Origin of the sequence: Streptomyces sp. NPDC058872 (genome assembly GCF_042743065.1) — a bacterium.
GTDB lineage: Bacteria > Actinomycetota > Actinomycetes > Streptomycetales > Streptomycetaceae > Streptomyces.
Genome location: NZ_JBHYMK010000019.1, coordinates 56168 through 112941, shown reverse-complemented (window position 1 = coordinate 112941; position 56774 = coordinate 56168). Strand labels below are relative to the sequence as shown.

The following is a 56774-nucleotide window of genomic DNA, read 5'->3' as shown; positions in this document are numbered from 1 at the left end:
GCGATCACCGCGGCCATGCTCCAGCCGGTGGGCCTCGACAAGTTCGCCAAGGCCTTCCCCGAGCGGGTCTTCGACGTCGGCATCGCCGAGCAGCACGGCGCGGTCTCCGCGGCCGGCCTCGCCACCGGCGGCCTCCACCCCGTCTTCGCGGTCTACGCCACCTTCCTCAACCGCGCCTTCGACCAGGTCCTGATGGACGTTGCCCTGCACAAGTGCGGTGTCACCTTCGTCCTCGACCGGGCCGGCATCACCGGCACCGACGGCGCCTCCCACAACGGCATGTGGGACATGTCGATCCTCCAGGTCGTCCCCGGCCTGCGGCTCGCCGCCCCGCGCGACGCCGACCAGGTCCGTGCCCAGCTCCGCGAGGCGGTCCAGGTCACCGACGCCCCGACCGTGGTCCGCTTCTCCAAGGGTGCGGTCGGCCCGGCGGTCCCCGCCCTGCGGCGGATCGGCGGCATGGACCTGCTCCGGGAGGCGGGCGCCGAGCGGCCTGACGTCCTCCTGGTCTCGGTGGGGGCCCTCGCCCCGATGTGCCTGGAGATCGCGGACCTCCTCGACCGGCAGGGGATCTCCACCACCGTCGTCGACCCCCGCTGGGTCAAGCCCGTCGACGAGGCCCTCGCGCCGCTCGCCGAGCGCCACCGGGTCGTCGTCACCGTCGAGGACAACAGCCGGGTCGGCGGTGTCGGCTCCGCGGTCGCCCAGGCGTTGCGCGACGCCGGCGTGGACGTTCCGCTGAGGGACTTCGGCATTCCGCCGCGCTTCCTCGACCACGCCTCCCGCGGTGAGGTCCTGGCCGAGATCGGGTTGACCGCCCCGGACATCGCCCGTCAGGTCACCGGCCTCGTCTCGCGGCTCGACGGAAGGTTCGAGAGCAGCACCCAGGCCGTGGAGCCCGCCCGCGACTGACGGGGTGCCTCACCCGGCGTCACCCTTGGGCCGGTCGGCTCACTCTTCGGAGTGCCGGCCGGCCCTTTCGCGTGCATTCTGACCACAGGGCGGGCAGCCCCATGGCAGGGAGGTACGAAAGGTGAGTACGGACCAGCAGCCACGCGCCAAATCCGGCGTCTTCCGGACCAAGACGGTCGAACAGTCGATCCGCGACACGGAAGAGCCCGAGCACGCGCTCAAGAAGTCCCTGTCCGCCTGGGACCTGACGGTCTTCGGCGTCGGAGTCATCATCGGCACCGGCATCTTCGTCCTCACCGGCAAGGTGGCCAAGGAGAACGCCGGACCGGCCACCGCCCTCGCCTTCGTCGCTGCCGGCATCGTCTGCGCCCTCGCCGCCCTGTGCTACGCCGAATTCGCTTCGACGGTGCCGGTGGCCGGATCGGCGTACACCTTCGCCTACGCCTCGATCGGTGAGCTGCCCGCCTGGATCATCGGCTGGGACCTGGTCCTGGAGTTCGCCCTCGGCACGGCGGTGGTCGCCGTCGGCTGGTCCGGCTACGTCAGATCCCTGATGGACAACATCGGCTGGCACCTGCCCGCGTGGTGGGAAGGACCCGATGCCCCGGGCGGCACCTTCGACGTCCTGGCCTTCCTGCTGGTCCTGGTACTGACCGCCGTCCTCGTCCTCGGCATGAAGCTCTCGGCCCGGATCACCGCCCTCGTCGTCGCCATCAAGGTGACCGTCGTCATGATCGTGATCGTCGCCGGACTGTTCTTCATCGTCGGTGACAACTACAAGCCCTTCATCCCGCCGGCCGTGCGCCCCGAGGGCGGCACCGACGGCTGGAACTCCCCCCTCGTCCAACTGATCTTCGGCTACGAGCCCACCAACTTCGGCGTCATGGGCATCTTCACCGCCGCCTCCGTGGTCTTCTTCGCCTTCATCGGCTTCGACGTGGTGGCCACCGCCGCCGAGGAGACCAAGCTGCCGCAGCGGGACATGCCCCGGGGCATCCTCGGCTCGCTCCTCATCTGCACCGTGCTCTACGTGGCGGTCGCCCTGGTCGTCACCGGCATGCAGCACTACACCGAGCTGTCCGTGAGCGCCCCGCTCGCGGACGCCTTCAAAGCCGCCGGACACCCGTTCTATGCCGGCGTGATCAGCTTCGGTGCCGCGGTCGGCCTCACCACGGTCTGCCTGATCCTGCTGCTCGGCCAGACCCGCGTCTTCTTCGCGATGAGCCGAGACGGCCTGCTGCCGCGCTTCTTCTCCGTCACGCACCCGCGGTACAAGACCCCGTACCGGCCCACCATCCTGCTCGGCGTCATCATCGCGATCGTCGCCGGCTTCACCAGCATCAACGAGCTCGCGACCCTGGTGAACATCGGCACGCTCTTCGCCTTCGTCGTCGTCGCAGCCGGCGTCATGGTGCTCCGTCGCACCCGCCCCGACCTCCCGCGGGCCTTCCGCACCCCGTGGGTGCCCGTGCTGCCGATCCTCTCCATCGCCGCCTCCTTCTGGCTGATGTTGAACCTGCCGGGGGAGACCTGGTTCCGCTTCGCCGTCTGGATGCTGATCGGCTTCGTCGTGTACTTCCTGTACGGGCGCCGTCACAGTCGGCTCGGTCAGCAGGGCCGGGAGGCACGCTACTGAGGGGAGAACCCGAAGGCGCGGCGGAGAGCGCACGGGAGGGCGACTACAGTCGGCTCGTACCCGAACTGCTCCCGACGACCGGAGTGCTGGATCCCCCCATGGCGAATCGATCCCAGTCCCCCACCGACCGTTCCCACGGCCCCGCCCCCGTGCTCCAGGGCAGCTGGCTGACCAGAGGGGCGGAGGGCCGGTTCAGCGCCTATCTGCCCAGGGGCGGCGAGGTGGTGCGCTGGACCGAGGAACCAGGCGGGGGCTGGAGCGGCCCCGTCTCGCTGGGCGGCGAAGGGCTGACCCCCTTCCTCGCCGTCGGCCAGGGAGCCGACCGTTACGTCCACCTGGTCGGCCTCCGCCCGACGGCCGGCGGCGAAGGGCACGTCGAACTGGTGCACGCCGTCCAGTTCCAGACCGGCCGTCCGGCCGCTCCCTGGCGCTCCCTGGGGCACTCGAACGGCAAGGGCCCCTGGACCGGCAACCCGGCGGTCGCGGTGGACGCCCAGGGCCGCGTCCACGTCTTCATGAGGAACGGGGGGGGCGGCATCAGCGTCCGCGCCCAGAAGGACGTCGGCGGCTGGCACCCCTGGTGGGACCTGCTCGGTTCCAAGACGGATCCCCTGCCCGTCGCCGTCACCAACGGCTCGGGTCTCGTCGAGCTCTACAGTTCGCACGCCAAGGGCCTCGTCCGCTACGTGCAGCGCGAAGCCGGGGCCAAGCCGATCCGCGAGGAGTTGCTGCCCGCCTCGGTGACCATGGGCACCCTGGCCGCCGTAACCGGTCCTTCCGGACACGTGACGCTCTTCTACCTCGACCAGGAAGGCCAGGTCATGTCCTGGTCGCCGGAGCGTTCGTTGCCCCCCACCGCCCTCGGCAAGGCGGCCGGCGGCGGACGCCTGTTCGCCGCCAACTGCCTCATCGGCGGCTCCGACCACACGGTCCTCGCCCAGCAGTCCGAGGACGGCCGGCTCGCGCTCGCCATCCATCCCAGCGAGCAGGAAGCGGAGGGACTGACCTGGGTGGAGACCGGGGAGCGGCACGGCACCCTGGACGCCGTCCTCACCCGGGGCCCCGACGGCGGTCTGGTCACGATGGCGACGGCCGAGGGACGGACCCCCCTCACGGCCCGTCAGAAGGCGGCGAGCGAGGGGCTGCTCCTCGAAGGCTGGCGCTCCATAGGGTGAGCCCACCCCCGTCCCGCACCACGCGGAAGGCCCCGGCACCTCAAGGTGCCGGGGCCTTCCGCGTGTGCCCCGGGGGGCGTGCGGCCGGGCGTTACGCCGGGACGCTCGCCAGGCCCTGGGCCAGGAAGCGCTTCCCGTTGACGCGCTCGGAGACGCCCTCGCGGTCCAGGTACGGCGTGATGCCGCCCAGGTGGAAGGGCCAGCCGGCGCCGGTGATCAGGCAGAGGTCGATGTCCTGCGCCTCGGCGACGACACCCTCCTCCAGCATCAGGCCGATCTCCTGCGCCACCGCGTCCAGGACGCGGTCACGGACCTGCTCCTCGGTCAGGACGACGTCGCCCTGGACGAGGAGGGCGGCGACCTCCGGGTCGAGCTCCGGCTTGAAGCCGTTCTCGGCGTTGTAGACGTAGAAGCCGCGCTTGCCGGCCTCGACGACCGCCTTCAGGTTGGGGGAGACCTTGAAGCGCTCGGGGAAGGCGCGGTTCAGGGTCTCGGAGACGTGCAGACCGATCGCCGGGCCGACGAGCTCCAGGAGCACCAGCGGCGACATCGGCAGACCGAGCGGCTCGACGCCCTTCTCGGCGACGGCGACCGGGGTGCCCTCGTCGATGACGTTCTGGATCTCGCCCATGAAGCGGGTCAGGATGCGGTTCACGACGAACGCCGGGGCGTCCTTGGTGAGGACCGCGGTCTTCTTCAGCTTCTTGGCGACGCCGAAGGCGGTGGCCAGCGAGGCGTCGTCGGTCTTCTCGCCGCGGACGATCTCCAGGAGCGGGAGGACCGCGACCGGGTTGAAGAAGTGGAAGCCGACCACGCGCTCCGGGTGCTGGAGCTTGGAGGCCATCTCCGAGACGGACAGCGAGGAGGTGTTGGTGGCGAGGACCGCGTGCGCCGGAGCGACCGCCTCGACCTCGGCGAACACCTTCTGCTTGACGGACATCTCCTCGAACACGGCCTCGATGATGAAGTCCGCGTCCGCGAAGCCCTCGGCCTTGTCGAGGACGCCGGAGACCAGGCCCTTGAGGCGGTTGGCCTTGTCCTGGTTGATCCGGCCCTTGCCGAGCAGCTTCTCGATCTCGCCGTGGACGTAGCCCACGCCCTTGTCGATGCGCTCCTGGTCGATGTCGGTCAGGACGACCGGCACCTCCAGGCGGCGCAGGAAGAGCAGGGCCAGCTGGGAGGCCATCAGACCGGCGCCGACGACGCCGACCTTGGTGACCGGGCGGGCCAGCGACTTGTCCGGGGCGCCGGCGGGGCGCTTGCCGCGCTTCTGCACCAGGTTGAAGGCGTAGATGCCGGAGCGCAGCTCGCCGCCCATGATCAGGTCCGCGAGGGCCTGGTCCTCGGCGTCGAATCCCTTCTGCAGGTCCCCGTCCTTGGCGGCCGCGATGATGTCGAGGGCGCGGTAGGCGGCGGGGGCGGCACCGTGCACCTTGGAGTCGGCGATCGCACGGCCCTTGGCGACGGCCTGGTCCCAGGCCTCTCCGCGGTCGACCTCGGGACGCTCGACCGTGAGGTCGCCCTTGAGGACGGACGCGGTCCACAGCAGGGACTGCTCCAGGAAGTCGGCGCCCTCGAAGATCGCGTCGGCGATGCCGAGCTCGAAGACCTGCTTGCCCTTGAGCTGGCGGTTCTGGTTCAGCGAGTTCTCGATGATGACCGAGACGGCCTTCTCGGCGCCGATCAGGTTCGGGAGGATCGCGCAGCCGCCCCATCCGGGCACCAGGCCGAGGAAGACCTCGGGCAGCGAGAAGGCCGGCAGGGCCTTCGACACGGTGCGGTAGGAGCAGTGCAGACCGACCTCGACGCCGCCGCCCATGGCCGCGCCGTTGTAGTACGCGAAGGTGGGCACGGCGAGCGCGGACAGGCGCTTGAAGACGTCGTGGCCGCCCTTGCCGATGGCGAGCGCCTCGTCGTGCTTCTTCAGCAGTTCGACGCCCTTGAGGTCGGCGCCGACGGCGAAGATGAACGGCTTGCCGGTGAGGCCGACGCCGACGATCTCACCGTTGGCGGCCTCCGCCTCGACCTGGTCGATCGCCGCGTTCAGGTGGGCGAGGGACTGCGGACCGAAGGTGGTCGGCTTGGTGTGGTCGAAGCCGTTGTCCAGCGTGATCAGCGCGAACCGACCCGCACCCGCGGGGAGGTCGAAGTGCCGTACGTGGGCGCTGGTGACGACCTCGTCCGGGAAGAGCTCGGCGGCGCCCTTCAGAAGCTCTGCGGTGGTGCTCACTTGCTGCCTCCGGCGTCCTTGTGGTTCGGGTTCTCCCAGATGACCGTGGCGCCCATGCCGAAGCCGACGCACATGGTGGTGAGGCCGTAGCGGACCTCCGGCTGCTCCTCGAACTGGCGGGCCAGCTGCGTCATCAGACGGACGCCGGAGGAAGCGAGCGGGTGGCCGTAGGCGATGGCGCCGCCGTACTGGTTGACGCGGGCGTCGTCGTCGGCGATGCCGTAGTGCTCCAGGAAGGCGAGGACCTGGACCGCGAAGGCCTCGTTGATCTCGAAGAGGCCGATGTCCTCGATGGACAGGCCGGCCTTGGCGAGGGCCTTCTCGGTCGCCGGGATCGGACCGTAGCCCATGACCTCGGGCTCGACGCCGGCGAAGGCGTACGAGACGAGGCGCATCTTGACCGGGAGGCCGTTCTCGCGGGCGAAGTCCTCGGAGGCGATGACCGAGGCGGTGGCGCCGTCGTTGAGGCCGGCCGCGTTGCCCGCGGTGACGTTGCCGTGGACGCGGAACGGCGTCTTCAGGTTGGCGAGCGACTCCAGGGTGGTGCCCGGGCGCATCGGCTCGTCGGCGGTGACCAGGCCCCAGCCGGTCTCCCCGGCCTCGGGGGAGGTGCGGCGGACCGAGATCGGCACGAGGTCCTGCTGGATCTTGCCGCCGGCGTACGCCTTGGCGGCCTTCTCCTGGGAGCGCACGGCGTATTCGTCGGCGCGCTGCTTGGTGATGCTGGGGTACCGGTCGTGCAGGTTCTCGGCGGTCATGCCCATGAAGAGGGCGGACTCGTCGACGAGCTTCTCCGACACGAAGCGCGGGTTGGGGTCGACGCCCTCGCCCATGGGGTGGCGGCCCATGTGCTCGACGCCACCGGCGATGACGGCGTCGTACGCGCCGAAGGCGATCGAGCCGGCCACCGAGGTGACGGCGGTCAGCGCGCCGGCGCACATGCGGTCGATGGAGTAACCCGGCACCGACTGCGGCAGGCCGGCGAGGATGCCGGCCGTGCGGCCGAGCGTCAGACCCTGGTCGCCGATCTGGGTGGTCGCGGCGATGGCGACCTCGTCGATCTTCGCGGGGTCGAGGCCCGGGTTGCGGCGCAGCAGCTCCCGGATGGCCTTCACGACGAGGTCGTCGGCGCGGGTCTCGTGGTAGATGCCCTTCGGGCCCGCCTTGCCGAACGGGGTGCGGACGCCGTCGACGAAGACGACGTCCCTGACGGTACGAGGCACGATGGCTCTCCTCCAGGGTGCGGGATGGCACTGCTGCGGCACACGCCTAAGCGTGCGCTTGCTCCCCCCATGCTACTTGTGAGTAACCAGGCTGCCCAGTCCTTGCGGAGCAAGCGGCGAAGGTCACACCCCGCGTCATCCGATCGGGGGCTTCGCGCGCCGGGTCCGAGCCGCGGCGCGACGGAGCCCCCGGTGCCCTCGGGGGCAATCGGGGGCTCTTCCCGCGAAAGCTCACGCCGTCGCGGACAGCGCCTTCACGAGCAGCGGGGTCACCAGTTCGACCTGCCAGGGGCGGGCGCCGTGACCCGTGAGGGTGGCGGCCACGGTCGCGGCGTCCGCCGGCGACGGCGGCTCCCAGCAGACCCGACGGACGGTGTCCGGGGTGATCAGGTTCTCCTGGGGGAGGTTCAGTTCCTCCGCGAGCGTCGAAACCGCCGCGCGTGCCGCCGACAGGCGGGCCGCCGCGACCGGGTCCTTGTCCGCCCAGGCGCGCGGCGGGGGCGGGCCGGCAACCTGCTGGCCCGGCTGGGGCAGCTCGCTCTCCGGGAGGGCCCGGGCCCGGTCCACCGCGGCCTGCCACTGCTCCAGCTGGCGGCGCCCCATCCGGTTGCCGAAGCCGGGCAGCGCGGTGAGCGCGGTCGTGTTCAGCGGCACCGCGAGTGCCGCTTCCACGATGGCCGCGTCGCTCAGCACCTTGCCGGGAGAGACGTCACGCCGCTGGGCGACCCGGTCCCGGGCCGTCCACAGCTCCCGCACGACCGCCATCTGACGGCGGCGGCGCACCTTGTGCATGCCGGAGGTCCGGCGCCACGGGTCCTTGCGCGGCGGGGCGGGCGGGGCCGAGGCGATGGCGTCGAACTCCTGGTGTGCCCACTCCAGCTTGCCCTGCCGGTCGAGCTCCTTCTCCAGCGCGTCCCGCAGGTCCACCAGGAGCTCGACGTCCAGGGCCGCGTACCGCAGCCAGGGCTCGGGCAGCGGGCGGGTGGACCAGTCGACGGCCGAGTGTCCCTTCTCCAGGGCGTAGCCGAGGACGGACTCGACCATCGCGCCGAGGCCGACCCGAGGGAAGCCCGCGAGCCGTCCCGCGAGTTCGGTGTCGAAGAGCGAACCGGGGCGCATGCCTATGTCGCGCAGACAGGGGAGGTCCTGGGTGGCCGCGTGCAGGATCCATTCGGTTCCGGCGAGCGCCTCGTCGAGACCCGAGAGGTCGGGGCAGCCGACGGGGTCGATCAGTGCGGTGCCCGCGCCTTCGCGGCGGAGCTGGACGAGGTAGGCCCGCTGGCCGTAGCGGTAGCCGGAGGCCCGCTCGGCATCCACGGCCACGGGGCCGCTTCCGGCGGCGAAGGCGGCGATCACCTCGGCGAGGGCGTCGTCGGTCTCGACGACGGGCGGAATCCCCTCCCGGGGCTCCAGCAACGGGATCGGAAGCCCATTCGCAGGGACGTCGTCGTCCGGGGGGCCGCCCCCGGTGGTGCGCAGTGCGGTGTCTGCTGCGGTCTCTTGGGCGTCGGTCACGTGTCAAGGGTATCGGTGAACGGCAAGCGCCTGTCGACGGAACGTTCCGTCGACAGGCGCTCGATTCGTCTTGTGCCGAATGTCAGTGGATGATCCCCGTTCGCAGGGCGACGGCCACCATGCCGGCGCGGTCCCCGGTGCCCAGCTTGCGGGCGATGCGGGCGAGGTGGCTCTTGACGGTCAGGGCGGACAGGCCCATGGAGACGCCGATCGCCTTATTCGACTGGCCCTCCGCCACCAGTCGCAGCACTTCGACCTCACGGCCGGAGAGCTCGCGGTAGCCGCCCGGGTGGCTCGGGGCACCCGGGGGGCGACGGTGGCCGAGCCGGGCCGCCGCCGCGCCGATGGGGGCGGCGCCGGGACGGGTCGGATGGCCGATGTTGGTTCGGGTGCCGGTGACGACGTAGCCCTTCACGCCGCCCGCCAGGGCGTTGCGCACGGCGCCGATGTCATCGGCGGCCGAGAGGGCGAGGCCGTTGGGCCAGCCCGCGGCGCGGGTCTCGGACAGCAGGGTCAGACCACTGCCGTCGGGCAGGTGGACGTCGGCAACGCAGATGTCGCGCGGGTTGCCGACGCGGGGACGGGCCTCCGCGATGGACGACGCCTCGATCACGTCGCGCACTCCGAGGGCCCACAGGTGGCGGGTGACGGTGGAGCGGACGCGTGGGTCGGCCACGACGACCATGGCCGTCGGCTTGTTCGGGCGGTAGGCGACCAGGCTTGCGGGCTGCTCGAGGAGAACGGACACCAGGCCTCCTGGGGGAAGGGTGCGGGACGGAGCCGGCTCGGGGAAGAAGCCGGGGGCGAACCCGTGCTCTGAAGGGGTCATTGACTCCTTCGGCAGCTGGGCCGCCCGCCTTTAGGGAAAGATCACGATTTGGTGAGTAACAATTAGGGCAATTCGGATGAGTGATCGATCATCCTACGAGCGGGCCCCGTCCCGTCACCCCCACGGGGGACCCCGCACACGGGGCCCGGTCCCCGCGCCGCCCCGTGGACGAGGACCCGCGCGCCGACCCCGTTGAAGCGTCCGTGCTCCGCCCCCGCCGAAGCGTCCGCGCCCCGGCCCCTTCCGGAACCCGTGGCCCCGGGGCCCTCCGGGGGCCTTCCCGTCCCGCGGGCGGGGCTCAGGCCCCTTGCGGTCCCCGTCGTTGGGGCAGCGAGACGACCCCCGCTCCCGTCACCGTCCCCGCCCCCGGAGCACCCGGTGCGGGGGGCAGCCCCGCGATCTGACAGAGCAGGTCGCACCAAGCCGCGAGGTGCGCCGCCGTGTCCGGAACCCCGCCCGGGCCCTCCCGCGGCGTCCAGGACGCCCGGATCTCGATCTGGGTGGCCGGTCTGCGGTCCGCGAGGCCGCCGAAGTAGTGCGAGCCGGCCATCGTCACGGTCCCGCTGGCCTCCCCGTAGGACAGTCCCCGGGCCTCCAGGGCCCCGGTCAACCAGGACCAGCACACCTCGGGCAGCAGCGGGTCCGAGGCCATCTCAGGCTCCAGTTCCGCCCGGACCAGTGTCACCAGACGGAACGTGCCCTTCCAGGCCTCGTGCCCGTCCGGATCGTGCAGCAGGACGAGCCGCCCGTCCGCCAGGTCCTCCTCGCCGTCCACGACGGCCGCCTCCACCGCGTAGGCGTAAGGGGCGAGCCGCTGCGGCGGCCTGGTCGGGTCGATTTCGATCTCGGGCCGCAGCCTCGCCGAACGCAAGGCGTCCACCGCCCGCCGGAAGGCGGGCGGCGTCGGGTTCGTCTCCCTACTGTCCGCCGTTTGGTCCGTCCCTCGGTCGCCGTCGGAATGATCGGAAAAATGTCCCTGAGCCGCAGCCATGCCGGGAAGAGTAGGCGGAACGGGGCCTTCGTGCAGGGAGGGACACCCGGCCCGGACGAGCGGCTTCTCGTCACATGCGAAGATTCTGGGCGTGAGTGCCATCGACCTTCCCCTCACCCCAGGCTCCGCCGGGACTGGGGATGCCCCCTCGCAGGGCCAGCAGACGAAGCAGCAGTCGCGGACGCACGACTCCGCATTCCTCAAGGCGTGCCGGCGCGAACCGGTGCCGCACACCCCCGTCTGGTTCATGCGGCAGGCCGGGCGCTCCCTCCCCGAGTACCTGAAGGTCCGCGAGGGCATTCCGATGCTCGAGTCCTGCATGCGCCCCGAGCTGGTCACCGAGATCACGCTCCAGCCGGTGCGTCGGCACAAGGTTGACGCCGCCATCTACTTCAGCGACATCGTCGTCCCGCTCAAGGCCATCGGCCTCGACCTCGACATCAAGCCCGGCGTCGGCCCGGTCGTGGCCGAACCGATCCGCACCCGCGCCGACCTGGCCCGGCTGCGCGACCTCACCCCCGAAGACGTCCACTACGTCACCGAGGCCATCGGCATGCTCACCGGTGAACTGGGCGACACCCCGCTCATCGGCTTCGCCGGCGCACCCTTCACCCTCGCGAGCTACCTCGTCGAGGGCGGCCCGTCGCGCAGCCACGAGCACACCAAGGCCCTCATGTACGGCGACCCCCAGCTCTGGGCCGACCTGCTCGACCGGCTCGCCGAGATCACCTCGACCTTCCTCAAGGTCCAGATCGAGGCCGGCGCCTCCGCCGTCCAGCTCTTCGACTCCTGGGTCGGTGCCCTCGCCCCGGCCGACTACCGCCGTTCGGTGATGCCGGCTTCCGCGAAGGTCTTCGACGCGGTCGCCGGCTACGGCGTCCCGCGCATCCACTTCGGCGTCGGCACCGGTGAGCTGCTCGGTCTGATGGGCGAGGCCGGCGCGGACGTCGTCGGCGTCGACTGGCGCGTCCCGCTCGACGAGGCCGCCCGCCGCGTCGGCCCCGGCAAGGCGCTCCAGGGCAACCTGGACCCCGCCGTGCTCTTCGCCTCGCGCGAGGTCGTGGAGGCCAAGACGGACGAGGTCCTGGCCGCCGCCGAAGGGCTGGAGGGGCACGTCTTCAACCTGGGCCACGGCGTCATGCCGGCGATGGACCCGGACGCCCTGAGCCGCCTCGTCGAGTACGTCCACACCCGGACGGCCGTCTGATCCGCAGACCGGCACACACGCGACGGCGACGGCCGCCGGGGCTTCCCCGGCGGCCGTCGCCCTTCGCGTCCGAAGGCCCGGCCGGCCCCCGTTCCCGCGGTCGCGCCCTGCTCAGTCCGCCGCGCGGACCGCCGCCACCGCCTTGCGGGCCGCGATCAGGACCGGGTCCCAGACCGGTGAGAACGGCGGCGCGTACCCCAGGTCCAGAGCCGTCATCGCCTGCACCGTCATGCCCGCCGTGAGCGCCACCGCCGCGATGTCCACCCGCTTCGCCGCGCCCTCCCTCCCCACGATCTGCACCCCGAGCAACCGTCCCGTGCGGCGTTCGGCCAGCATCTTGACGGTCATCGGAGCGGCCCCCGGGTAGTAGCCCGCCCGGCTGGTCGACTCGACCGTCACCGCCACGAACCGCAGGCCCACCTCCCGGGCGTCCTTCTCGCGCAGGCCCGTCCGTGCGATCTCCAGGTCGCACACCTTGGACACCGCCGTCCCCACCACGCCGGGGAAGGTCGCGTAGTCGCCGCCCACGTTCGCCCCGATGACCTGGCCGTGCTTGTTCGCGTGCGTGCCGAGCGGCACGTGCCGCTCCCGGCCCGAGACCAGGTCCAGGACTTCCACGCAGTCGCCGCCGGCCCAGATGTTCTGCTGGCCCCGGACCCGCATCGCGAGGTCGGTGAGCAGTCCTCCGTACGCCCCGAGCGGCAGTCCCGCGGCCCGCGCGAGCGAGGTCTCCGGGACCACTCCGGTGCCGAGCACCACCACGTCCGCGGGGTGTTCGTCCGCGTCCGTCGCCACCGCACGGACCCTGCCGTCCCCGCCGGTCAGGACCTTCGTCACCGGAGCCGAGGTGACCGTCCTGATGCCGAGCCCGTCCATCGCCCGGTGCACGAGGCGCCCCATGTCCGGATCCAGGGTCGTCATCGGCTGCTCGCCCCGGGTCAGGACCGTCACCTCGTACCCCCGGTTCAGCAGGGCCTCGGCCATCTCCACCCCGATGTACCCGGCGCCCACGACGACCGCCCGCCGTCCCGGTTCGGCGGACAGCGAGTCGAGCAGCGCCTGACCGTCGTCCAGGGTCTGCACGCCGTGCACCCCGGGTGCGTCGATGCCCGGCAGCGGAGGGCGCAGCGGCCGGGCCCCGGTGGCGATCACCAGCTTGTCGAAGCCCGTCCACCCCTCCGCACCGGCTTCCAGGTCCCGGGAGCGCACCCGCTGCCCCGGGACGTCGATCTCCGTCACCTCGGTCCGCGTCCGCAGGTCGATGCCACGGGCCCGGTGCTCTTCGGGAGCGCGTGCGATCAGCTCTCCGCGCGAGGCGACGTCGCCGCCGACCCAGTACGGGATGCCGCAGGCCGAGTACGAAGAGAAGTGCCCGCGTTCGAAGGCGACGATCTCCAGTTCGTCGGGAGACCTGAGCCTGCGCGCCTGGGACGCCGCGGACATGCCCGCCGCGTCCCCACCGATGACCACCAGTCGTTCGCTCATGGGGAGAAACTACTGCTCGGGGGTTTCCCGGGGGCCGGGGGTCCGCGGAGTCTGCCGGGGCTCCGACGCCTCCGACGGCCCCGGGGCCTTCGGCGACCGGCTGACCATCGGCGCCCCGGCGGCGTTCCGCGGGACGTCCGGCAGGTCCGGCAGGTCCGGTGCGGAACCGGCGGGGCGGGCGGGGCGGGCACGGCGGGTCAGCCGGGGACGGACCAGACGGCGCCACAGGAAGAAGCCCACCAGTCCGACCGCCAGCCACGGCGCCAGGGCGGTGAACACGATCCCGATCCAGGCGGCAGCGCCCACCAGCGCGTTCCAGCCGCCGCTCAGGGCGTCCCCGAAACCGGGGCGGCCCTCCTCCCGTCCCGCCGGCGGGGGCTTCTCCTCCTCGGACAGCCGGAGGGTGATCGTCGCCAGCGTCGTCCGGTCCTTCAACGAGGCCTGCTGGGCGAGCAGTGCCTCCAGGTCCGCCTGACGGCGGCTCAGCTCGCCCTCCAGGGTGACCACGTCGGACAGCTTCTCCGCCCGGTCCATCAGCTCCCGCACCCGTGCCACGCTGGCCCGTTGGGTGGCGATCCGGCTCTCCACGTCCACCACCTGGTCGGTGACGTCCTGGGCGTCCGCCTTGCGGTCCAACAGCTTTCCGGTGCCCGCGAGGCCGGCCAGGACGGAGTCGTACCGCTCCTGCGGCACCCGCAGCACGAGCTGCGAGCTGAGGCGTGCGTCGTCCAGTCGCTCCGTCGACTCGTTCTCCACGTGCCCGCCCGCCTCCGCTGTCACCCGGCGGGCCGTGGCCAGTGCTCCTGCCGCGTCCTGCACTTCGACGGAGAGCGAGGCGGTGCGGATGACGTGCTTCTGGAGCGGCGTCTTCGCCGCGGGCTTCCCGGTGCTGCCCGGTGAACCGTCCGCCGCCTCCGGTGCACCGTCCGCGGCGCCCCGGGCCGCTTCCCCGGCGGCCGCGCCCGCCCGGGCGTCCGCGGCCACGCCCCTCTTGCCGTCCGGCGCCGTGTCCGTGGCGCCGGCACCGCAGCCGGTCAGGACCAGTGAGGCCGTCATCAGGGCCGCGGCCGTCGTTCGCGTTCTCCGCACGGGTTCCCTCCGGGTGTTGTCGATCGAATGTCCCTTGGACGTACGGAGCAACGGCCCGGGTTGCCCTCTGCGGGTAGCGATGCGGTTACGGTCCGGCATCGGAACGGGAGCGGGGAGCGATTTGAGAGAGTGGTCCCATGAACGCGGACACCACGGGACAGCAGGTCGGGCCTCACGTCGTCGTCGTCGGAGGCGGGATCGCCGGACTCGCCGCCGCACACCGGCTGGCGCTCGCCGGTCATCGGGTGACCCTCCTGGAAGCGGGCGGGCGCTTGGGCGGCAAGCTCCTCGCGGGCGAGATCGCGGGCGCACCCGTCGACCTCGGCGCCGAGTCGCTGCTCGCCCGCCGCCCCGAAGCCGTCGCCCTGGCCCGGGACGTCGGCCTCGGCGACCGGCTCCAGGCTCCCGCCACGACCACCGCGTCCGTCTGGTCCCGGGGCGAACTGATCCCCATGCCCAAGGGGCACGTCATGGGTGTGCCCGGCGACCCGACGGCCGTCGAGGGCCTCCTCTCCGCCGAGGGCGTCCGTCGGATCGGCGCGGACCTGGACCTGCCGCCGACCGAGATCGACGAGGACGTCGCCATCGGCGCGTACGTCGCCGAGCGCATGGGCCACGAGGTCGTCGACCGGCTCGTCGAGCCCCTCCTCGGCGGTGTGTACGCCGGGGACGCCCACCACATCTCGATGAAGGCCGCCGTTCCCGCGCTCTTCCATGCCGCCCGCGTCCATCCCACGCTCACCGCGGCCGTCCAGGCCGTCCAGCGGGCCGGCGCGGCGACCCCCTCCGACGCCGCGGGTGCCGCCACCGGTCTCGGCGGTGCCGTCTTCCTCGGCATCGAGGGCGGCGTCGGTACCCTTCCCGACGCGGTTGCCGATGCGATCCGCGCCGCGGGCGGCGACATCCTCATCGGGACCCCCGTGGACGCGCTGGTCCGCACCGGCGCCGCCGGCTGGCGGGTGGTGACCCGACACCGGAACCTCGACGCCGACGCCGTGGTGCTCGCCACGCCGGCCGGCAGCGCGGCCGGACTCCTCGGTGAGCACGCCCCCGACGCCGCCGCCGAGCTCGGCGCGATCGACTACGCCTCCATGGCGCTGGTCACCCTCGCCTTCCGCCGCTCCGAGCTGCCCGCCCTGCCGGGCTCCGGGTTCCTGGTGCCGCCCGTCGACGGCCACACCATCAAGGCCTCCACCTTCTCCGGCCAGAAGTGGCGCTGGGTCGCCGACGGAGACCCCGACCTGTTCGTGCTGCGCACCTCCGTGGGGCGCCACGGCGAGGAGGAGCAGGTCCGGCGGGAGGACTCCGACCTCGTCGACGCCTCCCTGAAGGACCTCGCCGCCGCCACCGGCATCGCCGCACGGCCCGTCGCCCGCGCGGTCACCCGCTGGATGGGAGGCCTGCCCCAGTACCCGGTCGGTCACCTCGCCCGGGTCGCCCGGGTGCGCGCGGCCGTCGCGGCCCTCCCCGGGGTGCGGTTGGCGGGCGCCGCGTACGAGGGCGTCGGCATCCCCGCCTGCATCGCCTCGGCCCACCGCGCGGCGGACGAGATCATCGACGGGTTCGCCGACGAGATCATCGCCACGTCGCAAAGGGAGGCCCCCGGTGCGGGGCACTCCTCGTGACGGGCGAGAATAGGCGTATGAGTGCGCCCGAAAAGATCCCGAACGCCGGTAAGAAGGCGAAGGACCTCAACGAGGTCATCCGCTACACCCTGTGGTCCGTCTTCAAGCTGCGCGACGTTCTCCCCGAGGACCGCGGCGGTTACGCCGACGAGGTCCAGGAGCTGTTCGACCAGCTCGCGGCCAAGGACATCACGGTCCGCGGCACGTACGACCTGTCCGGTCTGCGCGCCGACGCCGACGTCATGATCTGGTGGCACGCCGAGACGAGCGACGAGCTCCAGGGGGCGTACAACCTCTTCCGCCGCACCAAGCTGGGCCGTGCCCTGGAGCCGGTCTGGTCGAACATGGCGCTGCACCGCCCCGCCGAGTTCAACAAGTCGCACATCCCGGCCTTCCTGGCCGACGAGACCCCGCGCGACTACGTCTCGGTGTACCCCTTCGTGCGCTCCTACGACTGGTACCTGCTGCCCGACGAGGACCGGCGCCGGATGCTCGCCGACCACGGCAAGATGGCCCGCGGCTACCCCGACGTCCGTGCCAACACGGTCGCCTCCTTCTCCCTCGGCGACTACGAGTGGCTCCTCGCCTTCGAGGCCGACGAGCTGTACCGCATCGTCGACCTCATGCGGCACCTGCGTGCTTCCGAAGCGCGGATGCACGTCCGCGAGGAGGTCCCGTTCTTCACCGGTCGTCGCAAGAGCGTCGCCGACCTGGTGGCGGGCCTGGCCTGACGGTCCCACGAAACCCGGTGGCGCGTGCCCGGCTCCGGCCGGTCGCGCCACCCCTCGACCCGGAAGATCAGACGGCGGGCGGCACCATGGCCCGTTGCTCCAGCGACACCGGGTCCGGCTCCGGGTGCGGCGCGCTTCGTGCGCGCCGCACCGGCGTCCTTTCCGGACCTCTTCGGCAGGTCCTCAGTCCCGCAGGGCGGCACGGAGCTCCGGCTCCAGGGCCGCGGGACCGCGCACCGCGAAGGCGGTGAGCGGATCGGCGGGCGACAGCCCGGAGAGCAGCCGCTGCCCGGCGGGGGAGGCCCAGCGGGTGTACGGGTGGACCTCGATCCGCCCGATCAGCAGGCAGAGGCCCGACCCCAGCAGCGGCAGCGAGAACGCGGCGACGACCGGGGCCCGTTCGGAGCCCGGCACGAGGAGCGCTGCGATCGTCCCGAGCAGCAGGGCCGACAGGAATCCGGCGCGCACGGCCCGCATCCCCGCCTCGACCTCCCGGAGGCACTCCTCGGACACGGCGAGGCCCCGGGCGACGAGTTCCCGGGCGAGCCGCCGTACGGAATCGGCAGCGGCAACCACCGGGCGGACGGCGGGGACCGGCGACTGGCCCTCGGGACCGACGGCCTCCAGCACCGCCCGCTCCCACGCGTTCCCGGCCCCGCCCGCGTCCACCACCGTGGCCCAGCCGGTGCGGGCGAGCAGCAGCCGGTGCGCCCGGTGCATGGACACCAGCGTCAGGTCGGCGACCCGCAGCGGCCCGCCGGCGAGATAGGCCGCTTCGAGGACGGTGAGCCCGGGCCCGTCGACCGGCCCGTCGGCCGTCCCGTGCGGCCGGGCGGCGGCGAGCGCGGCGCGGCAGGCCCGCACGCAACCGGCGCCCGCCACCACGTACGCCGCCAGGAGGAGCGGAACCCAGAGCATGTCCTGGTTGTACGGGACGTCGGGCCCGCCCGCCACCCGAACGGCCGGTCAGCTACTGGAGCAGGAGCTTCCGCTGGAGCAGCTGCTGCTGCTCGAACAGGAGCTTCCGCTGGAGCAGGAGCTCCCTCCGGAACTGCCGCAGCTCGACCCGCTGCCGGAGCAGGAGCCCCCGTCGCCTCCTCCGCAGGAGCCGCTGCCCCCGCACCACTCGGTGGCCACGCCGAGCGCAGCGGCGTCCGTGGCCGAGGAGTGCGCCGTCGTGCGCCGTCCGCCGCGCCCGCCGCGGCGCGGCCGCCCGCGGAACCGGGCGGCGAGGAGTTGCTCCCGGAGTGCGGGGTCCGTCAGGACCCGCGGCCCGTGCAGGGCCACCCGAAGGGCGGGGTCCGCCATGCTCCCGTGCACCCGTCCGTAGGCGGAGGCCGCCCGCCGGCCCGCCGAAGTGAGGTGGCGGGAGCCGAGGGACCCGCACACGATGCCGGTGGTCCCCGCGACGAGCAGCACCGGCAGCACCTTGACGACGAACGGGAGCCGGAACTCCGGGTCGATCGCGAAGTCGACCGCCGTGAAGACGATCGAGACCGGGAGGAGGCAGAGCGCGGTCATTGTGAAGGCGCCGCTCCAGCGGACCGTGGTCCGCCGCGTCGCCGGGGCGACGACCAGCTTGCGCGCCGCGAGGCCGTTGCCGATCTCCTGGACCGCCGGATGCCGCATCACGGCCGCCCGCAGAAGGGGGAGGGACCCGTGCGGGGCGGCGGCCTGCTCCTGGAGCACCGCACGCTCCACCGGATCGTGCGCGGTGGACCGGACGACGGCGACGATGCCCGGGCCGCCGATCGCGAGCCTGCCGTCGGCCTGGAGGGAGACGAGGGCTGTGTCCGCGACCCTGGCGGGGCCGCCGGTCAGGAAGGCGACCTCGTAGCGGTCGTGGACGGGGCCGTCGACCCCGCGGCGCGTCCGGACGACCCGGGTGACGAGGAGGGCGATGCCGACGACGCCCGCGAGGTGGATGAGGACGATCAGGAAGCCCATGGTCATCTCCGTGCGAGTGCGTGACGTGCGGCCCGTACGAGCCGGGTGGCGCGCCCCGGCGGGCGGTTGCCGGAACGATCCTGCCACCACTCCGTGAGCAAGCGGCGTGCCGTCGGGTCCTCCGGGAGCCCGGTCAGCAGGAGGTGTGCCGCGAAGTCGAGCGCGTCGCGGCGATAGCCGCCTTCCATCGGGCGCGACCTGGCGTACGCGAGGAACGCGGGCCTGAATCCGGTGCCGAGGATCTCCGGGAGCTCCGGTGCGACCTTCGCGACCACTCCGGCCCGCTTGGCCGCGAGGGCACGGATCTGTACGCCGACCCTCCGGGTGTCGAAGCCCTCGGGCACGGGGGTGCCGGCCACCAGAGCCGACAGGAGGGCGGCCTGGGCGACGGCGAGGCGCTGGCGCGCACCCCCCTGCGGCGCCGGTACGGGCGCGGGAGCCGGTGCGGGAGCAGGCACGACCTGGGCACCCGGCATCGACCCGCCCGAGACACGGGCACCGGCACCGATGAGCAGCGGTGTCCGGTCGGCGGCCGATGGACGGGCACCCGGGTGGCGGGCGGCGCCCGCCACCCCCGGGGCCCCGCGCCGCACGCCCCTCGACGCCCTGCCGGAACGCGTGCCCGCCGTCACCGTCGCCCGGATCGCCTCCAGCTCGCCGGCCAGCTCCTCCGCGGCCGGGAAGTCCTCGTCCCGTTCGAGGAGGACCCCCGGCGGGGCTACCCGTGACACCAGGTCCGCGAGGACGTCCAGGACCGCCCCCGGCACCGGGTGCGCATGGGTGTCGTGCCAGACGCCGTCCCGCTCGACCCCACCCGCCACGTGGACGTACGCGATCGCCCCCACCGGCAGTTCGGACAGCGTCCGTGCCGGGTCCTCGCCCCGGTTGACGCGGTTGGTGTGGAGGTTGGCGACGTCGACGAGGAGCTGCACCCCCGTGCGCTCCACCAGTTCCGTCAGGAACTGCCCCTCCGTCAGTTCCTCGTCCGGCCAGGACACCAGGGCCGCGATGTTCTCCAGGGCGAGGGGGACGGGCAGCGCGTCCTGCGCGATCCGCACGTTCTCGCAGAGCACGTCGAGCGCGTCCCGGGTCCGGGGCACGGGCAGCAGGTGACCCGCTTCGAGGAGCGGGGTCGCGGTGAGCGGCCCCCCGGCCCGCACGAACGCGATGTGTTCCGTGACCAGCGGCGCGCCCAGGGCGACCGCCTTCTCCCCGAGCGCCGCGAGCCGTGCCGGATCCGGTCGGTCAGCACCGCCGAGCCCGAGCGAGACGCCGTGCGGGACGACCGTCACCCCCCGCCCGCGCAGCCGCATCAGGGAGTCGGGCAGATGGTCCGCGCAGATGTTCTCCGCGACGACCTCCACCCAGTCGATGTCGGGCAGCGCCTCCACCGCTTCCGCGATTTCGGGACGCCAGCCCATGCCGATGCCGAGTTCCGTCATGTCCCCCTCCTTCGGTCCCCAGTCCTCACCTGATGGCCCCGACGGCGACGTCCGAACCCCACGGGGCCCGCTTTCAGAGCTTCATTTGAGCTTCGGCCGTCGCTGCGGTCCCTCAGCAGCCGCCGGGCCCGGCCGCCGGTCAGGTCCGCGGCAGGCGCGGGGCGTAGCGCGGGCCCCCCTCGGACACGACCGTGCAGGAGCCGGGGGCGATCTCGGTGAAGCCGGCGTCACGGACGACCGGGAGCCCGCTCGCGGTCAGGGCCGGCCAGTCCGCGGGGGAGGCCGTGCGGACGGCCAGGGGGAAGCCGGCCTCCCGCCACGCCTTCCGGTCGGCGTCCGGCATCGCCCACCACAGCAGTTGGGCCCCGTGCCCGGTCTGCGCCATCGTCTTGCCGGCGGACATGTCCAGCTCCGGGTTGAGCCACAGCACCGCGGCCCCTTCGGGGACGGGGCCTGGGGCGGTCGGGTCGTCGAGGTCGGTGCCCGACACCTGGAGCTTGGCGAGCTCCTTGGGCCAGCCGTCGAGCGGGACCGGCGGGAAGACCCGCACCTCCGCGGCCGTGCCGGTGACCGTGATGCCCGGCAGCGTGCCCGCCCGGCGCCATTCCGCACCGCGCGCCCGGCGCACCACCTTGCGGATCCGGGCGTCCTGCCAGTCGGCCACGGCCCGTGCCCACTCGCCGTCGCCGAGGGAGCGGTCGTCGGTCAGGATCTCCAGGACGGCGCGCGCCGCGGTCTCCAGGGCGTCGGTACGGGCCGGGGGCGCGTCGCGCTCGATCCGGACGACCAGGGGCAGGACGAACTGGGGCTTTTCGTCGCGGAGATCGGTCTCTTTGCTGCTCACCCCGCAAGTCTGCCACCGGACTGACGGGGGCTCCTTGTGGGAAGCATCGGCTCCGGGCCAGGATGCCCCCCATGAAGAGCGATCTTTTTGCCGGTGAGCACCTTGCCGAGGCCGCGACCTTTCCGGGCATGTCCCTGCAGAACGCCAAGTCGGTCAAGTACGCCGTGGACGGCGAGATGCACGCCCGTCAGGGGTCGATGATCGCCTTCCGCGGCGACCTCCAGTTCGAGCGCAAGGGCCAGGGCATCGGCGGCCTGCTCAAGCGGGCCGTCACCGGCGAGGGCCTGCCGCTGATGGCCGTGCGCGGCCGGGGCGAGGCCTGGTTCGCGCACGAGGCGCAGAACTGCTTCATCGTGGAGATCGAACAGGGCGAGTCCTTCACCGTCAACGGCCGCAACGTGCTGTGCTTCGACGCCACGCTCCACTACGACATCCACACCGTGAAGGGCGCCGGCATGGTCGGCGGCGGCCTCTTCAACTCCGTCTTCACCGGCCACGGCAAGATCGCCCTGATGTGCGAGGGCAGCCCGATCATCATTCCCGTCGCTCCGCAGGCCCCGGTGCACGTCGACACCGATGCGGTCGTCGGCTGGAGCGAGCAGCTGCACACCTCCCTGCACCGCTCCCAGTCGCTCGGCTCGATGATCCGCGGTGGCTCCGGCGAGGCGGTGCAGCTCACGTTGGAGGGGCAGGGCTTCGTCATCGTCCGTCCCAGCGAGCTCACCCCGCAGAAGAGCTCCTCCCACTGAGGCGCACATGAGACTGGACCGGGTCGGACGACGACACGGGCCGCGCGGGCGCTGGGTGCTGCGGGAGGTGTCGTTGGAGCTGCCCGCTGCTGCCCTCGTCCGGGTCGTGGGCGCCAACGGCAGCGGCAAGTCCACGCTGCTCAGGCTGCTCGCCGGGATCGACGCGCCCGGCGAGGGACGTGTCACCGGCCGCCCGGACCGTACCGCCTACGTCCCCGAACGCTTTCCCGCCGCACTGCCGTTCACCGCCGTCGACTACCTGGTCCACCTCGGGCGCGTCCAGGGCCTCGACCGGGCCGCCGCACGGACCCGGGCGGGGGAGTGGCTGGAGCGCTTCGCCGTCGGCACGCATGCCGGAACGGCACTCGCCGAACTCTCCAAGGGCACCAGCCAGAAGGTCGCCGTGGCCCAGGCGCTCCTTGCGGATCCGGCGCTGTTGGTCCTCGACGAGGCCTGGACCGGGCTCGATCCCGATGCCCGCACCGTCCTGGACGCTGCCGTGCGCGAACGCCTCGCGGCGGGGGCGACGGTGGTCTTCGTCGACCACGATCCGCGCCGTCTGGAGGGCGAGGCGGACGCGGTGTACGGAGTGGTGCGGGGGCGGGTGTGCAGCGTGCCGGGAGCCCGGGACGAACCGGCCCCCGCCGCTCCCGCCCCCGGACCCCCCGTCAGCATCCGGGCCTCCGGCGGCCGGGCGCTGCCCGTGCGGCTGCCCGGCGATCCGGTGACCGCTCGGGGACCCGACGACACCACCGTCCTCACCGTGGACGCGGAGCACTCCGACGCCCTTCTGGGAGTGCTCCTCGCCGCTTCCTGGCACATCCACCACCTCGGCACCGGAGGCGTACGGGCATGACGGCGCTGCTCCGCTATCAGGCCGGTCTGCTGCTCCGCTCCCAACGCTGGCTGGCCCCGCTGCTCCTGTACGCGGCGTTCGTCGGCGTCGGCGTCCGGGCGGGTGAACCGGTCCTGGGCGCACTCGGCTTCACCGCTGCCGCCCTGCTTCCGGTGACCGCCTGGGCCGTGCGGATCTGCCTCACCCAAGAACCCTCCGCGGCCCGGAGCGTGGTCGCAGCGGCGGCCGGCCGGGCGCGCGCACACCTCGCCGCGTTCCTCGTGGGGGCCGCATGGCCGGTCCTGGTCGGTGCGGTCGCCGTCCTCGGGGTGACGGCCCTCGGCGACCGGCGCGGGGTCCCGGCCCCGGCTGCCCTCGTCACCGGGCTGCTCGCGGTGCTGACCTGCGCCTTGACGGGTGCCGCCGTCGGCGTGCTGACCTCGCGCCCCTTCCTCGGGGCCCCCGGCTGGTCGGTGACGGCCCTCGCCCTCGGTTCGCTGCTCGCGTTCGTGACCACCGGTTCCCCGGCGAAGCACGCCATGACCGCCCTGGTCGCGGGGGCCCGTGCGACGACCGCCGACCCGCCCTGGCTCGCCTGTGCGGGCGCACTGCTGCTCGCGGGGGCGACGGCGGCGCTCGCCTGCCGTGCCACGGCGCGCCTGGAGTGAGCCGGTCCGCCGTGCCGGCCGGGCCCGTGCGCCTCAGCGGCCCATGAGTTCCGAGACCTTCACGAAGCGGTAGCCGCGGGCCCGGAGCTCCGGGACGATCCGGCGGACAGCCCGTTCGGTCGTGGGGGCGGCGCTGCGGGTGCAGTGCATGACGACGAGCGAGCCTGGCTTCACCCCGTCGATGACCTGCTGGGCGACGGCGTCCGCGTCCTCGGCGAAGGCGTCCCCGCTGACCACGTCCCACTGGATCGCGGTGACTCCGGCGGGGGCGAGGGAGCGCAGGGCGGTGTCGTCGTAGCAACCGCCGGGGAAGCGGAAGTACGGGACGACGTTGACGGCTCCGGCGTCCCGGAAGGCGTCGAAGGCGCGCTGCACGTCGGTCGCCATGTCCGGCGGGGCGACGGTCGGGAGACCGTAGCAGGGGGACGCGAAGGCGTAGTGGCTGTACGAGTGGTTGGCGATCTCGAAGCGGGGGTCGTTCCCGATGGACTTGGCCTGGTCGGGGTACTCCTCGGCCCAGCGGCCCGTCATGAAGACGGTCGCGTCCACCTTGAGCCCGCGCAGGGCCGCGATCAGCCCGGGGTTGTCGAAGTGTTCGCCGTGAGCGGCCCGGGGGCCCTGGTCCGCCGTCATGTCGGCGTCGAAGGTGAGCGCGACGACCTTCTCGGTGCTCTTCGCACGGTGGGTGTACACCCGGGTGAGGCCGTCGGCTCCGGGGGCCAGGGTGGGCGGGGCGGCGGGGAGCCGTGCGGGCTTGGGGCCGGCCGCGGCAGCACTGGCCTTGGGCGAGGCGGTGGCGGCGACGGTGGTCCCCGTCCGCGGGGCCGGGTTCTCGGTGGTGTCGCTGCCACAGCCGACCAGAGTGGCGCCCAGGAGACCCAGTGCTGCCGTTTTCCGTACAGAATTGATCACGACCGGAAGTTATCCGATCAAAGTGCTAAATGCTCGTGACCTGGCAGCAGGCGCCGTCGAGTCCATGCGCCGGGCGCACCCGTCCGCGCCCGCTCCGCTCACGAGGCCATGAGCCTCCGTCGGCACTCGTCCACGTCGAAGTCCCCCGCCGGGTACTTCGGGTCCAGCGCCTCCAGGTGTTCGAGCAGCAGCTTGCTGATCGCCCAGTTGCGGTACCACTTGCGGTCCGCCGGGACCAGGTGCCACGGTGCCCCGTCCGTCGCGCAGCGCTCCAGCGCCAGCTCGTAGGCCTTGCGGTACGCCGGCCACCGGGTGCGTTCTTCGATGTCGCCCGGGTTGAACTTCCAGTGCTTCTCCGGGTTGTCCAGGCGCTCCAGGAGCCGGGCGCGCTGTTCCTCGTACGAGAGGTGGAGGAAGACCTTGACGACGGTCACCCCGTTCTCGGCGAGGGACTCCTCGAAGCGGTTGATCTGTCCGTAGCGGCGGTCGATCTCGGAGCGGGGGGCCAGGTCGCGGACCCGGGCGATGAGGACGTCCTCGTAGTGGGAGCGGTCGAAGATGCCGATCTCGCCCGGCTCGGGGAGCGCCTTCGTGATCCGCCAGAGGAACGGGTGGCCCTGCTCCTCCGGCGTCGGGGCCTTGAAGGCCCGGATGCGGCAGCCCGACGGGTTGAAGAGGCCGATGACGTGCTTGACCGTCCCGCCCTTGCCGCTGGTGTCCATGCCCTGCAGGACGAGGAGCAGGCGCCGGCGGTCGCCGGCGGTGCTCGCCGCGTACAGGCGTTCCTGGAGGGCGGCCAGGTACGGACCCAGCGCGGCGGTGGCCGCCAACCCCGTCGCCTTGTCGGCGGGGCCGGCCGGGGTCGCCCTGGTGTCGTACGAGGCGAGGTCGATCCGCTCGCCCGCGGGGAGCCGCAGGACCTCGCGCAGCGCGGGTTCCGTGCCCTTCCGCTCCTTCTCCTCTTTCTTCTTCGCCACCCCGTGTTCCTTCCGTCGTGCCACTGGTCCTCCTCCCCGATCCTCCGCCGGAACCCCGGAACCCGCACCCGTGCGTCTGCGGGGTGCGGGGACGGGGACCGGGACCGGGCGGAGACGGTCGGTGCGGCGCCGATGGCGCTGCTCCCCGGGACGATGCGGGGCCGGGCGGGGAAGCCGGCGGCGGCCTCCGGCAGCAGCCCGGTGCGGTCAGCTCAGCGCCACGGGCCCGTCACCGCGAACGTCGTGCCGGGCACGTAGCAGTTGACGTACATCGTGCTCCGGTCCGGGGAGAAGGTGACGCCCGCGAACTCCCCCCACTCCGGTGCGTCCGTCGCGGCAGCGGTCGGGGGCAGCGCCTGTGCGTTCCGGGCGACCGCGTACACCTCGGCGTCCGCCCCCACCCCGAAGACGTACTGTGCGCCGCCGCCGTCCTCGCAGACCATCAGTCCTCCGGTCGGCGCCAGGCAGATGTTGTCCGGTGACTCGCCGGGGAGCTGCACGTCGGTGCTCGGACCGAAGACCACGACGAGGGTCAGCCGGCGCCCGTGCGGCTCGTACTTCCAGACCTGGCCGAAGTGCGTGGCCGCCGAGCCGTCCTTGGACCGTGCGAAGGAGGACACGAAGTAGACGGCCCGCCCTCCCCAGGAGCAGCCCTCCAGCTTCTGGGCGTGGGTGATGCCCCGGGGGCCGAAGTCCTGGTGCCGGACGGGGGTCCCGGCCGCCAGCGGGTCGGGCACGGGCACCCACTCGATGCGGTCGAAGCGGGTTCCGGGCTCCTGGACGACCGAGAGGTCGGGGACGCCGGGCACCCGCATGGCCTCCAGGGAGCCGCCGGCGCGCAGCGAGCCGGTGCCGCCGAGCGGGCGGTGGGGGAGGAAGCGGTAGAAGAGCCCGAAGGGATGCTCGAAGGCGTCCTCCGTCTCGTAGACGATGCCGGTCCCGGGGTCGACGGCGACCGCCTCGTGCTGGAAGCGTCCCATCGCGGTCAGGGGGACGGCTCCGGTGCGCCGGGGGTCGGCACCGTCGACCTCGAAGACGAAGCCGTGGTCCTTGGCGTAGCCGTTGGTGCCGGCTCGGTCCTCTGTTTCCTCGCAGGTCAGCCAGGTGTTCCACGGCGTGGGACCGCCCGCGCAGTTGACGGCCGTGCCGGCGATGGCGACCCGCTCGCCGAGGACGTGGTTGCGGCCGTCGAGTTCGAGGACCGTGCAGCCGCCCTTGCCCTCCGGGTCGTAGGTCAGACCGGGCACGGCGGGGACGCCGATCTCCGCGGTGACCCGGTTCTCGTGGTTGCGGACGAGGTGCACCCGGCCGCGACGGCCGGCGAACGCGCCCATGCCGTCGTGGTTGCTGGGGACGGGACCCTCGCCGGAGCGGAGCGGATCGCCCTCCCGGGAGAGGACCCGGTAGCGGAAGCCGGCCGGAAGGTCGAGGAGGCCGACCGGATCGGGGACGAGGGGGCCGTAGCCGCCCCGGGCCGGTGGGGCGGCCGAGGCGGTGCCGGCGAAGAGTTCGGAGACGGACCCGGCGAAGGCGATGCCGGCGACGGACGCGCCGGCACGGGACAGGAGTTGACGTCGTGTTGCGGACATGGGGCAACAACCCACTTCCTGTGGGGGGCTCCCCCGTGCCCGAGGCCACGGGGGAGGACAGGGCAGATGTGACGCGTGACCCGCATGTGTGTACCACGCACGGTGGCGGGGACGAATCATGCGGGCCGCAACGGCCCCGTGTGGCGCGCCCGCTGGCCCGACGTCAGGCCAGTTCGGCGGTGAGGGTGATGGTCGTGCCGGTGAGGGCCTGGCTGACCGGGCAGTTCTTCTTCGCGTCCTCGGCCAGCGCCTTGAACTGGTCCTCGTCCATGCCGGGGACCTCGCCGCGCACGGTGAGGTGGATCCCGGTGATGCCCTGGCCCGGCTGGAAGGTGACGTCCGCCTTGGTCTCCAGTCGGATCGACGGGGCGTCGGCCTTGGCCAGGGCGTTCGAGAAGGCCATGGAGAAGCAGGAGGAGTGCGCAGCCGCGATGAGCTCCTCGGGGCTCGTCTTGCCGTTCGGCTCCTCGGCGCGGGCCGGCCAGGAGACGTCGTACGAACCGAGACCGGAGGAGTCGAGGGTGACGACGCCCGACCCCTTGAGCAGGTCGCCCTGCCAGACGGTGTGGGCGTGACGCACGGTGGCCATGGTGGATCCCTTTCGATCGGGTACGGCCCCAAGCTACTGCGCGACGAGCCCCTTTGCGTCGCGGGCGAGCGCGGTGAGCCGGGAGATCGCCCGGAAGTACTTCTTGCGGTAGCCGCCGTTCAGCATGTCGTCGCCGAAGAGCCGGTCGAAGGGCAGCCCGGAGGCGAGCACGGGTATCTCGCGGTCGTACAGGCGGTCGGCGAGCACGACGAGCCGCAGTGCCGTCGACTGGTCCGGGACCGGCTGGACGTCGGTCAGGCAGACGGCGCTGAGGTCGTCGGTGAGGGCGCCGTACCGACTCGGGTGGACCTTGGCCAGGTGGGCGAGCAGGTGCGGGAAGTCGTCCAGGGAGGCGCCCGGCGTTGCGTACGCCGTCTGCGTGACCACCTGGTCGGAGTGGGGGGCGGGGGCTTCGGGCAGACCGCGGTGGCGGTAGTCCTCGCCGTCGATGCGCAAGGGCCGGAAGTGGGCGGAGAGGCCCTGGATCTCGCGGAGGAAGTCGGCGGCGGCGAAGCGGCCCTCGCCGAGCTTGCCCGGGAGCGTGTTGGAGGTGGCGGCGAGCGCCACGCCCGCCTCCACCAGCTTGCCCAGGAGGCTGGAGACGAGGACGGTGTCGCCCGGGTCGTCCAGTTCGAACTCGTCGATGCAGAGGAGGCGGTGTCCGCTGAGCGTCCGGACGGTCTGCTGGAAGCCGAGCGCGCCGACCAGGTTGGTCAGCTCGACGAAGGTGCCGAACGCCTTCAGTGCCGGCTCCGCCGGGGTCGCGTGCCAGAGCGAGGCGAGCAGGTGGGTCTTGCCCACGCCGTACCCCCCGTCCAGGTAGACCCCGCGCGGGCCGCTCGGGGCGGCCGGCTTCCTCGCGAACCAGCGCCGCCGTCCGGAGCCGGTGGCGTGTGCGCCGCCGAGGCCCCCGGCGAAGGAGGCCAGGACCTCCACCGCCTCCGTCTGGCTCGGCTGGTTCGGGTCGGGGAGGTAGGTGTCGAAGCGCACGGAGTCGAAGCGCGGGGGCGGCACCATCTCCGCGACGAGACGGTCGGCGGGCACGTGGGGCTCTCGGGAGCAGAGCGAGAGCGGGGCCGCTTCGGGGGAAGCCGCTTCGGTGAGGGTACGGGTCGACACAGTTCCCCACTGTAAGCGCCGTGCCAGACTGCCAGGATGCGACGACTGTTTCCTGTGACGGACATGACAGCCCTGGACGCCGTCGAGGGGGTCGTTCCCGAGGCCGCCCCCCCGGCCGCGGCCGGAGCCACCCGTCCCGCCCCCGGCGCCGTGGCCGGGGAATGGTCCCTGGACGCGCTCGCCGATGCCTACGCCTACCCCGAAGGTGACGCTCCGTGGCTGCGGGCCAACATGGTGTCCTCGCTCGACGGCGCCGGTCAGCACGAGGGGCGTTCCCAGCCGCTTTCCTCCGAGACGGACATGCGGGTCTTCGGTGTCCTGCGCGGACTCGCCGATGTGGTCGTGGTGGGTGCGGAAACGGTTCGCCTTGAGGGGTACCGACCGGCTCGCGCCCGGGAGGCCTTCGCCGCCCGCCGTGCCGCCGCGGGGCAGGGACCGGCCCCCGTGATCGCCGTCGTCAGCGCCTCCCTCGACCTGGACTTCTCGCTGCCCCTCTTCACCGAGCCGCTGCTGCCGACCCTGGTCCTCACCGGCTCCGGCGCTCCCGTCGAGCGGGTCCGGGAGGCCCGGGAGGCGGGTGCGGTGGTGCTGTGCGCGGGGGACGGGGCCCGGGTGGTGCCGGCCCGGGCGGTGGCGGTGCTCGCGGAGCGGGGGCTGCGCCGTCAGCTGACCGAGGGCGGCCCCCGCCTGCTGGGGCAGTTCGTGGCGGCCGGCGTCCTGGACGAGCTCTGCCTGACGATCTCGCCCACGATGACCGCGGGCGATGCCCAGCGGATCGCCGGAGGGCCTTCGGCGGCCGTTCCGACACGCTTCCAGGTGGCTTCCGTGCTGGAGCAGGACGGCTTCCTCTTCACCCGCTACCGTCGGATCTGACAATCGGCGGAATTTGTCGTTCCGCTTACCGTCCACTGGGCACACTTACTGTCGCAGACCCCGTGTCAGCACGGGGAAGGATGGTTTCCGCAGAAGGGCTCCTGAGGTGTTCACAAGCGTTCTGATGATCGAGAAGCCCCTGACATCCGTCGACGTGGAATTCGTCACCACGCTGCACGGCGACGAGGGCGCGTCCTTCATCGTCCTGATGCAGCCGCGCGGTGACCAGGCCGATGTACTGCTGCGTGCCATCGACGACGTCGCCATGGGCGAACTGAAGGAAGCGACCCGCGAGGGCGACGAACCGGAGGGCAAGGAGGCCAGACGTCCCGCCGAGCTGGCCCTGGAGGCTTCGCTCCGGGCGCTGAGGGACGCCGGCTGCCAGGCGGTCGGCCAGGTGGTCGAGGACCATCCGCTCGACAAGATGAAGGCGGTGGTCGAGGAGTCCGAGGCGGACGAGGTCATCGTGCTCACCGCCCCGCACTACGTGGAGGAGTTCTTCCACCGGGACTGGGCCTCCCGGGCCCGCCACAAGGTCGGCGTACCCGTCCTCAAGCTCTTCGCGCACAGCGAGTGACCGCCGCATGACGGCGGGCTGACCGGTCGGTCCGTGGCCGCGCCCCGTGCAGGGGGTGCCGCCACGGACCCGCCGCCCGCCGGGGGCCCGGCCGGAACCACTAGGCTGGGACCTTCCAGAACCACGCACCCCGGGGAGAGATCCGCATGGCACCCGCCATCCCTGCCGCCATGGAACGGCCGCACTTCATCGGCATCGGCGGTGCCGGAATGTCGGGCATCGCGAAGATCCTCGCCCAGCGCGGCGCCAAGGTCGCCGGCAGCGACGCCAAGGAGTCCGCGACCGCCGAGTCGCTCCGCGCCCTCGGCGCCACGGTGCACATCGGCCACGCCGCCGAGCACCTCGCCGACGACGCCTCCGCCGTCGTCGTCTCCAGCGCCATCCGCGCCGACAACCCCGAGCTGGCCCGCGCCGCCGAGCTCGGCGTCCCCGTGGTGCACCGCTCCGACGCGCTCGCCTCCCTCATGGACGGCCTGCGCGCGATCGCCGTCGCCGGCACGCACGGCAAGACGACCACCACCTCCATGCTGGCCGTCGCCCTCACCGAACTCGGCCTCGACCCCTCGTACGCCATCGGCGGCGACCTCGCGGGCCCCGGCACGAACGCCCGGCACGGCTCCGGAGAGGTCTTCGTCGCCGAGGCCGACGAAAGCGACCGCAGCTTCCAGAAGTACGACCCCGAGGTCGCGATCGTCCTCAACGTCGAGCTGGACCACCATGCGAACTACGCCTCCATGGACGAGATCTACGAGTCCTTCGAGGCCTTCACCGCCAAGATCCGCCCCGGCGGCACCCTGGTCGTCGGCGAGCACGCGGGCGCCCGCGAGCTGGCCCGCCGCGTCGCGGACCGCGAGGGCCTGGAGATCGTCACGGTCGGCGAGTCCGAGGACTCCGACGCCCGCATCCTGAAGATCGTCCCGAACGGGATGCAGAGCGAGGTGACGGTCCTCCTCGACGGCGTCGAGCACACCTTCACCGTCTCCGTCCCCGGCCGCCACTACGCCCACAACGCCGCCGCGGCCCTCGCCGCCGGCGCCCGCGTCGGCATCGACCCGGCCGAGCTCGCCCGGGCACTGACCGCCTACACCGGGGTCGGCCGCCGCCTCCAGCTCAAGGGCGAGGCCAAGGGCGTCCAGGTCATCGACTCGTACGCGCACCACCCCACCGAGATGACCGCCGACCTGGAGGCCATGCGCGGCGCCGCCGGGGCCGCCCGCCTCCTCGTGGTCTTCCAGCCGCACCTCTTCTCCCGCACCCAGGAGCTGGGCAAGGAGATGGGTGACGCACTGGCCCTCGCCGACGCCTCCGTCGTCCTCGACATCTACCCGGCCCGTGAGGACCCGATCCCCGGCATCACCAGCGAGCTGATCATCGCCGCGGCGCGCGCCGCCGGCGCCGATGTGACCCCCGTCCACGACAAGGACGCGGTTCCCGACGTCATCGCGGGAATGGCCGGACCCGGCGACCTCGTTCTCACCATGGGCGCGGGAGACGTCACGGACCTCGGTCCGAAGATCCTCGCCCGCCTGTCGAACTGAGGGAGTGGACGAACGATGGCGTACGAGGTCGAGAAGTCGGACGAGGAGTGGCAGGCCGAGCTGACCCCGTCGGAGTACCAGGTGCTCCGGCTGGCCGGCACCGAGCCCGCGTTCCGGGGCGAGTACACCGACACCAAGACGAAGGGCGTCTACTCCTGCCGCGCCTGCGGCGCGGAGCTCTTCACGTCGAGTGAGAAGTTCGAGTCGCACTGCGGCTGGCCGTCCTTCTACGACCCCAAGGACAGCTCCGCCGTCGAACTCCTCGCGGACACCTCCCACGGCATGGTCCGCACCGAGGTCCGCTGCGCCCGCTGCGGCTCCCACCTGGGCCATGTCTTCGAGGGCGAGGGCTACTCGACCCCGACGGACCAGCGCTACTGCATCAACTCGATCTCGCTGCGCCTGGAGCCCGAGGAGGGCTGAACCGGACGGCTCGTCAGCCGCCCCCCGTGGTATGACTGTTGTGGATTGCAAACGGTCTGCAACGGGGGGCGGACGTGGCTGTCACGGTTCCGGACTGGGCTGACACCCTGCTGGATCTGATCGGTGTGGCCTGGCCGAACGTCGACGAGGACGCGTACCGCGAGATGGCGGATGCGCTGCGGGAGTTCGCGGACGACCTGGAGGACGACGGCCAGCTCGCGAACAACCACTTCGAGCGCTTGCTGTCCTCGGGGCAGGGCGAGTCGATGGACGCGCTGGGCGAGCACTGGGAGAAGGTCAGGGGCAAGCACTTCAAGGACATCGCGGGTGCGGCCCGCACGATCGCTGGTGGCCTGGACACGGCAGCCGGTGCGATCGAGGCGATGAAGCTCGCGGCGGTGGTGCAGCTCGGCTACCTCGCTTCCGAGGCGGGCATTGCGCTCTCCTTGATCCCCGTCACCGGTGGTCTGTCCGCGCTGATCGGCGCGGGGGCCATGCGGGCCACCCAGGAGGTGATCAAGCGGCTGATCAAGGAGTGCGTGGAGGAGGCCGTCGGATACGTCGTGGCGGTGATGACCGAGCCGGCGGTGGCGGCCCTGGAGGGCATGGCGGCGGACCTGGTCGTGCAGTTGGGTGCGATGGCGATCGGCCTGCAGGACGGGGTGGACCTCGATCAGACCGGGAAAGCGGGCAAGGACGGGTTCAAGGACGGGGTGCAGTCCGGCAAGGACGCCCTGCACCTGGCTTCGGCCGGTGGTGGCGGAGGGGGCTCGAAGGGCAGTGGCCTGAAGGACCTGCACATCGAGCACGCCGAGCACACCCGCGCGTCCACCCAGCTCGACGGCGTCAGCGTGAGGATCCACGGCAAGACGACGGGCAAACTCACGAAGGCGAAGACCGCGCACGGCCGGACCCGGGGGCGTGACTCCATCGCCGACGCGATCGACCCGATCGCCGACAAGGCGATGGAGGCCTTGGGCAAGGCCGCGAAGTCGATGGGCGACCACGTCGGCCAGACGCTGCCCAAGGTCGTCAAGCAGATCTCCGTCGACCACAAGAACACCGACGACGGCCTCCGTGACCGCTTCGCCCGCCAGCGCAAGGGCGACCACGACAACGGCAAGGGCGGCGGCACCGGTGGTGGCGGCGGTGGGAACGGCAGTGGGAACGGCGGTTCCGGCTCCGGGGGCGACCCCGGTGGCAGGCGCATCACCCCGGCCCCGCCCTGGCACGGCAGCTCGGCCGGAAACATGAGGCACCACCGCACCGATCCGCTCGACGTCAGTCACCTCACGCCCGAGCAGCAGCGCGAAGCCCTCGTCCAGGAGGCCCGGGACCTCGCGGACAAGGCGCGCAAGGCCGACCCGAACAACCCGGACGACCCCAAGCACCAGATCGACCTCGCCAAGACGCACTTCCCGCCCGGCACGAACCTGCTCCACGGCTCCTGCTCCGGCAGCCTCCTCCACGACGGGGTCGTCACCAGCCACTCCAGCACCACCAAGGGTGCCGGTCAGAAGACCCCCGACCTGCATCCGGCGATGCAGTCGATCTACGATCAGGTCGACCAGCGGATCAAGGCCGAGGGCGGCTTCCCCGGCGCAGGTCATGGAAAATGTGCAGAGGCCAACCTGGTCTCGGACCGGCTCCGGCAGATGGACCCCCACGGCACCGGGATCACCTCGGCCGACCAGGTCCGCGACGCCATGAAAGGGTCGCAGGTCTACAGCGTGCAGATCGGTGAGCAGATCAAACCGCATCCCCTCGGCCACGGCGAGTACAAGCCGCCGTGCCGGTCCTGCGCGATAGCCATGGACATGGCCGGCGTCACGGCGTACGCAGGATAAGGAGCGCACATGCCGCAGTTGAACACCCCCGAGGACGTCGACGTCTGGTTCCGGGACAACGGCTGGTTCCCCGGGCGGGACGTGGCCGAGACCGTACCGGCGATGGTCGAGGAGATCGCCGGGCAGTACCGGGAGGCGGGATTTCCGGTGGAGCCCCTCGCCGCAGCCACCTCCTTCCTCGCCGAACACGGCGGGCTGCGTCTCACCATCGACGCCGCACGGGAGGACCACCTCTACTTCACCCCGTACCTCGGTTACCGGTCCACGCCGGCCGAGGTCGCCGAACTGAGCCGCGACCTCGGCGTGCGGCTCTTTCCGGTCGGCCTCGACGGCTCGGAGGGGTCGCCGGTGCTCATCGACGAGCGCGGCCGGTTCTTCTACCTGCACCACACCGGCGCCTACTACATGGGCGCCGACAAGTACGAGGCCATGATCGCCCTCGCCCACGCCCCCATGCAGGACGCGGAGGACTACTTTGTCTGACCTGATCCCCGGTACGGCGGCCTCGCTGCTCATCCACGGAACCATCACCAGCCACACCAACCTCGCCGGTGACGACGAGCCACGACTCCACCCTGCCGTGCGGGAGTTCTTCGACGGACTCCCACCGGCCCTGCGCGAACCCTTCATCGGTTACTGCGCCGAATCCGCGCTCATCTCCGACGAGCTCTTCGGCTTTGACCGACACCGCGGCGACGGCCGCGCCGCCACCCTTGACGAGGCCGTCCCACACTTCGCGGGCGCGGCGGTCGTTGCCCGCAAGATCCGCCCGCACGGCGACCCCGAGCACGGCACCGAGGCAGACGTCTGCCGCTCCTGCACGGCCCTCCTCGACCGTCTGGGCGTCACGGTCCTCCACGACCGGACGTGACCGGCGCACTGACGGACGCGGGCTGGCGACCGGGGCGCGACGCCGGGGACGCCGCCATGCTCGCGGTCCTTGTCATGGCGACCGTCGGCGCGGAGCCCTTCCCCGCGGCCGAGCGGGCCCTGCGCGAGTTCCACGGCCTCACCGTCCTGCCCGTCGCTTCCGGCGGACAGCAGGTCGCCGCCATCGGCGGAGTCGTCGACCCCCGCGAGGCCCGCCACGACGTCCCCCATCTGAACCGGCTCGCCGATTCCCTCGGCGTGCGGCTCTTCCCCTTCGGCCGCACGGACACGGACGCGCCGCTCGCGGTCGACGAGCACGGTCGGCTCCTGATGCTGGGCCCCGGTGGCCCCTGGCTGCTCGGCGAGACCGCCCACGACGGCCTGACGGCGCTCGCCCACGGCCTCGCCCCGGCACGGCTCCGCCCGCCCCGCCACCACCACGCGCTGCCCGGCCAGGCGCACGATCTCGGTGCGGCGGTGCGGGCCGCGCTCGTCGCCATCTACGTCCTGCACGGCACGGGCGTGTTCAGCGCCCGTGCCGTGCACCTGCGGGCCACCACCCTTCGGGGAGTCGGCATCGTGGCCGTGGACGAGGAGTTCCCGCTGCGCCCGGGAGCGCTCGAGGCCAACGCCGAGCCGCTCGTCGAGGCGATGACCGCCCGCATCGAGGGGACCGGGGCCAGGCCGGGGTCCTGCGCGCTGACCCTGACGGTGTCCGCCCCGCCCGGCACGGAGGGCCCGTCGTCGACGGTGACCTGTGACGTGACGGTGGGGTGCGGGACCGAGCCCCCCGCCCTGATGCTGTCGGCCGCGCCGTCGGCGACGTCAGGACCCACGGCGAAGGCCCTGGAGGCCTGCGCCGCCGCCTTCGCGCGCTGGGTGGCGACCCCGGTCTGACGGGCCCGTCCGAGTGCCGCACCAGACAACGCCTGCCCTGCCCCGCCCTGACGCGGGCGGGAACGGTCCTGCCACTTGCGAGGTCAGCCGCACGTGTCCCGGTGGCGCTCCAGTCGAAGCTGCTGGCGGAAGTGAGGCCCTCGACGAAGGAGCCGAAGTCCGCGGCGAGGGCCAACTCCACGCCGAAGTCGGCGTCGAACCACCCGACTGAGGGTTCCCCGTGTCGACCGCACCCCCGGTAGTCCAGCGCGATCCAACAAGGCCCGTCGCCCGAGAGGAGCACGACGGGCGAGGGCAGACCCCATTCCTCGACCAGGTAGGGACCGTCGAGCAGCGAGACCGTGCTTTCGCGGTGCCCGATGCCCATCACATGGTCGAACGGAACGTGGTCCTCGCTCCAGGAGGTCGGTCCGTCCGTTCGAAAAGCGTTCCGAGCGCCTGTCACCAGGCCTCCGTTCCGAACGCGCAACAGAGCGAGCAGGGAGTCCGGGAGCGTGACGTCGAGCAGCCGCTCCGCGTCCCGCACGGCCTGGTCGGTCAGTGGCTGTTGCACCCCGTAGTCGCTGCCGGCGTCCCAGAACGCGGGCTGGACGTCCTCAGAACGATCCATGCTCGAAGCATAGGAGCCGTGGGCTGCGATCGGCCGCCAGAAACGGCTCGGGCATCCAGAATGATCACGTGGCTCAACGTGTGCGCGTGGAGAATCGCGGAACACCGTAGGCCGGCGCGACTCCGACCCGGTCGGCCAGGGACGCCACACGCCCGGCCGCCGACACCGTGGCGGGCACGAGCGCGGCCTCGTTCCGGGGCCGACGAAGCTGCCGTGGACACCCACCGAGCAGCAGCGGCTGGACATCCTCGCGGTCACCACCGCGGAGGCGGTTCGCAACCGGTCATGCGCGTGCTCGTCTGCGACGCCGCACTGCGCCGCGAGGAGCCGTGCTCGCTGCGAACCGACGACCTCGACCCAGCCCGTCGAAGCACGGCCGCCCCAGCCACCCCGACCCCGAACGAGCTCCGCGCCGAACCGGTCCGACCCCTGACCCCGGCCGTCCGATTACCACCTGACCGCACAGAACGAAAGTACTGCTGACATGCGACCCATCCTCTTCACCATCGACCTCCCCGGCCCGGGGCGACTGAGCACGATGGCCAGACCCCGCGGCAACGACTGGCTCGGAGACGAGATGACCGCCCTGAAGGACTGTGGCGTCGACATCCTGGTCTGCGCGCTCACAGGAACCGAACTCGACGAACTCGGCCTCGCAGACGAACCCGGGACAGCCGTTACGACCGGGCTGCAGTTCGTCGCCGTACCCATCCCCGACCGCACCGTCCCCGACCTCACCACGGTCCTGCCCACCCTGCACGGACTTGCCGAACAGCTGCACGAAGGCGCACACGTCGTCACTCACTGCCGAGCCGGCATCGGACGCTCATCCCTCCTCGCCGCCGCACTCCTCATCCTCAACGGCGCCGATCCCAACACCTCCTAATTCGTTGGTAATTAGAGGTTCTGGATCTCTGAGGGGCCCGGGGCGGCGTTGTCCAGCCTGGGGTAGGGCGTGTGTGGTCCGGTCGGTGCCGTGGTGACCCCTACGACACCTCCGACCGTGCGAGGTCTTTGCAAAGACTGGTGGCGCTGGGCGCCGGCCGGTCCTCGCACGTTCTGCCCCCGCGGGCCTGTCGGGTTCGGGATCCTCGATGGATGAGCTGCCGCACGGTGACGCGTTTCTCCTCACGAGCTCCGAGCTCTGGACACGGCGCGCCCGTGCGGCCTTGCAGCGCCGCGCACGGCTGATGAGATGGCGGACCAGAGAGTCCTGGAATTAGTACGCCGTGCCGCCCCGCGTGCTCGCCTTCGAGAACGGCACCGGAGAAGGGGCGAGATCCATGGACGTGTTTTGCGGGATCGACTGGGCGGAGGGCCATCACGACGTCGCGCTCGTCGACGACACCGGCAAGCTGCTGGCCAAGTGCCGGATCAACGACGACCTGGAGGGCTACCGCCTGCTGCTCGACCTGCTGGCCGAGCACGGCGACTCCGCGGACCCGGGCGCCGCCCCGGTGCTGGCGAACGTCATCCGTACCGACGCGCCGGTGCACCGCCCTCTGCCCGCCGACACCGACCTGGCCCAGGTCGTCGCCGTCCTGGCCCGCGCACAGCAGGACGCGGTCTGGAACCGCCAGCAGGTCGCCAACCAGCTGCGGTCCCTGCTGAGGGAGTACTTCCCGGCGATGATCGAGGCGTTCAAGGACAAACCAGGAACCCTGACCCGCCCCGATGCCCGCCGCATCCTCGCCGTCGCACCCACACCTGCCCTGGCCGCCAAGCTGCAGATGTGGAAGCTGACTGCCATGCTCAAGCGAGCCGGCCGCCGCCGCGGCATCGAAACCGACGCCGAACGAATCCAGCAGCTCTTCCGCCAGGAAGCCCCTCGACAGCTGCCCCTCGTCGAAGACGCCATGGGTAAGCAGGCACAGGCCCTGCTGCTGCAGCTGGACGCGGCCTGCCAGGCGGTCGATGACCTGGCGCGGGCCACCGAGGAAGCCGTTCGGTCACACCCGGACGCGGCGATCATGCTGAGCTTCCCGGGGATCGGTTGCCAGGTCGGCGCCCGCATCCTGGGGGAGACCGGTGACGACAGGAGCCGGTTCGCTACGGCTGGAGGACTGAAGGCGTACGCCGGCTCGGCCCCGGTCACGCGGGCTTCTGGCAAGCGCCGTTATGTCGGTCGTCGGTTCGTGAAGAACAACCGGCTCAACCACGTCGGGCACCTGTGGGCCTTCGCCTCCCTGAGCGGTTCATCCGGCGCGGACGCTGACTACCGGCGCCGCCGGGCCGGAGGGGACTGGCACATGCAGGCTCTGCGGCACCTGTTCAACCGCATGCCGGGGCAGCTGCATCACTGCCTCCTCGCCCGCGTTCCTTTCGACGAAGCCACGGCTTTCCCTCCAGGGGCTGCGAAGCCGCAGCCGGCCAGTTCATGAGGCTCAAGGCATGAGGGCAGTCGACACGCGAGCCAGGTCTTCCGGGGTGAGGGCGAAGCCGTTGGACGGGTTCCGGTACGAGTACGCGCCGTCGTCCAGGCGGACACCGTTCTTGCTGGTCCAGCGTGAGGTTCCTCCCGCTCCTTGGCCCTCAACGAGAGCGGCGGCGAGTTCTTCGGGGGCCTCAACGGCAGTATGGGCGCTGAGAGCTGCCATCAGGCGGTGCTCTGCGTCGTCCGGGATGTTGTCGTCTCCGAGCGCGGGCAGCAGCAACAGGAGGCGGCGGTGTGGATCGGCTGTGCTGCCACCGGGCAGCCCGTTGTCGACGGCGGTGAACAGCTCGGGCCAGGACAGGGCGGGACCCATGAAGTGCCCGTCGTCCTTGGCCAGCAACAGTGCCCGCTCCCAGCTGGGGTGATGCAGGAGGTAGTCGACACCGGGGTCGTCCTTCCACGCGCGGTAGACGACGTGGAGGAGGTGCCCGGCGGCCAGCGGGATGGTGAAGACGGGCCACTCCGCCCGCTCCCGCAGCTCCCGGTGGAACATCTCGGCCGCCTCGTAGTCCGCACCGAAGAGCAGCTCTTCCGAGTCCTCGTCGTGCGCACACGAGTAAAGGTGGCCAAGCCAGAAGAGAGGTTCCTGCAGCAGCTCTGGCGCGTGGACGAGAGGCTGACCGTCGTACCCGGGTATCTCCACCATGCCGATCATCATGCCGCCTACCCGGCTGCCCCTACACGGTCGGCCCCGATGCTCCGGGGCCACGCCGCAGAGCATCGCGTGCGTTGTCACGACGATGCTGACTATGAAATTCCACGGTGCATCTTGACGGCTTAACTCCATGAGGTGTCTTGGCAGCAGATCGAACGGGCCCGCGGGCTCGCTGTCCCGGATACCGAAGAGCAGCGAGAGTGGACGATGGAACTGCCCAAATGGTCATTGTTTTGACATGACAGATTCCATGGAAGCCCGAGGTTCCCGGAGTTCTGCCGTTGCCTGCGTTCCCTGCGCCCCATGGGGAAACGCATCGCGATCGTGCGTGACGACCACGTGCCGCACCTGATTGCGAAGCGGTGCGGCCGGGTGGCCGCCCGGGCCGAGGCGAACAACGCTGAAGTCGCCTGCACCCCGACCGAAACCCCTCGTGGCTGAACCGGATCGAGGCTCGGTTCACGGCCCTGCGCCACTGCACCCTCGACGGCACCGACCACGCCAGCCACAAGGAGCAGGGCAGCACGATCTGCTGCTCCGTCATCTGGCGGAACGAACATGCCCAAGACGAACGCCCTCGCGCCGTCGTGAACAGGGCGAACGTCGCCCGATGCGCTAGTGGACGGAGAACCCGCCGTCCACGAAGAGGGACTGGCCCGTCACGTACGCCGAGGAGGCGCTCGCCAGGAAGACGGCCGCGCCCGCGAAGTCCTCCGCCAGGCCGTTGCGCCCGACCATCGTGCGCGAGGCCAGGGCGGCGACCTTCTCCGGGTCGGAGGAGAGCCGCCGGTTGAGCGGGGTCATCACGAAGCCGGGGACCAGGGTGTTGGCGGTGACGCCGTACGGGGACCACGCCTCGGCCTGAGAACGGGCGAGTGACTCCAGGGCGCCCTTGGACACCCCGTACGCCCCGCTCTGGACGAACGCGCGGTGCGCCTGCTGGGACGTGACGTGGATGATCCGCCCGAAGCCCCGCTCGGCCATCCCGGGACCGAACCGCTGCCCGAGCAGGAACGGCGCCTCCAGGTTCACGGTCATGGTCGTGTCCCACGCCTCCTCGTCCAGCTCGCCGAACGGCGGACGGAGGTTGATCCCGGCCGAGTTCACCAGGACGTCCGGTTCGCCGAAGACGTCCGCGGCCGCTTCCGCGCCCGCCTTGATGCCCTCCCGGGTGCTCAGGTCGGCGCTCACCCAGGCCGCACGGCACCCGTCGGCCCTCAGCGCGTCGACGGTCGCGATGAGCCCGGCCTCCTTGCGGGCCAGGACCACCACGCTCGCCCCGGCCCGGGCCAGGGCGCCCGCGACGGCCCGGCCGATGCCGGAGCTGCCGCCCGTGACCAGGGCCGTGCGTCCTTCGAGGGAGAAGAGTCCGGAGAGGTAGCCGGAGGGGGTGCTACTCATGGCGGGCGCTCCTCGCGAAGACGGATGGCAGGCGCACGCATCCTGGCACACGGTTTCCGAGGGCCGGAGCCGGTGGAACGGGACGGCCCGCCGGAACCGGGAGGTCCGGCGGTGCTACGCCGCCGGCTGGAGCAGGTCCCAGCGGTTTCCGTAGAGGTCCTCGAAGACGACGACCGAGCCGTACGGCTCGTGGCGCGGCTCCTCCAGGAACGTCACCCCGGCCTCGGCCATGCGGGCGTGGTCCCGTGAGAAGTCCTCGGTGTGGAGGAAGAACCCGACCCGGCCACCCGTCTGGTTGCCGACCGAGGCCTCCTGCTCGGGGTTCTTGGCGCGGGCCAGGAGCAGGCCCGCGTTGCCGAGGCCGCCGACGCCCGCTGCGCCACGCGGACGGACGACGACCCAGCGGCTTCCGTCGCCGCGGTCGGTGTCCTCGACCAGGTCGAAGCCGAGGGCGTCGGTGTAGAAGGCGATGGCCTCGTCGTAGTCACGGACGACGAGGGTGACGAGTGCGATGGACGACATTGCCCCAACGTAATACGGGCAAGAAGTAGGAATCCATCCGTGTCGACCCGCGTCGTCGCGACTTCGACCCTCGCCGGATGGAGGGTGCGAACGAGGGTCCGGGGGAGGGAGGGGAGAGGGGTCGGCCGAGGGTCCCCGCCTCTCGTGGAGGAAACCGCTCCGGTCCGTCGGCCCGCTGGCGCCGGACGACCGCGGGATCGTGCTCCGCCGGCCCGGGGCGGTGCGGTCGAGCCGTGCGCGGTGCCGGGCGCGCCGTGGCCCGGACCCGTGGCCGGTCCCGCTGCCGGGCTTCGGATGCGGAGCCCGGCAGCGGATCCGGTGCGAGAATGCCCCGCATGGACGCACGGGAGTTCGGCCGGCTCGCCGCTCGCGCCCGGGAACTCGCCGTGCCCGGAACCCGGCGGATCCTCGGGCTGGCGGGCGCGCCCGGAGCCGGGAAGTCCACCCTCGCCGCGCAGCTCGTCGCCCGCCTCGACGGGCTCGCGGTCCTCGTGCCGATGGACGGCTTCCACCTGGCGGGAGCCGAGCTGGAGCGACTCGACCGGGCCGGTCGGAAGGGCGCGCCGGACACCTTCGACGCCGCCGGATACGTGGCGCTCCTCGCCCGACTGCGCACCCCCGTCCCCGGCACCACCGTCTACGCGCCCGCGTTCGACCGCTCCTTGGAAGAACCGGTCGCCGGGGCGGTGCCGGTGGGGCCCGAGGTCCCGCTCGTCGTCACCGAGGGCAACTACCTGCTGCACGACCGGGGCGCGTGGGCCGCCGTCCTGCCCCTCCTCGACGAGGCCTGGTACCTGGACCTGGACGCCCGCCGCAGGGTCCCCCGGCTGGTCGAGCGGCACGTCCGCTTCGGCAAGGACCGGGACCGTGCCGAACGCTGGGTCCGCGATTCCGACGAGGCCAACGCCCGCCTGGTGGCCCGCGGCAGGGACCGTGCGCACCGGATCGTGAGGATGGATTGAAGGGGGTTCCGTCCCGACGGCCCCCGGAAGCCCCCGGCCGGTGGAGTCCCCTGCCGTCGCGGTCCGGTCGCGCGGGGGCACGGCCGGCGGGACGATGGGGAGGCCGGCGAGCGCCGTGGGTACGGTGCGCCCGACCACGGCCGCTCCGTCGTCCTGCGGGAGGCATGCATGAGCACGGTGGAGCTCACGGTCCAGGCGACGATCTCCTTGGTGTTCCTGGTCGACCCCTTCCTCCGCGGCGTCTTCTTCCGGCTGCTCACCGAGGACGAACCCGAGCGGCGGCGCGCATACGTCGGCCGGATCATGATGACCATCGCGGTCACCCTGGGCGGGGCGGCCCTGGTGGGCAAGGAACTGCTCGATCTGGTCGGCATCGACCTGGGGGCCTTCGGGATCGCCGGCGGTCTGGTGCTGGCCCTGATGGGCTTCGAGATGCTCTTCGGCGGTGCGCCCACGCGCGCTCAGGGGGGAGAGCGTGCGCACCGGGATCCCGGACCGAAGTCGGCCGAGGAGTCGATCGTGGTGCCCTACGCCATTCCCTTCATGGCGGGTCCGGGCGCCATCACCGCGGTCATCACGATCTCCTCGTCCGGCAGCGGTTGGTCCGGTCCGGTCGCGGCGCTCATCGCGGTGGGCATCACCGTGGCGCTGATCCCGGTGGGACACCTGCTCCTGGCCGACCGGATGAACCCGTCGCCCCAGACCACGGCCCTCATGACGCGGTTCGGTGGCCTCGTCGTCGCCACGATCGGGATCCAGCTCATGCTCGGAGGCGTCAAGACGTACTTCGGCATCGGATGAGGGCGGCTCCGGCGGCGGCGGGCGCCGCCGGCCCGCCGGTTCCGCGGACGGCGCCGCCCGCGTGCCGCGTCGCCGCCGTCGCCAGTGCGCGGACCAGCGGATGCGGGCGGGTGCCGTCGCCGGACAGCTCCGGCTGGAAGAGGGTGGCCAGGAAGAAGGGGTGCGAGGGGAGTTCCGCGATCCTGACCCCACCCTCCTCGTCGGTTCCGGTGAAGCGGAGACCATGACTCCGAAGGGTGTCCAGATGGCGCCCGTCCGGGCCGTAGGCGCAGTGGTAGCGCTCGGTCGTCCGTTCCGCACCGAGGGCCGCGCCGGCGAGCGAATCGGCGTCGACCCGTACGACACCCTCGTGGCCCACGAGCGAGCAGGCGAGCGGTGCGATCAGCAGGTCGGCCGGGTCCGCCGCCGGATCGGCCTCGGCGTGCGCCGCCCGCTCCAGACCGCAGACGTTCCGCGCGTACTCGATCAGGACGTGCTGGAAGCCGCCGCAGCTGCCGAGGAGCGGAATGCCGCCCTCGCGGGCCGTGCGGATCGCGGCGAGCGCACCCGTCTCGCTCGCGTACGGGCTGCCCGGCAGCACCCACACCGCGTCGAAGCCCTCCACCGCCCCCGGAGCCTCCGCATCGGGCGTCGGGACCCAGTACGCGTCCAGGACCAGACCGTCGCGCTCGGCGAGGGAGTCCAGGACGACCGGGACCCGGACGTGCGAGCGGACGTGCGGGGAACGGTCGCCGATCAGGGCGATCCGGGGGACGTGCGGGGAGTGTGCGCCAGCGCTCATGGCCACCATGCTGGGCGGCACTCCCCGTTCACGTCCAATGATGATTCCTGCACCTTCCATCAGACCTGCTGATGTCGATCTCGATAGGGTGACGCGCATGACGAACGATCGCGACTGGGAGTCCCGGGTCGCCGCCCTCTGGGAGCGCCTCGACGACCACGAGCCCGCGGACTTCCGCGCCCGCATCGCCGAGCTCGCCGCCGAACGGTCCGACGACGACGCAGCCGCCGTCTTCGAACGGGGCGCCGCCCACGACTCCACCGGGATGCCCGAGGAAGCCGTCACCCTCTACCGGCGCGCCCTCGACCTCGGCCTCACCGGACTGCGCCGGCGCCGGGCCGTCATCCAACTCGCCAGCAGCCTGCGCAACCTCGGTCGCCCCGACCGCAGCGTCGAACTCCTCACCGCCGAACGCGCCCTCCCCGAGGACCGGCTCGACGCCGAGGAGCGGGCCCTCTCCGGAGCCGTCGACGCCTTCCTCGCCCTCGCCCTCGCCGACACCGGCCGGGACCGGGAGGCCGCCGCCCTCGCCCTCGGCGCCCTCGCCCCCCTGCTGCCCCGCTACAACCGCTCCCTCGCCCACTACGCCCGCGCCCTCCTCACCGCCCCCGACGGGTCCTGAGCGGCCGACCCGGCATGGACCCGCACCTCCTGCGCACCTACGTCACCGTCACCCGGCTCGCCTCCTTCTCCGCAGCCGCGCGGGAACTCGGCTACACCCAGTCCGCGGTGTCCCAGCACATCGCCGCCCTGGAGGCCGACCTCGGACTCCCGCTGCTCACCCGGCGCCCCGTCGCCCCCACACCGGCGGGCGAGCGGCTCCTCGAACACGCACGGCCGCTCCTGCTCCGCCTGGACGCGGCCCGTGCCGACCTCGACCGGTTCGCCGCCGCGCCCCGGACCGCCCTGAGCATCGCCGCCTCCCCCCTGGCACTCACCCCGAGGACCCTTGCCGCCCTGCCCACCACCGCGGTCACCCTGCGCGCACTGCCCCGCGACCTGGTGCCCGCCGCTGTCGCCACCGGCGAAGCCGACGCCGGACTCGTCGAGGGGGTCGTCGCGCCCAGCGACCCGCTTCCGCTCCCCGACGTCGCCCCGCTCACCGCCGCCGGCGTCGCCGAAGAGCCGCTCGTCGTCGTCCTGCCCGCCGGCCACCCGCTCGCCGGCCGGCGCGGACTCCGCCTCGCCGACCTCGTCGACGCCCGCTGGCTGGACGCACCCGCCGCCGGCATCCCCCTCGACCGACTCCGGACCGTCCACGGCGGCCCCGCCGGGCACGGCTTCCGCACCGCGCTGCGCTACGAGGGCACCGACGCCGGCACCCTCACCGCCCTCGCCGCCGCCGGGCACGGTCTCGCCCTCCTGCCGCGCCCCGCGACGGACGGCTCCCCCGGGGCGGTCGTCGTCCCCCTGGTCGAGCCCCGACTGGTCCACCGCACCGAACTCCTCCTCGCGGCGGGCGTCCACCGCGAACCGCACGGTCCGGTGGCCGAGTTCACCGGACGGCTCAAGAGCTGACACCCGCAGTCGCTACCCTGTGCCCAACGGCGAGGGAAGGCGGACGGGTGTGGGGTGGCTGCGACGAGGACCCAGGCGGGACGGCGGCGACGTACCGAGGGACCCCGAGTTCGCGTACTTCTCCCAGCGCGAGGCCGCGCTCTTCCGCGGCCGGGTCCGCACCACCTTCGCCGAACTCGGCCTGGAGGTCACCGTCTACGCCGACCACGTCGTCGACGACAAGGGCCGCCGGTTCGGCCTCGACAACCTCGCCGCCGTCTGCCACCAGGACCGGCGCGGCTCCCGCGTCTGGCCCGGCCTGATCCAACGGCACATCGGCCTCGTCGTCCGGGCCATGGAAGGCCCCTCCGCGCTCGACACCCTGCCGCCCGAGCAGATCCGCGCCCAGCTCTACCCCCGGGTCGTCAGCGGCGACGGGATCGACGCCACCTCCTTCGGCTACGCCAGGACCGTCGCCCCCGGCCTCTACGAGATCCTCGCCCTCGACCTCCCGGAGAGCGTGATGATGCTCACCGACGAGGCACTGGAACGGCTCGGCGACCACGCGCAGTTGCGCGACCGGGCCCTGCGCAACCTGCGCGGACTGCCCGTCGAGGAACACGAGACGGTCCGGGACGCCGACGGCATGTGCTTCGAGGTCATCCTCGGCGATTCCTTCTACACCGCCAGTCGCGTCCTCGACCTCGACGGCGTCGCCCGGCGCGTCACCGGCCTGCCGCTCGGCGAGCACGGCGCCCTCGTCGCCCTGCCGTTCCGGCACCAACTCGCCTTCCACCCCATCCGGGACACCTCGATCATCCCGGCGCTCGGCGCGATGGCCTCCTTCGCGGCCTCCGGGTACGAGGACGTGCCGGGCGCCATCAGCCCCTACGTCTTCTGGTGGCGCGGCGGCACCCTCACCCAGCTCAGCGAGCACGACGAGGAGCGGGGCGACCTGCGGATCGTCGTCGGCGACGACTTCCACGAACTGCTGGAACGCCTCATCGCCCAGGGACCCGACCGCCGCTGATCCGCTCGCGCCCCCCGGCCCCGCCCGGCAGGATGCTGTACGTCGCACCGGACGAGGACGTCAAGGAGAAGCCCCATGTCGAGCACGGACCCCACGGAGGAGTTCGTCCCCTTCACCACGGACGACTACCGGGCCAGGATGGCACGCGCCGCCGAGTCCGCCGCCGGGGCGGGACTCGCGGGCGTCCTCGTCGCCCCGGGCCCCGACCTGGTCTACCTCACCGGTTACCAGCCGACCGCGATCACCGAGCGGCTCACCGTCCTCGTCCTCGCCGCAGGGAGGGAGCCGGTCCTCGTCGTCCCGACGCTGGAGGCTCCGGACGCCGCGAAGGCCCCCGGAGCCGCCGCCCTCACCCTGCGCGACTGGACCGACGGCAAGGACCCGTACGCCCTCACCGCCCCGCTCCTCGACGCCTCCGGCCCTCCCCACGGCCCCGAGGGCGCGGGAGGCAGTCGCATCGGCATCAGCGACAACGCCTGGGCCATGCACCTCCTCGGCCTTCAGAAGGCCCTGCCCGACACGTCGTACGTCTCCCTGACCGAGGCCCTGCCGATGCTCCGCGCCGTCAAGGACGCCCACGAGCTGGCCCGCATCGCCGCGGCCGGCGCCGCTGCCGACCAGGCGTACGGCGAGATCCTCAAGGTCCGCTTCGCCGGCCGCAAGGAGACCGACGTCGCCGCGGACCTCGCCGCCCTGCTCCTGGGTTTCGGGCACTCGCAGGTCGACTTCACCGTCGTCGGTTCCGGCCCCAACGGAGCCAACCCGCACCACGAGGCCGGCGACCGGGTCATCGAGCGCGGCGACATGGTCGTCCTCGACTTCGGCGGCCTCAAGCACGGCTACGGCTCCGACACCACCCGCACCGTCCACGTGGGCGAGCCCACCGACGAGGAGCGCCGCGTCCACGACCTCGTCCGCGAGGCCCAGCAGGCCGGCTTCGAGGCCGTGCGTCCGGGGGTCGCCTGCCAGGAGGTCGACCGGGCGGCCCGCAAGGTCATCGCGGACGCCGGCTACGGCGAGCACTTCATCCACCGCACCGGCCACGGCATCGGCGTCACCACCCATGAACCCCCTTACATGATCGAGGGCGAGGAGCTGCCCGTGGTTCCCGGCATGTGCTTCTCCATCGAACCGGGCGTCTACCTCCCGGGCCGCTTCGGCGTCCGCATCGAGGACATCGTCACGGCCACCGAGGACGGCGGACGGCGCCGCTTCAACAACACCCCGCACGAGATGGCGATCGTCGAGTAACCCCCGTCCGGCGGCACGAACGGGAACACGTCGTGCGCCCCGGGCGGTGGCCGGCCGTCAGCCGTCAGCCGTCAGCCGTCCGTGAGGACGACCGCCGACTCGCCGGGGAGGCGGAGGACGCCGTCCGCCGTCGGGGCGTCGACCGGGTCCCAGGAGGCCAGGACCCGGTCGCGGCCGTTGGAGCCGAGCGGGATGGCCACCGGCTCCTTGCCCAGGTTGACCGCCACCCGCAGGTCCCCGCGCCGGAAGACCAACCAGCGGGCCTCCTCGTCGAAGGCCACCTTCACGCCCGACAGATCGGGGTCCGTCAGATCGGCCAGCGTGCGGCGCAGGGCGATCAGGTCGCGGTGCCAGGCCAGCAGCCGTTTGTGGGGGTCCCGTTCCCGTTCCCCGCGGTCCAGGACCGATCGGTCACGGGTGGCCGGCTCCTGCGGGTCGGGGACGTCCTCCTCCGCCCAGCCGTGCGCCGCGAACTCCTTCCGCCTGCCCTGGCGCACGGCCTCCGCTAGTTCCGGATCGGTGTGGTCGGTGAAGTACATCCACGGAGTGCCCGCCCCCCACTCCTCGCCCATGAACAGCATCGGTACCGAAGGCCCGGTGAGCACGAGCGTCGCCGCGCAGGCGAGCAGGCCGGGGGAGAGGGAAGCCGAAAGCCGGTCGCCGATCGCCCTGTTGCCGATCTGGTCATGGGTCTGTGCGTAGCCCAGGAAGCGGTGGGCCGGGGTCCGTTCCTGGTCCACGGGCCGGCCGTGATGGCGGCCCCGGAAGGTCGAGTAGGTGCCGTCGTGGAAGAAGACACGGGTGAGCGTCTTGGCGAGCGCAGCCATCGGGGCGCGTGCGAAGTCGGCGTAGTAGCCCTGCGATTCGCCGGTCAGGGCGGTGTGCAGGGCATGGTGGAAGTCGTCGTTCCACTGGGCGTGCACCCCTAGGCCGCCGAGCGCCCGGGGGGTCGTGGTGCGGGGGTCGGCCAGGTCGGACTCCGCGATCAGGAAGTGCTGGCGCCCTTGTTCCCGCGCCAGCTCGTCCACGGCGGCGGACAGCTCCTCGAGGAAGGTCAGTGCCCGGGTGTCGGCGAGCGCGTGCACCGCGTCGAGCCGCAGCCCGTCGATCCGGTAGTCCCGCAGCCAGGCGAGCGCGCTCCCCAGGAAGTACGCCCGCACCTCGTCCGAACCCGGTGCGTCCAGGTTCACCGCCGCGCCCCAGGGGGTGTGGTGGGTCTCGGTGAAGTACGGGCCGAAGGAGGGGAGGTGGTTGCCGGACGGGCCCAGGTGGTTGTGCACCACGTCGAGGACCACGCCCATGCCGAGCCCGTGCGCCGCGTCCACGAAGCGCTTCAGCGCCCCGGGGCCGCCGTACGGCTCGTGCACCGCCCACGGCGCCACCCCGTCGTACCCCCAACCCCGCACCCCGGGGAACGGGCACAGCGGCATCAGCTCCACGTGGGTGATGCCGAGGCCCGCCAGCTCCCCCAGGGAGGCGGTCGCCGCATCGAGGGTGCCCTCCGGGGTGAACGTACCGACGTGCAGCTCGTACAGGACGGCGCTGCGCAGCCGCAGCCGGGGCGACTCGTGCCGCCATGCGTACGCCGAGTGGTCGACGACCGCGCTCAGGCCGTCGGGGCCGTCCGGCAGTCGGCGCGAGCGCGGGTCGGGCACCAGCGGGCCGCCGTCGAGGGAGAAGCCGTACCGGTCGCCGTCCTCGGCGGCCACCACGCCCGACCACCAACCGTCCCGTTCCGCGTCCCGGTCCAAGGGGTGGTCCGAGCCGTTCAGCTCCAGCGTCACCCGGTCACGGGCGCTCGGCGCCCACACCTCGAAGAGCACGGGAATCCCCTCGTCGACGGACCAGCCGGCGGGCGGCTGACTACACCGCGACCATCCTGGCAGCCAGGACCCCGACGCGCCCGGTGCATCCCGCACGTGGTTGGTCGCGCGCCCGAACGCGACGCGGTCCGTGCGGGTGAAGGCCGTCCGCCTCCGGCCCGTTCCCCGGGGCCGTCACCGCCCGGATCCGGGGTGCGCCGACGGCGGACCGCAGGGGTGCCCTCGATGCGACCGGGCCGGGGATCTTCCCAGGTCCGGGGCGCTTCTGGACACGCCGGGGGCAGCAGGTCGACAATCGCAGATGTGACGACCCCTTTCGAGCTTCCGGCGAACTCCCCTCGGCCCACCGATGCCGAGCGGGACCGTGCGCTGGGGTTGCTCCGGGAGGGCGCCGCCCAGGGCCGTCTTTCGCACGACACCTTCCTGTTTCGGATGGAGCGCGTGCTGACGGCCCGTCGACCCGATGAACTCGCGCTCCTCACCGCCGACTTGCGGGCCGAGGGCACCTGGACCCGGCGGGTGGTGGGTGCGGTCGGGAAGATGTCCGCATTCACGGCGCGGATCGGACGGGCCTGGCACGCCGAGCGACTGCCGAAGCTGTTGCTCCCGCGCCCCGGTCCGTACCCGTTGCGCATCGGTCGCGACCCGGTCAACGGGCTGCGGCTCAGCCACGAGACCGCCTCCCGGCGGCACGCCGAACTCTCCCTGCAGGACGGGATGTGGGTGCTGCGCGACCTCGGTTCGACGAACGGCACCACCGTCAACGGGCGGCGGGTGACCGCCGCCGTGGTGGTGCGGCCCGGAGACGTGGTCGGTTTCGGGCAGATGTCGTTCCGGCTCTCGCAGAACTGAGGAGCACGACGGCGAAGGCGCGCATCCGTTCACCCGTTCGGCGGTGTGCGGCGGGCGGTGCGGGCGACTCGATGATGGGCTGGGGAGGCGCGCGCCACGATCTCCGGCCGCGGTACCCACCGCCGATCGACAGGGGGCACGATGAGCGACGAGCCCGACCACGAGTCGAACGGGAGCGCGGGCAGCGGCCGGCCCGCACCCTCCGGAGACCCCTGGAGCCGCCTTCCGTCGATGGCCCCGGCGGTTCCTCCCCGGAAGCCGGGAAGCGGTGCTTCCGCACGCCCCCCTTTCGTCGCGACCGCCCCCGGACGCGTGCGGGCCGTGGCCGAACGGGCCGTTGACGGGCCCGGGGCACCCGGCGGACGCACCGTCGCGCCCAGCCCGCTCGATCCCGGGGCCTCGCACGATCCGCACGGAATCCACCGGACCCTGCGCGAGCAGTTCCCGCTGACCTACGACCCCCTGCTCCGGGCCTGGGTCCTCAGCCGGTACGCGGACGTGGCCGCCGCCCTCACCGACGACCGGTTCACCCACGGGCACCGGCCGGGGGACCCGCCGTGCGCGCGGGCCCACGTGGACGTCGACGTCGAGGCCCTGCGTTCGGTCACCGAACGCACCGCCCACGTCCTCGCCCGCCGGATCGCCGACCGGCCGCAGGCCGATCTGGTCGCCGACTTCTGCCACTGGCTGCCCGCCGGCACCGTCGCCGCCGCGGTCGGCGTGCCCTACCGCGACATGATGCGCCTCGTCCGCGGTCGGGCGGCCGGCGCGCTCGCGGGGGAGTGCGGCGGCCAGATCGCCGTGCGGGAGAAGGCGCTGGCCTCCTTCCTCGGGAACGTCCTGGCCGACCCGGACCAGACCGCGACCCTCCGGGACGCGCCCGCGGGGCTGGTCGCCCGTGCCTGGGGCGAGTCGCTGCGTCGGGACCCGCCGGTGCAGGTCGCCGTCCGCCGGACCCGGGCCGAGGTGCCGACGAGCGGTGGCGTCGTCCCGGCGGGAGCCCCGGTCGCCCTGCTCATCGGCTCGGCGGGGCGGGACCCCGAGCGCTTCCGCGAACCCGACCGCTTCGACCCCTTCCGCGACGACGCGGGCCAGCTCACCTACGGGACCGGGTTCTGCCCGGCGGTCCTGCTCGCGGGCTACGAAGCGGAGTACGCCCTGCGGGCCCTGTTCGCGGCGATGCCCCGGTTGCGTCTCGCCGACGGCTTCAGGCCCGTGCCCACCGGGTTGATCACCCGCGCCCCGCGCAGCCTGATCGTCCGCCCCGGCGGCTGAGCGCCGCGGCGGGGGAGGCGGGGACGGTCCCGGGCCTGCCGTCCTGCTGTCCTGCCGTCCCGCACGTCCGACGCCGGCGTCGGCGCCGGCCCGGGCCGGCACCGCCCCGCACGTCCGAAGCGACGCCGGTGAGCCGCCCCGGCACGGCCCTCCGTCGTGGCCCCCGCCCCCACGGGCCGGCCGGGGCGGCTCATCCCGTCCGGGCGAGCAAGGCCACCGGGCGCTCCGCGAACAACTCCGCCAGCTTGAGCTCCGTCGCCGGACCGCCGGTGAACTCCCGCACGCCGTCGAGGGCATCGATCCAGCGGCCCTCGGGCAGGACCAGTTCCGTGTCCTGCCAGCCGCCCGACTGGGCCAACCGGAGCGGGAGCCGGGTGACGGCCGTGAGCACCCGGCCGGAGCGGGCGAAGGCCAGGCAGTGCGCCGCCGCGGGACCCTCCGCCGCGAGCGGGACGTACGTGCCGTCCGGCCCGAAGGCCTCCGGGTGGGCCCGCCGCAAGCGCAGTGCCGCCCGGACCACGGCCGTCCGTTCGTCCTCCGGCCCGACCTCGAACGGCGCCCGGTTGTCCGGGTCGACGAGTGCTCGGTACTCCCGTTCCGTGTTCTGGTACAGCTCCGGCACCCCGGGCATCGTGAGCTGTGCGAGCGCGGCGCCGAGCGCGTGCGCCCGGATGTGCGGCTCCAGGGCGAAGGCCGCCTCCGAAGCGGTGCGCAGCGGGATCCTGCCGGGCCCCGCCGCCGCGAACTCGACCACGGCACGCTCGTACTCCGCGTCGGGCTCGGTCCAACTGGTCCGGAGCCCCGCCTCCCGTACGGACTTGAGGACCGCGGGGCCGAGGCGGTCCGGATCCGGGGTGCCGAAGCCGAAGGCCGTCTGCCAGGCCGTCCACGCCACGTGCGGATCGGGCGCGGGCACCTCCGCGACCTCCGCGAGGAGGTCCGCCCACACCTCCGGACACTGGGCGAGCACCGCGATCCCGGCCCGGACGTCCGCGCTGCGCTTGGTGTCGTGCGTGGAGAGCACGGTGCCGGTGCCCGGCCAGTCCCGGGCGATCCGACGACAGTACGCGTGGAACTCCTCCACCGACACCGCCGGGCGGCCGGGGTCGCCACCCACCTCGTTGGCCGAGAGCAGCGGGGCGTACCGGTAGAAGGCCGTGTCCTCCACGGACTTGGCCCGCAGTGCGGAGGAGGTCTGTGCGAACCTGGCCCGGAACGAGCGGTGTTCGGATCCCTCGCCGAGCTCACCGAGCGCCAGGCCGCGGACGACCTCGACGGCCGAGGCCTCCTCCGGCACCGCGAACGCCGCCCTGGCCCCGCGCGCCGCCTCGGGGGTCAGCACCTCCGCGCCGCCGGTCCGGTAGGAGCGGTAGACCGGGACCCGGACGAGCAACTCGCGGATCGCGGTGCCCAAGGCCCAGGGCGCGTGGTCCCGGAGAGCGGGGTCGGCGGCGCAGATCCGCTCCGCGGTCCGGGTCAGCGCGGCCGTCTCGGCAGCCAGGTCGTGGTCGACCACCTCGTACGCGGCCCGGCGCGCGGTCGCCTCCCAGTGACCGCCCCGGTCCCCGGCCTTCCCGACGAAGTCCCGGTACAGATCGGCGAGTTCATCGGCACCGACCGGATCGGTGAACACCCCGTCGAGCTGATGGAGCGCGTCGTACCCGGTGGTGCCCGCGACCGGCCAGGCGGCGGGCAGCACCTCCGATCCGGTGAGGATCTTCTCCACCACCGTCCAACAGCGCCCACCGGTCGCCGCCGCAAGGTCCTCCAGGTAGCCCTGGGGGTCCGCGAGCCCGTCCGGATGGTCGATCCGCAGGCCCTCGACCACCCCGTCCGCGACCAGTTTCACGATCTTCGCGTGGCTCGCCGCGAACACCTCGGGGTCCTCCACCCGGACCCCGATCAGGTCGGAGATGGTGAAGAAACGGCGGTAGCCGAGCTCCGTGCGGGCGAGCCGCCACCAGCCGAGCCGGTACCACTGGGCGTCGAGCAGCTCGTCCAGGGGCAGCGCCTCGGTGCCCGGGCGGAGCGGGAACTCCTGCCCGTCCAGGTGCAGCGAACCGCCGGAGACCCGGAACCGGTCCCGCACCTCCGGGAGCCGACCGGGCAGCACCGGGAGCAGCACCCGCCCGCCCCCGGCCCGCCAGTCGATGTCGAACCAGCGGGCGTACGGGGAGTCCGGGCCGTCGCGGAGCACGGCGCGCAGCGCGGGGTTGTGCGTCGGCGAGGCCGCCATGTGGTTGGGCACCAGGTCCACGACGAGCCCGAGGCCGTGCCTCCGGGCGGTCTCCGCGAGGGCCCGCAACCCCTCCTCGCCGCCCAGTTCGCCCCGTACCGACCCGTGGTCGGTGACGTCGTACCCGTGGGTCGAGCCCGGCACCGCCTCCAGGACGGGGGAGAGGTGGAGGTGCGAGACCCCGAGCCCCGCCAGGTGGGGCACGGCGCGTTCGGCCGCCGCGAAGGGGAAGTCCGGTTGGAGCTGGAGCCGATAGGTGGCGGTGGGGAGGACGGGAGGGGTGGGAACGGCCGGGAGGGAGGTCATGCGAACGTACGTACCCCGTCGGAGTGCTTCTGTGTCATCGCCCGATGCACCCGTTCGTGTGCATCGGGTCGCGCCCGCGTGATCCTCCGGACGTACCGCGACACGCCGTCCCCGCTCGGCCCGGCCCCACCGGGCGTCCCGTCCCCGGCCGGGCGCCCACCGCCGCGTGCCGGCTCGGAAGCCCGTTCCCGGCCGCCGGGACGAGCGGTTCGTTCGCCACCACGGGGCTCACGGGCGGCGAACGGGTGTCGATGCCACCCGCAGGGGTGCCGCCGAACGGACGAGGCCGCCGGGGACGGCGCACGCCCTGCGCGACGCCGTGGCCCTGCAGGGCGCCGCGCCCGGGTCCCCGCGCGCTTCCGCGCGGAGCGTCAGGCGGGCCTCCGCAGGACGGTCAGGCTGAGCGGCGCCAGCGTCACCCGCTCGCCGCCCGCGAGCTCCGGGCCCTCCTGCGGCGGCATCCCCTCCGGATCGGAGGTGTCCACCACCATGCGCCAGCAGCGCCCGTGGCTGTCCGGGACCACGAACTCCAGCTCCTTCGCCGAGGCGTTGAACATCAACAGGAAGGAGTCGTCGGCGATCCGCTCGCCCTGGGGCCCCGGCTCCGAGATGGCGTTCCCGTTGAGGAAGACCGTCAGCGCCTGGGCGTGCGCCGCCTGCCAGTCGCGGGAGGTCATCTCTTCGCCCTCGGGGGTGAACCAGGCGATGTCCGTCAGCTCGTCGTGGGTGCCCTCCACCGGCCGCCCGTGGAAGAAGCGGCGGCGCCGGAAGACCGGGTGCTCCCGCCGCAGCCGGACCATCGCACGGGTGAAGCGGAGCAGCGTGGCCTCCGCCTCGCTGTTCTCCTTCGGCCAGCGCACCCAGGAGATCTCGCTGTCCTGGCAGTACGCGTTGTTGTTGCCGCCCTGCGTCCGCCCGAACTCATCGCCGTGACTGAGCATCGGCACGCCCTGCGACAGCATCAGGGTGGCGAGGAAGTTGCGCATCTGGCGGGCGCGCAGCTCGCTGATGCCGACGTCCTCGGTCTCGCCCTCGACGCCGCAGTTCCAGGAGCGGTTGTGGCCCTCGCCGTCCCGGTTGCCCTCGCCGTTCGCCTCGTTGTGCTTCTCGTTGTACGAGACCAGGTCGCGCAGGGTGAAGCCGTCGTGGCAGGTCACGAAGTTGACCGAGGCGAGCGGTCGCCTCCCGTCGTCCTGGTACAGGTCGGAGGAGCCGGTCAGCCGGGAGGCGAACTCGGCGAGCGTCCGCGGCTCGCCCCGCCACAGGTCCCGCACGCAGTCCCGGTACTTTCCGTTCCACTCGGTCCACAGCGGCGGGAAGTTCCCCACCTGGTAGCCGCCCTCGCCCACGTCCCACGGCTCGGCGATCAGCTTCACCTGGCTCACCACGGGGTCCTGCTGCACCAGGTCGAAGAACGAGGAGAGCCGGTCCACCTCGTGGAACTGGCGGGCCAGGGTGGCCGCCAGGTCGAAGCGGAAGCCGTCCACGTGCATCTCCGTCACCCAGTACCGCAGGCTGTCCATGATCAGCTGGAGCACGTGCGGGGAGCGCATGAGCAGCGAGTTCCCCGTGCCGGTCGTGTCGGTGTGGTAGCGGCGGTCGTGGGAGAGCCGGTAGTACGAGGGGTTGTCCAGGCCCCGGAAGGAGAGCGTCGGACCCAGGTGGTTGCCCTCGGCGGTGTGGTTGTAGACCACGTCGAGGATGACCTCGATGCCCGCCTGGTGCAGTGCCCGCACCGCCGACTTGAACTCCAGCACCTGCTGGCCCCGGTCGCCCCAGGAGGCGTAGGCGTTGTGCGGGGCGAAGAAGCCGATCGTGTTGTATCCCCAGTAGTTGGAGAGCCCCGCGTCCACCAAGCGGTGGTCGTTCACGAACTGGTGCACCGGCATCAGTTCGAGCGCCGTCACGCCCAGTTCCTTGAGGTGGCCGATGACCGCCGGATGGGCGAGCCCCGCGTACGTCCCGCGCAGCTCCTCGGGGAGGTCGGGGTGCAGCATCGTGAGGCCCTTCACATGGGCCTCGTAGATCACCGTGTGGTGGTACTCGGTGCGCGGGCGCCGGTCGTCGCCCCAGTCGAAGTACGGGTTCACGACCACCGAGGTCATCGTGTGCGGGCCCGAGTCCAGGTCGTTGCGCGCGTCGGGCCGCCCGAACGGGTACCCGTACACCGCCTCGCCCCACTTCACCTGCCCCGACACCGCACGGGCGTAGGGGTCGAGCAGCAGCTTCGCCGCATTGCAGCGCAGCCCGCGCTCCGGCGCGTACGGACCGTGCACCCGGAACCCGTAGCGCTGGCCGGGCATGACCCCCGGCAGATAGGCGTGCCGCACGAACGCATCGGTTTCGCGCAGCTCCACCGCCGTTTCCGAGCCGTCGTCGTGCAACAGGCACAGCTCGATCCTGTGGGCGGCCTCGGAGAAGACCGCGAAGTTGGTTCCTGCTCCGTCATAGGTGGCGCCCAGGGGGTACGCCTGTCCCGGCCAGACCTGCATGGATATGACTCTTCCTCTTCTGTCCGGGTTCTGGGGTGCTCTTCGGCCAGATCCTGCCCGAAAGAGGCCCAACCTCCTAGGACTTCACGCCCTCCTACCGGGTGACCGCTCACCAATAGGGGGGAAGAGGGGGAAGCATGTACGAAATGATGCGCCGCCACCTGGGGAAGGTGGTGGCGGGGGCGGCCATGGCGGTGACCGGAACCGCCGTCGCGGTCGCCATCGCCCTGCCGGGCCCGGCAGGGGCGGACGACACGCCGGGCGGCGACCGCGGCGCCGTGGCGGTGCGTCCCCCGGCGGACGCCGACACGGCCGGCGCCGCCGGCACGCCCGGGGCGAACGGCGGCTCGGGCACGGGGGAGGCCGGCGAGCAGGTCGAGGGCGCCGCTCCCCGGCCGGCCGTCGTCCTTCCGCCGGCGACCGGGGAAGGGCGGGGCGTCGGCAGCGACCCGCTCACCGCCGAGGAGCTCACGCAGGCCGAGGCGCTGGCCCTGACCCCGCC

At 72.6% G+C, this 56774-nt stretch carries 50 protein-coding genes and 3 pseudogenes (2 of these 53 running past the window's edge); 29 read left to right on the top strand and 24 right to left on the bottom strand.

Features of this window, described 5'->3' with window-relative positions; translation table 11 throughout:
* From dxs to ACFW22_RS15125, 3 genes are all read left to right on the top strand, one after another.
* Positions 1–912, top strand: partial view of a 1-deoxy-D-xylulose-5-phosphate synthase gene (dxs, locus tag ACFW22_RS15135; RefSeq protein WP_386403513.1) — the 3' portion only. It extends 1008 nt beyond the left edge of the window; only the last 912 of its 1920 coding nucleotides appear in the window; the start codon falls outside the window, past its left edge; it ends in the stop codon at positions 910–912.
* Between the two features lie 121 nt (positions 913–1033).
* Positions 1034–2548 carry an amino acid permease gene (locus tag ACFW22_RS15130; RefSeq protein WP_386403510.1) on the top strand — a complete coding sequence of 505 codons (1515 nt, stop codon included), beginning with the start codon at positions 1034–1036 and terminating at the stop codon, positions 2546–2548.
* 98 nt (positions 2549–2646) lie between these two features.
* A complete protein-coding gene (locus ACFW22_RS15125; protein ID WP_386403507.1) occupies positions 2647–3723 on the top strand; it encodes a hypothetical protein in 1077 nt (358 codons plus the stop codon).
* 91 nt (positions 3724–3814) lie between these two features.
* Here the strand turns inward: ACFW22_RS15125 and ACFW22_RS15120 are convergent, their stop codons facing one another.
* The 5 genes from ACFW22_RS15120 to ACFW22_RS15100 form a co-directional block, all read right to left on the bottom strand.
* A complete protein-coding gene (locus ACFW22_RS15120; protein ID WP_386403504.1) occupies positions 3815–5953 on the bottom strand; it encodes a 3-hydroxyacyl-CoA dehydrogenase NAD-binding domain-containing protein in 2139 nt (712 codons plus the stop codon).
* Complete coding sequence (locus tag ACFW22_RS15115) at positions 5950–7176, bottom strand: thiolase family protein (RefSeq protein ID WP_386403501.1); 1227 nt, start codon at positions 7174–7176, stop codon at positions 5950–5952. Before ACFW22_RS15115 ends, ACFW22_RS15120 begins: the two co-directional genes overlap by 4 nt.
* A 231-nt stretch (positions 7177–7407) precedes the next feature.
* Positions 7408–8691 carry a ribonuclease D gene (locus ACFW22_RS15110; RefSeq protein ID WP_386403498.1) on the bottom strand — a complete coding sequence of 428 codons (1284 nt, stop codon included), beginning with the start codon at positions 8689–8691 and terminating at the stop codon, positions 7408–7410.
* Positions 8692–8773: 82 nt separating this feature from the next.
* On the bottom strand, positions 8774–9439 hold the full coding sequence (locus ACFW22_RS15105) for a response regulator transcription factor (protein WP_015037008.1): 666 nt from the start codon (positions 9437–9439) through the stop codon (positions 8774–8776).
* Between the two features lie 379 nt (positions 9440–9818).
* A complete protein-coding gene (locus ACFW22_RS15100; protein ID WP_386403495.1) occupies positions 9819–10511 on the bottom strand; it encodes a DUF3000 domain-containing protein in 693 nt (230 codons plus the stop codon).
* Positions 10512–10602: 91 nt separating this feature from the next.
* Here ACFW22_RS15100 and hemE point away from each other — a divergent pair, with 91 nt between their 5' ends.
* Positions 10603–11718, top strand: a complete 1116-nt coding sequence (gene hemE, locus ACFW22_RS15095) for a uroporphyrinogen decarboxylase (protein ID WP_386403492.1) — start codon at positions 10603–10605, stop codon at positions 11716–11718.
* A gap of 111 nt (positions 11719–11829) precedes the next feature.
* Here hemE and ACFW22_RS15090 read toward each other — a convergent pair whose 3' ends face one another.
* Together ACFW22_RS15090 and ACFW22_RS15085 are read right to left on the bottom strand one after the other, a co-directional pair.
* The gene (locus ACFW22_RS15090; RefSeq protein WP_386403489.1) at positions 11830–13203 is read right to left on the bottom strand and encodes an FAD-dependent oxidoreductase; all 1374 of its coding nucleotides are present in this window, start codon (positions 13201–13203) and stop codon (positions 11830–11832) included.
* Between the two features lie 9 nt (positions 13204–13212).
* Positions 13213–14292, bottom strand: a complete 1080-nt coding sequence (locus ACFW22_RS15085; RefSeq protein WP_386403487.1) for a DUF4349 domain-containing protein — start codon at positions 14290–14292, stop codon at positions 13213–13215.
* 137 nt (positions 14293–14429) lie between these two features.
* Between ACFW22_RS15085 and hemG the strand changes: the two genes are divergently transcribed.
* Positions 14430–15917: a protoporphyrinogen oxidase gene (gene hemG, locus ACFW22_RS15080; RefSeq protein WP_386403485.1), complete on the top strand. Its 1488-nt coding sequence runs from the start codon at positions 14430–14432 to the stop codon at positions 15915–15917.
* Between the two features lie 17 nt (positions 15918–15934).
* Positions 15935–16648 (top strand): hydrogen peroxide-dependent heme synthase, encoded by a 714-nt coding sequence (gene hemQ, locus ACFW22_RS15075; RefSeq protein WP_384873214.1) that lies wholly within the window; start codon positions 15935–15937, stop codon positions 16646–16648.
* 183 nt (positions 16649–16831) lie between these two features.
* Here hemQ and ACFW22_RS15070 read toward each other — a convergent pair whose 3' ends face one another.
* The 4 genes from ACFW22_RS15070 to ACFW22_RS15055 all read right to left on the bottom strand — a co-directional run bounded on the left by ACFW22_RS15070 (position 16832) and on the right by ACFW22_RS15055 (position 20881).
* Positions 16832–17566 carry a TIGR04222 domain-containing membrane protein gene (locus ACFW22_RS15070; RefSeq protein ID WP_386403481.1) on the bottom strand — a complete coding sequence of 245 codons (735 nt, stop codon included), beginning with the start codon at positions 17564–17566 and terminating at the stop codon, positions 16832–16834.
* 48 nt (positions 17567–17614) lie between these two features.
* Complete coding sequence (locus ACFW22_RS15065; RefSeq protein WP_386403479.1) at positions 17615–18595, bottom strand: TIGR04222 domain-containing membrane protein; 981 nt, start codon at positions 18593–18595, stop codon at positions 17615–17617.
* Between the two features lie 2 nt (positions 18596–18597).
* Complete coding sequence (locus ACFW22_RS15060) at positions 18598–20037, bottom strand: DUF692 family multinuclear iron-containing protein (RefSeq protein ID WP_386403476.1); 1440 nt, start codon at positions 20035–20037, stop codon at positions 18598–18600.
* A gap of 139 nt (positions 20038–20176) precedes the next feature.
* Positions 20177–20881, bottom strand: a complete 705-nt coding sequence (locus tag ACFW22_RS15055) for a peptidyl-tRNA hydrolase (RefSeq protein WP_386403473.1) — start codon at positions 20879–20881, stop codon at positions 20177–20179.
* 71 nt (positions 20882–20952) lie between these two features.
* Here ACFW22_RS15055 and ACFW22_RS15050 point away from each other — a divergent pair, with 71 nt between their 5' ends.
* The 3 genes from ACFW22_RS15050 to ACFW22_RS15040 are packed head-to-tail and all read left to right on the top strand — an operon-like array spanning position 20953 to position 23133.
* A complete protein-coding gene (locus ACFW22_RS15050; RefSeq protein WP_386403471.1) occupies positions 20953–21630 on the top strand; it encodes an AIM24 family protein in 678 nt (225 codons plus the stop codon).
* Positions 21631–21637: 7 nt separating this feature from the next.
* Positions 21638–22486, top strand: coding sequence for an ATP-binding cassette domain-containing protein (locus ACFW22_RS15045; protein ID WP_386403468.1), 849 nt, complete (start codon positions 21638–21640; stop codon positions 22484–22486).
* A complete protein-coding gene (locus tag ACFW22_RS15040) occupies positions 22483–23133 on the top strand; it encodes an ABC transporter (RefSeq protein ID WP_386403466.1) in 651 nt (216 codons plus the stop codon). Before ACFW22_RS15045 ends, ACFW22_RS15040 begins: the two co-directional genes overlap by 4 nt.
* Before the next feature lie 33 nt (positions 23134–23166).
* Here the strand turns inward: ACFW22_RS15040 and ACFW22_RS15035 are convergent, their stop codons facing one another.
* The 5 genes from ACFW22_RS15035 to zapE form a co-directional block, all read right to left on the bottom strand.
* The gene (locus tag ACFW22_RS15035) at positions 23167–24045 is read right to left on the bottom strand and encodes a polysaccharide deacetylase family protein (RefSeq protein WP_386403463.1); all 879 of its coding nucleotides are present in this window, start codon (positions 24043–24045) and stop codon (positions 23167–23169) included.
* A gap of 98 nt (positions 24046–24143) precedes the next feature.
* The gene (locus ACFW22_RS15030; protein WP_386403461.1) at positions 24144–25022 is read right to left on the bottom strand and encodes a PPK2 family polyphosphate kinase; all 879 of its coding nucleotides are present in this window, start codon (positions 25020–25022) and stop codon (positions 24144–24146) included.
* Between the two features lie 212 nt (positions 25023–25234).
* On the bottom strand, positions 25235–26611 hold the full coding sequence (locus ACFW22_RS15025) for an alkaline phosphatase PhoX (protein ID WP_386403458.1): 1377 nt from the start codon (positions 26609–26611) through the stop codon (positions 25235–25237).
* A 163-nt stretch (positions 26612–26774) separates the two neighbouring features.
* Positions 26775–27200: an OsmC family protein gene (locus ACFW22_RS15020; protein WP_386403456.1), complete on the bottom strand. Its 426-nt coding sequence runs from the start codon at positions 27198–27200 to the stop codon at positions 26775–26777.
* 33 nt (positions 27201–27233) lie between these two features.
* Positions 27234–28319, bottom strand: coding sequence for a cell division protein ZapE (zapE, locus tag ACFW22_RS15015; protein WP_386403453.1), 1086 nt, complete (start codon positions 28317–28319; stop codon positions 27234–27236).
* A gap of 36 nt (positions 28320–28355) precedes the next feature.
* Here zapE and ACFW22_RS15010 point away from each other — a divergent pair, with 36 nt between their 5' ends.
* From ACFW22_RS15010 to ACFW22_RS14975, 8 genes and pseudogenes are all read left to right on the top strand, one after another.
* Entirely contained in the window at positions 28356–29192 is an 837-nt protein-coding gene (locus ACFW22_RS15010) for a pyrimidine reductase family protein (protein WP_386403450.1), read from the top strand.
* A 106-nt stretch (positions 29193–29298) separates the two neighbouring features.
* On the top strand, positions 29299–29769 hold the full coding sequence (locus tag ACFW22_RS15005; RefSeq protein ID WP_386403447.1) for an indole-3-glycerol phosphate synthase: 471 nt from the start codon (positions 29299–29301) through the stop codon (positions 29767–29769).
* 146 nt (positions 29770–29915) lie between these two features.
* On the top strand, positions 29916–31307 hold the full coding sequence (gene murC, locus ACFW22_RS15000; protein ID WP_386403444.1) for a UDP-N-acetylmuramate--L-alanine ligase: 1392 nt from the start codon (positions 29916–29918) through the stop codon (positions 31305–31307).
* Positions 31308–31322: 15 nt separating this feature from the next.
* Positions 31323–31730 carry a peptide-methionine (R)-S-oxide reductase MsrB gene (msrB, locus tag ACFW22_RS14995; protein WP_386403441.1) on the top strand — a complete coding sequence of 136 codons (408 nt, stop codon included), beginning with the start codon at positions 31323–31325 and terminating at the stop codon, positions 31728–31730.
* Between the two features lie 74 nt (positions 31731–31804).
* Positions 31805–33523: pseudogene (locus tag ACFW22_RS14990) on the top strand (YwqJ-related putative deaminase); the annotation flags it as partial.
* A gap of 63 nt (positions 33524–33586) precedes the next feature.
* Entirely contained in the window at positions 33587–34060 is a 474-nt protein-coding gene (locus tag ACFW22_RS14985; RefSeq protein ID WP_384873168.1) for an SUKH-3 domain-containing protein, read from the top strand.
* Positions 34053–34448: a YwqJ-related putative deaminase gene (locus tag ACFW22_RS14980; RefSeq protein WP_386403437.1), complete on the top strand. Its 396-nt coding sequence runs from the start codon at positions 34053–34055 to the stop codon at positions 34446–34448. The genes ACFW22_RS14985 and ACFW22_RS14980 overlap by 8 nt, the downstream gene beginning before the upstream one ends.
* Positions 34445–35344, top strand: a complete 900-nt coding sequence (locus ACFW22_RS14975; RefSeq protein ID WP_386403434.1) for an SUKH-3 domain-containing protein — start codon at positions 34445–34447, stop codon at positions 35342–35344. The genes ACFW22_RS14980 and ACFW22_RS14975 overlap by 4 nt, the downstream gene beginning before the upstream one ends.
* A gap of 151 nt (positions 35345–35495) precedes the next feature.
* Here ACFW22_RS14975 and ACFW22_RS14970 read toward each other — a convergent pair.
* Positions 35496–35954, bottom strand: a pseudogene (locus tag ACFW22_RS14970) (SMI1/KNR4 family protein); the annotation flags it as partial.
* A gap of 484 nt (positions 35955–36438) precedes the next feature.
* Between ACFW22_RS14970 and ACFW22_RS14965 the strand changes: the two are divergent.
* Positions 36439–36840 (top strand): tyrosine protein phosphatase, encoded by a 402-nt coding sequence (locus tag ACFW22_RS14965; RefSeq protein ID WP_386403432.1) that lies wholly within the window; start codon positions 36439–36441, stop codon positions 36838–36840.
* A 397-nt stretch (positions 36841–37237) separates the two neighbouring features.
* The gene (locus ACFW22_RS14960; RefSeq protein WP_386403429.1) at positions 37238–38335 is read left to right on the top strand and encodes a transposase; all 1098 of its coding nucleotides are present in this window, start codon (positions 37238–37240) and stop codon (positions 38333–38335) included.
* Positions 38336–38338: 3 nt separating this feature from the next.
* On the opposite strand, the gene ACFW22_RS14955 is transcribed toward ACFW22_RS14960, so the two are convergent.
* A complete protein-coding gene (locus ACFW22_RS14955; protein ID WP_386403426.1) occupies positions 38339–39034 on the bottom strand; it encodes a hypothetical protein in 696 nt (231 codons plus the stop codon).
* A 270-nt stretch (positions 39035–39304) separates the two neighbouring features.
* On the opposite strand from ACFW22_RS14955, the pseudogene ACFW22_RS14950 reads away from it, so the two are divergent.
* Positions 39305–39651 (top strand): annotated as a pseudogene (locus ACFW22_RS14950) (transposase); the annotation flags it as partial.
* Between the two features lie 7 nt (positions 39652–39658).
* On the opposite strand, the gene ACFW22_RS14945 reads toward ACFW22_RS14950, so the two are convergent.
* Together ACFW22_RS14945 and ACFW22_RS14940 are read right to left on the bottom strand one after the other, a co-directional pair.
* Entirely contained in the window at positions 39659–40444 is a 786-nt protein-coding gene (locus ACFW22_RS14945) for an SDR family NAD(P)-dependent oxidoreductase (protein WP_386403423.1), read from the bottom strand.
* 114 nt (positions 40445–40558) lie between these two features.
* Positions 40559–40966 carry a VOC family protein gene (locus ACFW22_RS14940; protein ID WP_386403419.1) on the bottom strand — a complete coding sequence of 136 codons (408 nt, stop codon included), beginning with the start codon at positions 40964–40966 and terminating at the stop codon, positions 40559–40561.
* 326 nt (positions 40967–41292) lie between these two features.
* Between ACFW22_RS14940 and ACFW22_RS14935 the strand changes: the two genes are divergently transcribed.
* Both ACFW22_RS14935 and ACFW22_RS14930 read left to right on the top strand, forming a co-directional pair.
* A complete protein-coding gene (locus ACFW22_RS14935; protein WP_386403416.1) occupies positions 41293–41928 on the top strand; it encodes a nucleoside/nucleotide kinase family protein in 636 nt (211 codons plus the stop codon).
* A 168-nt stretch (positions 41929–42096) separates the two neighbouring features.
* Positions 42097–42729 carry a MarC family protein gene (locus ACFW22_RS14930; protein ID WP_386403413.1) on the top strand — a complete coding sequence of 211 codons (633 nt, stop codon included), beginning with the start codon at positions 42097–42099 and terminating at the stop codon, positions 42727–42729.
* On the opposite strand, the gene ACFW22_RS14925 is transcribed toward ACFW22_RS14930, so the two are convergent.
* Entirely contained in the window at positions 42704–43510 is an 807-nt protein-coding gene (locus ACFW22_RS14925; RefSeq protein ID WP_386403410.1) for a hypothetical protein, read from the bottom strand. The genes ACFW22_RS14930 and ACFW22_RS14925 overlap by 26 nt on opposite strands.
* A 97-nt stretch (positions 43511–43607) precedes the next feature.
* Between ACFW22_RS14925 and ACFW22_RS14920 the strand changes: the two genes are divergently transcribed.
* The 4 genes from ACFW22_RS14920 (at position 43608) to ACFW22_RS14905 (ending at position 47288) form a co-directional block, all read left to right on the top strand.
* The gene (locus tag ACFW22_RS14920) at positions 43608–44132 is read left to right on the top strand and encodes a tetratricopeptide repeat protein (protein ID WP_386403407.1); all 525 of its coding nucleotides are present in this window, start codon (positions 43608–43610) and stop codon (positions 44130–44132) included.
* A gap of 14 nt (positions 44133–44146) precedes the next feature.
* Positions 44147–45028, top strand: a complete 882-nt coding sequence (locus ACFW22_RS14915; RefSeq protein WP_386403404.1) for a LysR family transcriptional regulator — start codon at positions 44147–44149, stop codon at positions 45026–45028.
* Between the two features lie 49 nt (positions 45029–45077).
* Complete coding sequence (locus ACFW22_RS14910; protein WP_386403401.1) at positions 45078–46037, top strand: hypothetical protein; 960 nt, start codon at positions 45078–45080, stop codon at positions 46035–46037.
* Positions 46038–46112: 75 nt separating this feature from the next.
* Positions 46113–47288, top strand: coding sequence for a M24 family metallopeptidase (locus ACFW22_RS14905; RefSeq protein ID WP_386403398.1), 1176 nt, complete (start codon positions 46113–46115; stop codon positions 47286–47288).
* A 71-nt stretch (positions 47289–47359) separates the two neighbouring features.
* On the opposite strand, the gene treZ is transcribed toward ACFW22_RS14905, so the two are convergent.
* On the bottom strand, positions 47360–49111 hold the full coding sequence (treZ, locus tag ACFW22_RS14900) for a malto-oligosyltrehalose trehalohydrolase (protein WP_386403395.1): 1752 nt from the start codon (positions 49109–49111) through the stop codon (positions 47360–47362).
* A gap of 303 nt (positions 49112–49414) precedes the next feature.
* Between treZ and ACFW22_RS14895 the strand changes: the two genes are divergently transcribed.
* Together ACFW22_RS14895 and ACFW22_RS14890 are read left to right on the top strand one after the other, a co-directional pair.
* A complete protein-coding gene (locus ACFW22_RS14895; RefSeq protein WP_386403392.1) occupies positions 49415–49963 on the top strand; it encodes an FHA domain-containing protein in 549 nt (182 codons plus the stop codon).
* Between the two features lie 141 nt (positions 49964–50104).
* Positions 50105–51238 carry a cytochrome P450 gene (locus tag ACFW22_RS14890; RefSeq protein ID WP_386403389.1) on the top strand — a complete coding sequence of 378 codons (1134 nt, stop codon included), beginning with the start codon at positions 50105–50107 and terminating at the stop codon, positions 51236–51238.
* 190 nt (positions 51239–51428) lie between these two features.
* On the opposite strand, the gene treY is transcribed toward ACFW22_RS14890, so the two are convergent.
* Together treY and glgX are read right to left on the bottom strand one after the other, a co-directional pair.
* The gene (treY, locus tag ACFW22_RS14885) at positions 51429–53780 is read right to left on the bottom strand and encodes a malto-oligosyltrehalose synthase (protein WP_386403386.1); all 2352 of its coding nucleotides are present in this window, start codon (positions 53778–53780) and stop codon (positions 51429–51431) included.
* A 371-nt stretch (positions 53781–54151) separates the two neighbouring features.
* The gene (gene glgX, locus ACFW22_RS14880; RefSeq protein WP_386403383.1) at positions 54152–56272 is read right to left on the bottom strand and encodes a glycogen debranching protein GlgX; all 2121 of its coding nucleotides are present in this window, start codon (positions 56270–56272) and stop codon (positions 54152–54154) included.
* Positions 56273–56409: 137 nt separating this feature from the next.
* Between glgX and ACFW22_RS14875 the strand changes: the two genes are divergently transcribed.
* Positions 56410–56774, top strand: the beginning of a protein-coding gene (locus ACFW22_RS14875) for a Tat pathway signal sequence domain protein (RefSeq protein ID WP_386403379.1). It continues 502 nt past the right edge of the window; 365 of the gene's 867 nt are visible here — the first part of the coding sequence; it begins with the start codon at positions 56410–56412; its stop codon lies beyond the right edge, outside the window.

Excerpts from the sequence above, each read along its gene's own strand:
- hemG (WP_386403485.1), top strand. The coding sequence starts at position 14,430 with ATGAACGCGGACACCACGGGACAGCAGGTCGGGCCTCACGTCGTCGTC.
- ACFW22_RS14985 (WP_384873168.1), top strand. The coding sequence starts at position 33,587 with ATGCCGCAGTTGAACACCCCCGAGGACGTCGACGTCTGGTTCCGGGAC.
- hemQ (WP_384873214.1), top strand. The coding sequence starts at position 15,935 with ATGAGTGCGCCCGAAAAGATCCCGAACGCCGGTAAGAAGGCGAAGGAC.
- ACFW22_RS14965 (WP_386403432.1), top strand. The coding sequence starts at position 36,439 with ATGCGACCCATCCTCTTCACCATCGACCTCCCCGGCCCGGGGCGACTG.
- ACFW22_RS15010 (WP_386403450.1), top strand. The coding sequence starts at position 28,356 with ATGCGACGACTGTTTCCTGTGACGGACATGACAGCCCTGGACGCCGTC.
- ACFW22_RS14955 (WP_386403426.1), bottom strand. The coding sequence starts at position 39,034 with ATGGTGGAGATACCCGGGTACGACGGTCAGCCTCTCGTCCACGCGCCA.
- ACFW22_RS15050 (WP_386403471.1), top strand. The coding sequence starts at position 20,953 with ATGAAGAGCGATCTTTTTGCCGGTGAGCACCTTGCCGAGGCCGCGACC.
- ACFW22_RS14920 (WP_386403407.1), top strand. The coding sequence starts at position 43,608 with ATGACGAACGATCGCGACTGGGAGTCCCGGGTCGCCGCCCTCTGGGAG.
- ACFW22_RS14935 (WP_386403416.1), top strand. The coding sequence starts at position 41,293 with ATGCCCCGCATGGACGCACGGGAGTTCGGCCGGCTCGCCGCTCGCGCC.
- murC (WP_386403444.1), top strand. The coding sequence starts at position 29,916 with ATGGCACCCGCCATCCCTGCCGCCATGGAACGGCCGCACTTCATCGGC.
- ACFW22_RS15025 (WP_386403458.1), bottom strand. The coding sequence starts at position 26,611 with ATGTCCGCAACACGACGTCAACTCCTGTCCCGTGCCGGCGCGTCCGTC.
- glgX (WP_386403383.1), bottom strand. The coding sequence starts at position 56,272 with ATGCAGGTCTGGCCGGGACAGGCGTACCCCCTGGGCGCCACCTATGAC.
- ACFW22_RS15020 (WP_386403456.1), bottom strand. The coding sequence starts at position 27,200 with ATGGCCACCGTGCGTCACGCCCACACCGTCTGGCAGGGCGACCTGCTC.
- ACFW22_RS15070 (WP_386403481.1), bottom strand. The coding sequence starts at position 17,566 with ATGCTCTGGGTTCCGCTCCTCCTGGCGGCGTACGTGGTGGCGGGCGCC.
- ACFW22_RS14915 (WP_386403404.1), top strand. The coding sequence starts at position 44,147 with ATGGACCCGCACCTCCTGCGCACCTACGTCACCGTCACCCGGCTCGCC.
- ACFW22_RS15090 (WP_386403489.1), bottom strand. The coding sequence starts at position 13,203 with ATGAGCGAACGACTGGTGGTCATCGGTGGGGACGCGGCGGGCATGTCC.
- ACFW22_RS15065 (WP_386403479.1), bottom strand. The coding sequence starts at position 18,595 with ATGGGCTTCCTGATCGTCCTCATCCACCTCGCGGGCGTCGTCGGCATC.
- ACFW22_RS15060 (WP_386403476.1), bottom strand. The coding sequence starts at position 20,037 with ATGACGGAACTCGGCATCGGCATGGGCTGGCGTCCCGAAATCGCGGAA.
- ACFW22_RS15125 (WP_386403507.1), top strand. The coding sequence starts at position 2,647 with ATGGCGAATCGATCCCAGTCCCCCACCGACCGTTCCCACGGCCCCGCC.
- ACFW22_RS14930 (WP_386403413.1), top strand. The coding sequence starts at position 42,097 with ATGAGCACGGTGGAGCTCACGGTCCAGGCGACGATCTCCTTGGTGTTC.
- ACFW22_RS14905 (WP_386403398.1), top strand. The coding sequence starts at position 46,113 with ATGTCGAGCACGGACCCCACGGAGGAGTTCGTCCCCTTCACCACGGAC.
- ACFW22_RS14940 (WP_386403419.1), bottom strand. The coding sequence starts at position 40,966 with ATGTCGTCCATCGCACTCGTCACCCTCGTCGTCCGTGACTACGACGAG.
- ACFW22_RS14945 (WP_386403423.1), bottom strand. The coding sequence starts at position 40,444 with ATGAGTAGCACCCCCTCCGGCTACCTCTCCGGACTCTTCTCCCTCGAA.
- treY (WP_386403386.1), bottom strand. The coding sequence starts at position 53,780 with ATGACCTCCCTCCCGGCCGTTCCCACCCCTCCCGTCCTCCCCACCGCC.
- ACFW22_RS14890 (WP_386403389.1), top strand. The coding sequence starts at position 50,105 with ATGAGCGACGAGCCCGACCACGAGTCGAACGGGAGCGCGGGCAGCGGC.
- ACFW22_RS15100 (WP_386403495.1), bottom strand. The coding sequence starts at position 10,511 with ATGGCTGCGGCTCAGGGACATTTTTCCGATCATTCCGACGGCGACCGA.
- msrB (WP_386403441.1), top strand. The coding sequence starts at position 31,323 with ATGGCGTACGAGGTCGAGAAGTCGGACGAGGAGTGGCAGGCCGAGCTG.
- ACFW22_RS14925 (WP_386403410.1), bottom strand. The coding sequence starts at position 43,510 with ATGAGCGCTGGCGCACACTCCCCGCACGTCCCCCGGATCGCCCTGATC.
- ACFW22_RS14960 (WP_386403429.1), top strand. The coding sequence starts at position 37,238 with ATGGACGTGTTTTGCGGGATCGACTGGGCGGAGGGCCATCACGACGTC.
- ACFW22_RS15040 (WP_386403466.1), top strand. The coding sequence starts at position 22,483 with ATGACGGCGCTGCTCCGCTATCAGGCCGGTCTGCTGCTCCGCTCCCAA.
- ACFW22_RS15045 (WP_386403468.1), top strand. The coding sequence starts at position 21,638 with ATGAGACTGGACCGGGTCGGACGACGACACGGGCCGCGCGGGCGCTGG.